At 71.4% G+C, this 57,289-nt stretch carries 51 protein-coding genes and 2 tRNA genes (2 of these 53 running past the window's edge); 13 read left to right on the top strand and 40 right to left on the bottom strand.

Going from position 1 to position 57,289, the window contains the following annotated elements:
- The 3 genes from AMK13_RS00500 to proB all read right to left on the bottom strand — a co-directional run.
- Positions 1-175, bottom strand: the beginning of a protein-coding gene (locus tag AMK13_RS00500; RefSeq protein WP_074000708.1) for a glutamate-5-semialdehyde dehydrogenase. 1,142 nt of this gene lie to the left of the window's left edge; 175 of the gene's 1,317 nt are visible here — the first part of the coding sequence; its start codon is at positions 173-175; the stop codon falls past the left edge of the window.
- Positions 176-261: 86 nt separating this feature from the next.
- Complete coding sequence (locus tag AMK13_RS00495) at positions 262-786, bottom strand: hypothetical protein (protein WP_074000707.1); 525 nt, start codon at positions 784-786, stop codon at positions 262-264.
- Between the two features lie 191 nt (positions 787-977).
- Positions 978-2,114, bottom strand: coding sequence for a glutamate 5-kinase (gene proB / locus AMK13_RS00490; RefSeq protein ID WP_049660991.1), 1,137 nt, complete (start codon positions 2,112-2,114; stop codon positions 978-980).
- Between the two features lie 313 nt (positions 2,115-2,427).
- Between proB and AMK13_RS00485 the strand changes: the two genes are divergently transcribed.
- Positions 2,428-3,162: a hypothetical protein gene (locus AMK13_RS00485; RefSeq protein ID WP_143204455.1), complete on the top strand. Its 735-nt coding sequence runs from the start codon at positions 2,428-2,430 to the stop codon at positions 3,160-3,162.
- A 92-nt stretch (positions 3,163-3,254) separates the two neighbouring features.
- Here the strand turns inward: AMK13_RS00485 and obgE are convergent, their stop codons facing one another.
- The 5 genes from obgE to AMK13_RS00460 form a co-directional block, all read right to left on the bottom strand.
- On the bottom strand, positions 3,255-4,733 hold the full coding sequence (obgE, locus tag AMK13_RS00480) for a GTPase ObgE (protein WP_049659936.1): 1,479 nt from the start codon (positions 4,731-4,733) through the stop codon (positions 3,255-3,257).
- 140 nt (positions 4,734-4,873) lie between these two features.
- Positions 4,874-5,131, bottom strand: coding sequence for a 50S ribosomal protein L27 (gene rpmA / locus AMK13_RS00475; RefSeq protein WP_030309712.1), 258 nt, complete (start codon positions 5,129-5,131; stop codon positions 4,874-4,876).
- 14 nt (positions 5,132-5,145) lie between these two features.
- Positions 5,146-5,463, bottom strand: a complete 318-nt coding sequence (rplU, locus tag AMK13_RS00470) for a 50S ribosomal protein L21 (RefSeq protein ID WP_045696828.1) — start codon at positions 5,461-5,463, stop codon at positions 5,146-5,148.
- Between the two features lie 230 nt (positions 5,464-5,693).
- Positions 5,694-9,389, bottom strand: a complete 3,696-nt coding sequence (locus tag AMK13_RS00465) for an Rne/Rng family ribonuclease (protein WP_074000705.1) — start codon at positions 9,387-9,389, stop codon at positions 5,694-5,696.
- Between the two features lie 397 nt (positions 9,390-9,786).
- Positions 9,787-10,587 (bottom strand): TIGR03936 family radical SAM-associated protein, encoded by an 801-nt coding sequence (locus AMK13_RS00460; RefSeq protein ID WP_049659422.1) that lies wholly within the window; start codon positions 10,585-10,587, stop codon positions 9,787-9,789.
- Positions 10,588-10,935: 348 nt separating this feature from the next.
- Here AMK13_RS00460 and AMK13_RS00455 point away from each other — a divergent pair, with 348 nt between their 5' ends.
- The gene (locus AMK13_RS00455; protein WP_074000704.1) at positions 10,936-12,549 is read left to right on the top strand and encodes a recombinase family protein; all 1,614 of its coding nucleotides are present in this window, start codon (positions 10,936-10,938) and stop codon (positions 12,547-12,549) included.
- Between the two features lie 198 nt (positions 12,550-12,747).
- On the opposite strand, the gene AMK13_RS00450 is transcribed toward AMK13_RS00455, so the two are convergent.
- The 5 genes from AMK13_RS00450 to AMK13_RS00430 form a co-directional block, all read right to left on the bottom strand.
- Positions 12,748-14,172, bottom strand: coding sequence for a replication initiator (locus AMK13_RS00450; RefSeq protein WP_074000703.1), 1,425 nt, complete (start codon positions 14,170-14,172; stop codon positions 12,748-12,750).
- A gap of 127 nt (positions 14,173-14,299) precedes the next feature.
- A complete protein-coding gene (locus tag AMK13_RS00445; protein ID WP_074000702.1) occupies positions 14,300-14,491 on the bottom strand; it encodes a hypothetical protein in 192 nt (63 codons plus the stop codon).
- Positions 14,491-15,798, bottom strand: a complete 1,308-nt coding sequence (locus AMK13_RS00440) for an FtsK/SpoIIIE domain-containing protein (protein ID WP_380716948.1) — start codon at positions 15,796-15,798, stop codon at positions 14,491-14,493. The genes AMK13_RS00445 and AMK13_RS00440 overlap by 1 nt, the downstream gene beginning before the upstream one ends.
- Positions 15,795-16,001, bottom strand: coding sequence for a hypothetical protein (locus AMK13_RS00435; protein ID WP_074000701.1), 207 nt, complete (start codon positions 15,999-16,001; stop codon positions 15,795-15,797). Before AMK13_RS00435 ends, AMK13_RS00440 begins: the two co-directional genes overlap by 4 nt.
- On the bottom strand, positions 16,001-16,360 hold the full coding sequence (locus tag AMK13_RS00430; RefSeq protein WP_074000700.1) for an SCO3933 family regulatory protein: 360 nt from the start codon (positions 16,358-16,360) through the stop codon (positions 16,001-16,003). Before AMK13_RS00430 ends, AMK13_RS00435 begins: the two co-directional genes overlap by 1 nt.
- Positions 16,361-16,614: 254 nt before the next feature.
- Between AMK13_RS00430 and AMK13_RS00425 the strand changes: the two genes are divergently transcribed.
- Positions 16,615-17,391 (top strand): GntR family transcriptional regulator, encoded by a 777-nt coding sequence (locus tag AMK13_RS00425; RefSeq protein ID WP_074000699.1) that lies wholly within the window; start codon positions 16,615-16,617, stop codon positions 17,389-17,391.
- Between the two features lie 461 nt (positions 17,392-17,852).
- Here the strand turns inward: AMK13_RS00425 and AMK13_RS41590 are convergent, their stop codons facing one another.
- The 6 genes from AMK13_RS41590 to AMK13_RS00395 form a co-directional block, all read right to left on the bottom strand.
- Entirely contained in the window at positions 17,853-18,782 is a 930-nt protein-coding gene (locus tag AMK13_RS41590) for a PIN domain-containing protein (RefSeq protein WP_074000698.1), read from the bottom strand.
- Positions 18,783-18,786: 4 nt separating this feature from the next.
- Positions 18,787-19,773: a ParA family protein gene (locus AMK13_RS00415; RefSeq protein ID WP_074000697.1), complete on the bottom strand. Its 987-nt coding sequence runs from the start codon at positions 19,771-19,773 to the stop codon at positions 18,787-18,789.
- Between the two features lie 562 nt (positions 19,774-20,335).
- Complete coding sequence (locus tag AMK13_RS00410) at positions 20,336-20,629, bottom strand: hypothetical protein (RefSeq protein WP_074000696.1); 294 nt, start codon at positions 20,627-20,629, stop codon at positions 20,336-20,338.
- A 161-nt stretch (positions 20,630-20,790) separates the two neighbouring features.
- A complete protein-coding gene (locus AMK13_RS00405) occupies positions 20,791-21,078 on the bottom strand; it encodes a hypothetical protein (protein ID WP_074000695.1) in 288 nt (95 codons plus the stop codon).
- Entirely contained in the window at positions 21,075-21,338 is a 264-nt protein-coding gene (locus AMK13_RS00400) for a hypothetical protein (protein ID WP_143204454.1), read from the bottom strand. Before AMK13_RS00400 ends, AMK13_RS00405 begins: the two co-directional genes overlap by 4 nt.
- A gap of 202 nt (positions 21,339-21,540) precedes the next feature.
- Positions 21,541-21,900, bottom strand: coding sequence for an ATP-binding protein (locus AMK13_RS00395; protein WP_241852699.1), 360 nt, complete (start codon positions 21,898-21,900; stop codon positions 21,541-21,543).
- Positions 21,901-22,272: 372 nt separating this feature from the next.
- Between AMK13_RS00395 and AMK13_RS00390 the strand changes: the two genes are divergently transcribed.
- Together AMK13_RS00390 and AMK13_RS00385 are read left to right on the top strand one after the other, a co-directional pair.
- Positions 22,273-23,451: a tetratricopeptide repeat protein gene (locus AMK13_RS00390; protein ID WP_074000693.1), complete on the top strand. Its 1,179-nt coding sequence runs from the start codon at positions 22,273-22,275 to the stop codon at positions 23,449-23,451.
- A gap of 25 nt (positions 23,452-23,476) precedes the next feature.
- Complete coding sequence (locus AMK13_RS00385; protein WP_074000692.1) at positions 23,477-24,190, top strand: creatininase family protein; 714 nt, start codon at positions 23,477-23,479, stop codon at positions 24,188-24,190.
- Between the two features lie 313 nt (positions 24,191-24,503).
- On the opposite strand, the gene AMK13_RS00375 is transcribed toward AMK13_RS00385, so the two are convergent.
- The gene (locus AMK13_RS00375) at positions 24,504-26,447 is read right to left on the bottom strand and encodes a TIGR03960 family B12-binding radical SAM protein (RefSeq protein ID WP_074000690.1); all 1,944 of its coding nucleotides are present in this window, start codon (positions 26,445-26,447) and stop codon (positions 24,504-24,506) included.
- Between the two features lie 556 nt (positions 26,448-27,003).
- Between AMK13_RS00375 and AMK13_RS00370 the strand changes: the two genes are divergently transcribed.
- Positions 27,004-28,308: a M14 family zinc carboxypeptidase gene (locus AMK13_RS00370; protein ID WP_074000689.1), complete on the top strand. Its 1,305-nt coding sequence runs from the start codon at positions 27,004-27,006 to the stop codon at positions 28,306-28,308.
- A 99-nt stretch (positions 28,309-28,407) separates the two neighbouring features.
- Here AMK13_RS00370 and rodA read toward each other — a convergent pair whose 3' ends face one another.
- The 8 genes from rodA to folC all read right to left on the bottom strand — a co-directional run bounded on the left by rodA (position 28,408) and on the right by folC (position 37,359).
- Positions 28,408-29,607 carry a rod shape-determining protein RodA gene (rodA, locus tag AMK13_RS00365; RefSeq protein WP_049658703.1) on the bottom strand — a complete coding sequence of 400 codons (1,200 nt, stop codon included), beginning with the start codon at positions 29,605-29,607 and terminating at the stop codon, positions 28,408-28,410.
- Positions 29,604-31,919 (bottom strand): penicillin-binding protein 2, encoded by a 2,316-nt coding sequence (gene mrdA, locus AMK13_RS00360; protein ID WP_049658705.1) that lies wholly within the window; start codon positions 31,917-31,919, stop codon positions 29,604-29,606. The genes rodA and mrdA overlap by 4 nt, the downstream gene beginning before the upstream one ends.
- A gap of 87 nt (positions 31,920-32,006) precedes the next feature.
- On the bottom strand, positions 32,007-32,645 hold the full coding sequence (gene mreD, locus AMK13_RS00355) for a rod shape-determining protein MreD (protein WP_049658707.1): 639 nt from the start codon (positions 32,643-32,645) through the stop codon (positions 32,007-32,009).
- A gap of 3 nt (positions 32,646-32,648) precedes the next feature.
- Positions 32,649-33,620: a rod shape-determining protein MreC gene (gene mreC / locus AMK13_RS00350; protein WP_074000688.1), complete on the bottom strand. Its 972-nt coding sequence runs from the start codon at positions 33,618-33,620 to the stop codon at positions 32,649-32,651.
- A 115-nt stretch (positions 33,621-33,735) separates the two neighbouring features.
- The gene (locus tag AMK13_RS00345; protein ID WP_049648984.1) at positions 33,736-34,761 is read right to left on the bottom strand and encodes a rod shape-determining protein; all 1,026 of its coding nucleotides are present in this window, start codon (positions 34,759-34,761) and stop codon (positions 33,736-33,738) included.
- A gap of 332 nt (positions 34,762-35,093) precedes the next feature.
- Positions 35,094-35,507 carry a nucleoside-diphosphate kinase gene (gene ndk, locus AMK13_RS00340; RefSeq protein WP_049648947.1) on the bottom strand — a complete coding sequence of 138 codons (414 nt, stop codon included), beginning with the start codon at positions 35,505-35,507 and terminating at the stop codon, positions 35,094-35,096.
- Positions 35,508-35,615: 108 nt separating this feature from the next.
- Positions 35,616-35,966 carry a DUF4233 domain-containing protein gene (locus AMK13_RS00335; protein WP_049648948.1) on the bottom strand — a complete coding sequence of 117 codons (351 nt, stop codon included), beginning with the start codon at positions 35,964-35,966 and terminating at the stop codon, positions 35,616-35,618.
- Between the two features lies 1 nt (position 35,967).
- Entirely contained in the window at positions 35,968-37,359 is a 1,392-nt protein-coding gene (folC, locus tag AMK13_RS00330; protein WP_079271806.1) for a bifunctional tetrahydrofolate synthase/dihydrofolate synthase, read from the bottom strand.
- Positions 37,360-37,543: 184 nt separating this feature from the next.
- Here folC and AMK13_RS00325 point away from each other — a divergent pair, with 184 nt between their 5' ends.
- The 3 genes from AMK13_RS00325 (at position 37,544) to AMK13_RS00315 (ending at position 41,876) form a co-directional block, all read left to right on the top strand.
- Positions 37,544-38,977, top strand: a complete 1,434-nt coding sequence (locus AMK13_RS00325; protein ID WP_079271719.1) for a glycosyltransferase family 2 protein — start codon at positions 37,544-37,546, stop codon at positions 38,975-38,977.
- 52 nt (positions 38,978-39,029) lie between these two features.
- Entirely contained in the window at positions 39,030-40,175 is a 1,146-nt protein-coding gene (gene wecB, locus AMK13_RS00320; RefSeq protein WP_338016237.1) for a non-hydrolyzing UDP-N-acetylglucosamine 2-epimerase, read from the top strand.
- 165 nt (positions 40,176-40,340) lie between these two features.
- Positions 40,341-41,876 (top strand): chitinase, encoded by a 1,536-nt coding sequence (locus AMK13_RS00315; protein ID WP_049648949.1) that lies wholly within the window; start codon positions 40,341-40,343, stop codon positions 41,874-41,876.
- 31 nt (positions 41,877-41,907) lie between these two features.
- Here AMK13_RS00315 and AMK13_RS00310 read toward each other — a convergent pair whose 3' ends face one another.
- Together AMK13_RS00310 and AMK13_RS00305 are read right to left on the bottom strand one after the other, a co-directional pair.
- The gene (locus tag AMK13_RS00310) at positions 41,908-42,432 is read right to left on the bottom strand and encodes a hypothetical protein (protein WP_074000687.1); all 525 of its coding nucleotides are present in this window, start codon (positions 42,430-42,432) and stop codon (positions 41,908-41,910) included.
- Positions 42,433-42,743: 311 nt separating this feature from the next.
- Positions 42,744-45,383: a valine--tRNA ligase gene (locus AMK13_RS00305; protein WP_049648951.1), complete on the bottom strand. Its 2,640-nt coding sequence runs from the start codon at positions 45,381-45,383 to the stop codon at positions 42,744-42,746.
- Between the two features lie 190 nt (positions 45,384-45,573).
- Between AMK13_RS00305 and AMK13_RS43270 the strand changes: the two genes are divergently transcribed.
- Positions 45,574-46,446, top strand: coding sequence for a hypothetical protein (locus AMK13_RS43270; RefSeq protein WP_074000686.1), 873 nt, complete (start codon positions 45,574-45,576; stop codon positions 46,444-46,446).
- Positions 46,447-46,515: 69 nt separating this feature from the next.
- On the opposite strand, the gene clpX is transcribed toward AMK13_RS43270, so the two are convergent.
- The 5 genes from clpX to AMK13_RS00275 all read right to left on the bottom strand — a co-directional run bounded on the left by clpX (position 46,516) and on the right by AMK13_RS00275 (position 51,462).
- Positions 46,516-47,805 (bottom strand): ATP-dependent Clp protease ATP-binding subunit ClpX, encoded by a 1,290-nt coding sequence (clpX, locus tag AMK13_RS00295; RefSeq protein ID WP_045696864.1) that lies wholly within the window; start codon positions 47,803-47,805, stop codon positions 46,516-46,518.
- A gap of 278 nt (positions 47,806-48,083) precedes the next feature.
- Positions 48,084-48,746 carry an ATP-dependent Clp protease proteolytic subunit gene (locus AMK13_RS00290; RefSeq protein ID WP_049648953.1) on the bottom strand — a complete coding sequence of 221 codons (663 nt, stop codon included), beginning with the start codon at positions 48,744-48,746 and terminating at the stop codon, positions 48,084-48,086.
- Between the two features lie 56 nt (positions 48,747-48,802).
- Complete coding sequence (locus AMK13_RS00285; RefSeq protein ID WP_049648988.1) at positions 48,803-49,423, bottom strand: ATP-dependent Clp protease proteolytic subunit; 621 nt, start codon at positions 49,421-49,423, stop codon at positions 48,803-48,805.
- 268 nt (positions 49,424-49,691) lie between these two features.
- Positions 49,692-51,083, bottom strand: a complete 1,392-nt coding sequence (gene tig, locus AMK13_RS00280) for a trigger factor (RefSeq protein WP_074000685.1) — start codon at positions 51,081-51,083, stop codon at positions 49,692-49,694.
- Between the two features lie 305 nt (positions 51,084-51,388).
- Positions 51,389-51,462 (bottom strand) — tRNA-Pro (locus tag AMK13_RS00275).
- 182 nt (positions 51,463-51,644) lie between these two features.
- Here AMK13_RS00275 and AMK13_RS00270 point away from each other — a divergent pair.
- A tRNA-Gly gene (locus tag AMK13_RS00270) sits at positions 51,645-51,715 on the top strand.
- 104 nt (positions 51,716-51,819) lie between these two features.
- On the opposite strand, the gene AMK13_RS00265 is transcribed toward AMK13_RS00270, so the two are convergent.
- Complete coding sequence (locus tag AMK13_RS00265) at positions 51,820-52,377, bottom strand: DUF6197 family protein (protein ID WP_074000684.1); 558 nt, start codon at positions 52,375-52,377, stop codon at positions 51,820-51,822.
- Between the two features lie 189 nt (positions 52,378-52,566).
- Here AMK13_RS00265 and AMK13_RS00260 point away from each other — a divergent pair, with 189 nt between their 5' ends.
- Positions 52,567-53,358: a DUF6348 family protein gene (locus AMK13_RS00260; protein WP_143204453.1), complete on the top strand. Its 792-nt coding sequence runs from the start codon at positions 52,567-52,569 to the stop codon at positions 53,356-53,358.
- A gap of 33 nt (positions 53,359-53,391) precedes the next feature.
- Here AMK13_RS00260 and AMK13_RS00255 read toward each other — a convergent pair whose 3' ends face one another.
- From AMK13_RS00255 to AMK13_RS00240, 4 genes are all read right to left on the bottom strand, one after another.
- Positions 53,392-53,589, bottom strand: a complete 198-nt coding sequence (locus AMK13_RS00255) for a hypothetical protein (protein WP_049648957.1) — start codon at positions 53,587-53,589, stop codon at positions 53,392-53,394.
- 500 nt (positions 53,590-54,089) lie between these two features.
- Entirely contained in the window at positions 54,090-55,316 is a 1,227-nt protein-coding gene (locus AMK13_RS00250; RefSeq protein ID WP_079271718.1) for a SpoIIE family protein phosphatase, read from the bottom strand.
- A gap of 329 nt (positions 55,317-55,645) precedes the next feature.
- Positions 55,646-56,131, bottom strand: a complete 486-nt coding sequence (locus tag AMK13_RS00245; protein ID WP_049648958.1) for a ribose-5-phosphate isomerase — start codon at positions 56,129-56,131, stop codon at positions 55,646-55,648.
- Positions 56,132-56,210: 79 nt separating this feature from the next.
- A complete protein-coding gene (locus AMK13_RS00240) occupies positions 56,211-56,810 on the bottom strand; it encodes a biotin transporter BioY (RefSeq protein WP_074000683.1) in 600 nt (199 codons plus the stop codon).
- Between the two features lie 266 nt (positions 56,811-57,076).
- Here AMK13_RS00240 and AMK13_RS00235 point away from each other — a divergent pair, with 266 nt between their 5' ends.
- Positions 57,077-57,289, top strand: the 5' portion of a protein-coding gene (locus AMK13_RS00235) for an amino acid permease (RefSeq protein WP_074000682.1). 1,215 nt of this gene lie beyond the right edge of the window; the window shows 213 of its 1,428 coding nt (coding positions 1-213); the start codon lies at positions 57,077-57,079; the stop codon falls past the right edge of the window.

The raw sequence follows: 57,289 nt of genomic DNA, 5'->3' as shown, positions 1-57,289 counted from the left end.
CCTCGGCGTTGGCCGCGACGATCTCCGCGCTGCGGGCCACCAGCGCGTCCGCGACCGCCAGCAGCGCGGCGTCCTTCGCGCCGCGCGGCAGCGGGGCGAGCGCGGCGGCGGCCTCCCGGGCTCGGCGCGCTACGGCGAGGACGGGGCTGTCGGCGGTGGCGAGATCGCTGGTCATGCCGCCAAGGGTAGCGACTGCGCCGGCCCCGCCCGGGCGGCATTTCGCCCGGTGAGACAGCTCGGTACGGCGTTCGGTACGGGCGCTCAGTACGGGTGCACGCCGCCCAGGTGCGGCGGCGGCTCGCCGAAGCCCTCCGCCACCCGCTTGTGGTACGTCGCCCGGTCGACCACCTCCAGCCCGACGATCTCCCAGGGCGGCAGGTTCGAGGTGACCTTGTGCTCGCCCCACAGCCGCAGCGCGATGGCCGCCGCGTCGTGCAGGTCCCGGGCCTGCTCCCAGTAGCGGATCTCGGCGTGGTCGGCCGCGTAGCGGGCGGTCAGGAAGAACGAGTGGTCGTGCGCCAGCTGCTCCAGCGAGGCGCGCAGCGCGGACAGCGGGGTGACCTGCCCGGCCACGCTCAGCACCACGTGCCACAGCCGCGCCTGCTCGGGCACGGTGGGCGGCTGGGCCGCCCGGTCGAGTTCGGGCCGCATCCCGCGCATCCCGCCGGGCCGCTGCGTCGGCGGACCGGCCGGCTCGGCGGGGCCGTCCCCGCGTCCGCCGTCGATGCTGGTCAGCCGCCGGCCCGCGGTCCCTGCGGTCAGCGCTGCCTCGCGCCTGCGTTCCACCGGCGGCCTCCTGTTCGGCGATGTCGTGTCGTCCCCACCGGCCCCGTCGGCCCTCGGCCGACCGGTACGGCTGCGCCCCTCCTCGCCCGCGGCCGGGCCGCTCCCGGTACGGAGCGGCCCGCCGTCCGCGCGGCGCCGATCGGCCGGGCGGCCGGTGCCGGGGCAGGCCCCGGCACGGTCGACCGGGCCGGTCAACCGCGCAGAACGACCAGGTCGTCGCGGTGGACGACCTCGCGCTCGTACGCGGCGCCGAACTCCTGGGCCAGGTCGCGGGTGGACCGGCCGAGCAGGCGGGGCAACTCCCTCGCATCAAAGTTGACCAGTCCGCGAGCCACGATGTGGCCGTTTTCGGCAAGAAGGTCCACCGGATCACCCGCGGCGAACTCCCCGTCGACCTTGGTGACCCCGGCGGGCAGCAGCGAGGCGCCGCCGGAGACGACCGCCCGGACGGCGCCCTCGTCCAGGTGCAGCGCCCCGCGCGGGCTGCTCGCGTGGGCCAGCCAGAGCATCCGGTCGGAGGTGCGGCTGCCGGTGCGCAGGAAGAGCGTGCCGGTGGGCCGGCCGGCCAGCGCGTCGGCGGCCTGGCTGGCGGCGGTGAGCACGACCGGGATGCCGGCGCCGGTGGCGATCCGGGCCGCCTCGACCTTGGTGACCATGCCGCCGGTACCGACGCCGGCCTTGCCGGCGCTGCCGATCTCGATGCCGTCGAGGTCCTGCGGGCCGCGCACCTCGGCGATCCGGCTGGTGCCGGGGCGGGACGGGTCGCCGTCGTACAGGCCGTCCACGTCGGAGAGCAGTACGAGCAGGTCGGCGCGGACCAGGTGGGCGACCAGGGCGGCCAGCCGGTCGTTGTCGCCGAACTTGATTTCGGCGGTGGCGACGGTGTCGTTCTCGTTGACGATCGGCATCGCGCCCATCGCCAGCAGCTGGTCCAGGGTGCGGTACGCGTTGCGGTAGTGGGCGCGCCGGCTGGCGTCCTCGGCGGTGAGCAGCACCTGGCCGACCCGGATGCCGTACCGGGCGAAGGAGGCGGTGTAGCGGGCGACCAGCAGGCCCTGGCCGACGCTGGCGGCGGCCTGCTGGCGGGCCAGGTCCTTGGGCCGGCGGTCCAGGCCGAGCGGGGCGAGCCCGGCGGCGATCGCGCCGGAGGAGACGAGCACCACCTCCGGGGCCTCGGGGCGGCCGCGCAGCTTGGCGAGCGCGTCCACCAGGGCGTCGACGCGGTCGGCGTCCAGGCCGCCGGTCGCCGTGGTCAGGGACGAGGAGCCGACCTTGACGACGATCCGCCGTGCGGTCAGCACCTCCTCCCGCAGAGGGTCCTCGCTCATCTCGCTGTACGCCCTTCCGGTGTGGTGCGGGTACGGCGGGGCCCGGGCCCGGCCGTCACCCCCGAAATCTACGCGATCCCCGCAGGTCACCGGCGGGGTGTTTCACCGGATGGACCGGATCCGGTACGGGTCGCCGCGGGCCGCCCGCCAAGCCGGATGGCTGGTATGGTCCCTGACCGCAAGCCAGATCGGGGGACGGCTTCTTGCCCGCTGTACCCATGTCGTCATCGACCCTTCCTGTCACGACGGGCGGCGCCGCACTGGGCAAAGGCCGGCAACGGTCGCGGCCGTGCGCCCAGGAGAAATGCGCACCATGCGTTCGTATACCACCAAGCTGACCGTCGCCGCGCTCGCGGCGGCCACCGCCCTCTCGCTCGCGGCCTGCGGGCCGGACAACCCGGACACCCCGGCCGGTACCGGCGGCGCCACCGGCGCGGCCCCGGCCCAGACCGGCGCGCCCCAGACCGGCGCGACCCCGGGTGCCACCGCCGGGGGCGCGGCCGGCGGTTCGGCCGCGGCCCCCTCCGGTGCGGCGGGCGGGACCGGCACGGCCGGTGCGGCGGGCGGCGGGGCGGGCGCCGGGGCCGTCCCGGCGGCCGCCACCAGCGTGAAGGTCGGCCAGAGCGCCACCGTGGACTTCGCCGACAAGACCTCCAAGGTCGCCACCAAGCTGGAGGTCACCGTCACCGGCGTCGAGGCCGGTTCGGCGCAGGACTTCACCGCCGCCAAGATCAGCATCGTCGGCCTGGAAGGCCGCACCCCGATGTACGTCAGCTACACCATCAAGAACCTCGGGGACGCCAGCCTCTCCTTCACCGCCCCGGACTCGAAGCTCGTGCTCTTCGACACCACAGGCAAGAAGGGCGTCAACGTCCTGACCGCCGCGACCCCGCTGCCCAAGTGCACCGGCGCGAAGTTCCAGGGCGTGGCCAAGGGCGCCGAGGTCAAGGGCTGCACCATCATCTCCACCCCCGGCAACACCCCGGCCGCCGTCGGCTACACCGACCTGGCCGACCCGCTGAAGCTCCAGGCCTCCTGGACCAAGTGACGCCCAGTCACCGCCGGACACGCGGACGGCCCCCGCCACCTCGACAGGTGACGGGGGCCGTCCGGACCGGACCGGTCAGCGGTCCTCAGTCCTCAGTCCTCGTCGTCGTCGCCCTCGATGGCGGCCTGGCGGCCGCTGGAGAGCGCCTCGAAGGCGAGGAACTCGGACTCGGCCGCGTCCCGGCCCTTCTGCTTCTCGCGACGGCGGTCGACCGCCGGGCGCGGGGTCTCGAAGCGGTGGTCCTCACCACGGCGGCCGAGCATCTCGGCACCGGCGGCCATGGTCGGCTCCCAGTCGAAGACGACGGCGTTCTCCTCGGGGCCGATGATGACGGTGTCACCCTCGTGCGCCCCGATCTTCCACAGCTCCTGCTCGATCCCGAGGCGGGCCAGCCGGTCGGCGAGGTAGCCGACGGCCTCGTCGTTGCTGAAGTCGGTCTGGCGGACCCAGCGCTCCGGCTTGACGCCGCGGATGCGGTACGCGCCGTCCTCCTCGGTGATGGTGAAGCCGGCGTCGTCGACGGCCTTGGGCCGCAGCACGATCCGGGTCGACTCCTCGGCCGGCTTGGCGGCGCGCGCCTCGGCGACGATCCCGGCCACGGCGAAGCTCAGCTCGCGCAGGCCCTTGCGGGAGGCGGCGGAGACCTCGAACACCCGGTAGCCGCGCTCCTCCAGGGAGGCGCGGGTCAGGTCGGCGATGTCCTGGCCGTCCGGGACGTCCACCTTGTTGAGCGCGACCAGGCGCGGACGGTCTTCCAGACCGCCGTACTCGGCGAGCTCGGCCTCGATGGTCTCCAGGTCGGTCAGCGGGTCGCGGCCGGGCTCCAGGGTGGCGCAGTCCAGCACGTGCACCAGCACCGAACAGCGCTCGACGTGGCGCAGGAACTCCAGGCCCAGGCCGCGGCCCTGGCTGGCGCCCGGGATCAGGCCGGGCACGTCGGCGATGGTGTAGACGGTGTCGCCCGCGGTGACCACGCCCAGGTTGGGGATCAGGGTGGTGAACGGGTAGTCCGCGATCTTCGGCTTGGCGGCCGAGAGCACCGAGATCAGCGAGGACTTGCCGGCGCTCGGGTAGCCGACCAGGGCCACGTCGGCGACGGACTTGAGCTCCATGACGATGTCACGGGCCTCGCCGGGCTCGCCGAGCAGCGCGAAGCCGGGCGCCTTGCGGCGGGCCGAGGCCAGCGCGGCGTTGCCGAGGCCGCCGCGGCCGCCCTGGGCCGCGACGAAGCTGGTGCCGTGGCCGACCAGGTCGGCCAGCACGTTGCCCTTGCGGTCCAGCACCACGGTGCCGTCCGGCACCAGCAGGACGAGGTCCTCGCCGTCCGCGCCGGTGCGGTGGCCGCCCGCGCCGGGCTTGCCGTTGGTGGCCTTGCGCTTGGGCGAGTGGTGGTACTCCAGCAGGGTGGTGACCTGCGAGTCCACGGTGAGGATGACGCTGCCGCCCTCCCCGCCGTTGCCGCCGTCCGGGCCGCCGAGCGGCTTGAACTTCTCGCGGTGCACGGAGGCGCAGCCGTGGCCCCCGTTACCCGCGGCGACGTGAAGTTCGACGCGGTCCACGAAGGTGGTCATGGGTGTGCCTCCAGTGCGCGAGAGTCTGCTTGCTACCTGCGTAAAGCGTGAAGGGTGGACCGGAGAATTCCGGCCCACCCTTCACTGTGAGTCTTGTCCCGACCCGGTGGGTCTTCTCAGACTCGGGAGTCCGCGGGGACTCAGGCCTCGACGGCCACGATGTTGACGACCTTGCGGCCACGACGGGTGCCGAACTGCACCGCACCGGCGGTCAGCGCGAACAGGGTGTCGTCGCCACCGCGGCCGACACCGGCACCCGGGTGGAAGTGGGTGCCGCGCTGGCGGACGAGGATCTCGCCGGCGGAGACGACCTGGCCACCGAAGCGCTTCACGCCGAGGCGCTGGGCGTTCGAGTCACGGCCGTTACGAGTAGAGCTTGCGCCCTTCTTGTGTGCCATTTTTCGCTATCCCCTTACTTGCTGACCGAGTCGATGCTGGTGATGCGCACCGCGGTGTGCTGCTGACGGTGACCCTGACGGCGGCGGTAGCCGGTCTTGTTCTTGTAACGCAGGATGACGATCTTGTCACCCTTGGTCTGGTCGACCACCTCGGCGTGAGCCTTCACGCCGGCCAGGACCCACGGGTCGGAGGTGACAGCGTCACCGTCGACGACGAGGATGGTCGAGAGCTCGACCGAGTCACCCGGCTTGGCCTCGATACGGTCGATCTCCAGCACGTCGCCGACGGCGACCTTGTGCTGGCGGCCGCCTGCGCGAACGATCGCGTACATGCGGTACCTGCTTTCCTTGCTCGGTCGGAACCCCCGACGCCAGCCACCTGGGTACGGACACAGGAGCCTCTCCCCGGCCCTCCGCGCGAACGCGGTGACCTCGGGAAGGTGATGTGCTCGGGAGCAATGGCGTAGACACGCCGATGGTCAAGAATACGGACCGGCCGCCCGGGGGGCAAACCGGCCCGTACGGCCCGGGGCGGGATCACTCCCGCCCCGGGGCGTGGGCACTACTCGGACGCCGTATCACCCTCGGCGGCCGCGGCCTTCTTGGCCGCCGCGCTCGTCCGCTTGGTGGCGGTCTTGCGGGCGGTGGTCTTCTTGGCCGCCGTGGTGGTCTTCTTGGCGGCGGTCTTCTTCGCGGCGGTCTTGCGGGCGGCCCGCTTCTTCGGCGCCGGCGCCTCCTCGGCCGCAGCCTCGGCGGCGGCCTCGACGGCCTCGGCGGTCTCCGGTGCCTCGACGGCCTCCGGAGCCTCGGCGACGACCGCGGCCACGACCGGCTCACCCGGCGCCTCGGCGACGGCCTCGGCCGCGGCTTCCGCGACCGCCGGGGCGGCGGCCTCCAGGGCCGCCTCCAGCGCCGCCTCGGCCTTGGCCTGGAGCACCACGATCTCGGCGGTGCCCGGGGAGCCCGCCGGAGCGGTCGCCTTGCGCACCGCGCGGCGGCGCGGACGGCCCGCCGGAGCGGCGGCCGGGGCCTCCGCCACGGGAGCCTCGACGACCGGGGCCGGGACGGCGGGAGCCGCCTCGGCCGGGGCCTCGACGCCCGGGACCTCCAGGGCCAGCTGGCCCTCGATCTCCTCGCGCACCGGCTCGGCCGGCTCGGCGAAGGCCTCCACCGCGACCGGCTCGGCCGCCACGGTCACCGCGGCCTCGACGGCCTGCGGCTCCTCGTGGCCCGCGCCGCCCTTGCCCCGGCGACGGCGCTTGCCGCTGCCCGCACCGGCCTCGCCCGCCACCACGGGGGCGTGGACGTGGGCGCTCGGCTGCTCCATGTGGACGATCACGCCGCGGCCGTTGCAGTGCACGCACGGCTCGGAGAAGGACTCCAGCAGGCCCTGGCCGACCCGCTTGCGGGTCATCTGGACCAGGCCCAGCGAGGTGACCTCGGCCACCTGGTGCTTGGTCCGGTCCCGGCCCAGGCACTCCAGCAGGCGGCGCAGCACCAGGTCGCGGTTGGACTCCAGCACCATGTCGATGAAGTCGATCACGATGATGCCGCCGAGGTCGCGCAGCCGCAGCTGGCGCACGATCTCCTCGGCCGCCTCGATGTTGTTCCGGGTGACCGTCTCCTCCAGGTTGCCGCCCTGGCCGACGAACTTCCCGGTGTTGACGTCGATGACGACCATCGCCTCGGTGCGGTCGATCACCAGCGAACCGCCGCTGGGCAGCCAGACCTTGCGGTCCAGCGCCTTCATCAGCTGCTCGTCGATCCGGTAGGTGGCGAACACGTCCACCTCGGAGGTCCACCGCTGGAGCCGCTCGGCGAGGTCCGGGGCCACGTTGGAGACGTACTCGTGGATGGTCTTCCACGCCTCGTCGCCGGAGACGATGACCTTGGTGAAGTCCTCGTTGAAGATGTCGCGGACGACCCGGACGGTCATGTCCGGCTCGCCGTACAGCAGCGCCGGGGCGTTGCCGGTCGCGGCCTTCTTCTGGATGTCCTCCCACTGCTGCTGGAGGCGCTGGACGTCGCGGGTCAGCTCCTCCTCGGAGGCGCCCTCGGCGGCGGTGCGCACGATGACGCCCGCGTCGTCCGGGACGATCTTCTTGAGGATCTGCTTCAGCCGGGCGCGCTCGTTCTCCGGGAGCTTGCGCGAGATGCCGGTCATCGAGCCCTCGGGCACGTACACCAGGTAGCGGCCGGGCAGCGAGATCTGGCTGGTCAGGCGGGCGCCCTTGTGGCCGATCGGGTCCTTGGAGACCTGCACCAGCACGGACTGGCCGGACTTCAGCACCGACTCGATCCGGCGCGGGCCGCCGTGGCCCAGCGCGCCGAAGTTGACCTCGCCGGCGTACAGCACCGCGTTGCGGCCCTTGCCGATGTCGACGAAGGCGGCCTCCATCGACGGCAGCACGTTCTGGACCTTGCCCAGGTAGACGTTGCCGACGTACGAGGTGGCCTGCTCCTTGTTGACGTAGTGCTCGACCAGCACGCCGTCCTCGAGGACGCCGATCTGGGTCCGCTGGCCGCTCTGGCGCACCACCATGACGCGCTCGACCGACTCGCGGCGGGCCAGGAACTCGGCCTCGGTGATGATCGGCACCCGGCGGCGGCCCAGCTCGCGGCCCTCGCGGCGGCGCTGCTTCTTGGCCTCCAGACGGGTCGAGCCCTTGATGGACTGCACCTCGTCCGGGTCGAACGACGGCTCGGTGGAACGGCGGCGCGGCTCGCGCACCTTCACCACCGTACGGACGCCGTCCTCGGTGGTCTCGGCGGTCTCGACGGCGCCGGCCTCACCGCTGCGGCGGCGACGGCGACGACGGCGACGCGACGAGGACAGGCCGGCGGCCAGGTCGTCGTCCTCCTCGCCCTCCTCCTCGGCGACGGCCTCGGCCGACTCCTCGACGGACTGCTCGGTCTCGACGGCCTCGGCGGCCTCGAACTCCTCGGCCTCACCGCGGCGACGGCGGCGACCGCCCCGGCGGCGACGGCGCGACGGACGGCCGTCCTCCCACTCGTCCTCGGTCTCCGGACCGGCGGCGGGGGCCTCGACGGCGGGCGCCTCGACGACCGGGACCTCGACGACGGGCGCCGCGACCGGCGCCTTCGCCGCGGCCTTGGCGGCCTTCGCGGCGGCCTTCACCGGAGCCTGGGCGCCCGACTTGCGACGGGTCGGCTCGACCCGGGTGCGGACCCGGCGGCGACGGCCGACACCGCTGTACTCGAACTCGTCGTCCTCCTCCTCGCGCCCGGCCTGCACCGGGGCCGCGGCCGGAGCCTCGGCCTTCGCCGGGGCGGCGGCGGGCTGCTGCGGAGCGGCCTGCGCCGCCGGAGCGGACGGCGCGGCCTGTGCCGCCTGAGCGGACGGCGCGACGAAGGCGGCGGGCTCCTGGAACACCGGCGCCTGGAAGACGGCGGTGGCCGGGCGGACCGCACGGCGGCGCACCCGGTGGGGCGGCTCGGCCTCGGCGGCCGGGGCGGCAGCGGCGGGCCGGGCGGCCGGCGCGGCGGCGGGGGCCTCGACGGCCTCCTCCTCGGGCTCCTCCACGACGGCGGGCTCCTCGGCCTGCGGCTCCTCGGCGGCGGGCTCCGCCACCGGGGCCTCGACGACCGGCGCGGCCTCGACCACGCGACGGCGGCGGGGGCGGCGGGCCGGAGCGGCCGAGGCCTCCTCGGCCACCGGCTCGGCGGCGGGGGCCTCCACGGCGGGGGTCTCGACGGCCGGCGCCTCGACGACGGGGGCCGCGGCCTCGGCTGCGGGGGCACCGGCGGGCGCCTCGGCGCGCTTGCGGGTACGGCGGGCCCGGACCGGCTTCTCGGCGGCCGGCTCGGCCGTCGGCTCGGCGGTCTCCGCCTTCGCGGCCTTGGCGGCCCTGGTGGTCTTCGAGGCCTTCGCGGCCTTCACGGGGGCCTCGGCCACCGGGGCCTCGACGGCCTCCGGCGCGGTCACCACGATCGGGGTGGCCTCCGGCGCCCCGGCCGGGGCCTCGGCGCGCTTACGGGTACGGCGGGCCCGGACGGGCTTCTCGGCGGCCGGCTCGGCCGTCGGCTCCACGGCCGGAGCCGGGGCGGCCGCGGGGGCCTCGGCCGGCACGACCGTCTCGGCCGCGTCGGCGGCCGCACCCTGCGGGGTACCCGCCGGGCGGGACACCGCGCGGCGGCGACGGCGCGGCGGCGCGGCGGACGCGCCCTCACCACCGGTCGCGGCGGTTTCGTTCTGTTCCGTGGCCGCAGTCTGCTGCGGATCGGTGTTATCGAGCATGCGGGTGGATCTCCCGTCAGGCCCCCGGGCTCCGCATCCGGGCACGGCACGGCACCGCTGGGCGGCCGGCATCACGACGATGCCTGGACCGGACCCTTGGAACGGTGCCGCCGCGCGGACGCGAGGCCGCACAGGGGCTCGTAGTCTCGCTCGGCGCCCCGCACACGGCGGGGTGTCGAAAGTCTTCTGGTCTGACCAGTCTTCTGAGGTTTTCCCAAGCTGCGCCGTCCCCCAACCCCGGGTGGCTCCCGGACGGGGTCCCGGACCGGCCGACCTTCCTGGTCGGCAGGCCCCGGTTGGCAGGCCTGCGCTGCGACGACGCTCGCTCCCCTGGGGAGCCGCGGGAACCCTGGAGGACCGTCGGGCCCAGTGAGGCACTGGGCCCGGCCTCCCCCCGCTAGGCGGACGCGGTAGCGTGCGGCCCTGCTGCCGGCTCCGAGCCGACCGGGGCCGCTGCGCGGTCGAGCGCCAGCGGGTCGGTCACCGTGCCGGACTCCTCGTCGAGCGGCCCCTGCGCCAGCCTGGTCACCTCTGCGGGGACCGGCGGCGCCAGGTCGGCCGTCACACGGAGACCGGACAATACGTCGTCGGGTCGTACGGCTGGTGTGGCGTGTCGTACTACCAGGCGCAGTATCGCACAGGGACGGCCGGTCCGAACATCGCGGTCGGTTCCGGCCCCGGCGTCCGCACCGGCCTCGACCTGGGCCGGGACGGCTTCCAGCGCCGCCACCGCGCCCCGCGCGTCGAAGACCCGCAGGCCGTTCTTGGTGCGGCGCTCGACCTCGACCCGCTCGGCGGCGAGGAAGCGCGCGACCGCGTCGGCGGCCGCGTCGGGCTCGACACCGTCCAGCCGGAGCAGCCACTCGGAGGCCTCCAGGCGCTCCACGAAGTTCGGCGTCCGCACCTCGACCGCGTCGATCACGTCCAGGCCCGTCGGCAGCGACTCGTCCAGCTGCGCCCGCAGCTGCTCGGGGTCGCGGACAGCGGCCAAGCCGATCTCCAGGTACTCCGCCTCGCTCGCCACCCCGGTCGGGGCCGCGTTCGCGTAGGAGACCTTCGGGTGCGGGGTGAAGCCGGCCGAATAGGCCATCGGAACGGCGGACCGGCGCAGGGCGCGCTCGAAGGCGCGCTGGAAGTCGCGGTGGCTGGTGAAGCGGAGCCGGCCGCGCTTGGTGTAGCGGAGACGAATCCGCTGCACCGTCGGCGCGGGCGGCGGACCGTCGGGCGTACGGCGTGCCAGGGTCGCTCAGTCCTTAGTCAGTTGTCCCCGTCCGGCGTGGCGTCTTCCCGCCACTGTCCGGACTCTGTCACCTCAAAGGGTACGCGCCCCGCCACCCCCCTCGCTCCGCCCCTGGTCAGCCACCGGTCCCCGGCACGCCGCGACCCCCGGCCGAATCAGTCCGGCCGGGGGTCGCGGGTGTGACGTGCGCTACTTGTTGACGACTGTCAGGGGGAGCATCTTCTTGCCGGTGGGGCCGATCTGGATCTGGGTGTCCATCTGCGGCTAGATAGAGGCAGTCCCAAAACCGTCGAAGGGGTCACCGACATGGCGAAGCGCACCCGTACGACACGCGCCGCGCAGCAGAAGGCGTACACGGTCGAGGCCGAGTGGACCGCCGCAGATCTGGCACTGCTGGCGGACCTGATGAGAGCCGAGGCCGCCCTTCCGGCGGACGCGCCCCGGGCCCTGCTCTCGGTCCGGCTGTCCGTACTGACGGAGGACACCACCTCCCCCGTCCGCCAGGAGCTCGACCTCCGCCGCGAGGCCCTGAACCGGGGGTGCCGCGTGGTCGGCGTCGCCAGCGACCTGAACGTGTCCGCCACCAAAGTGCCCCCGTGGAAGCGGAAGCAGCTGGGCGACTGGCTGAACAACCGGGCGCCGGAGTTCGACGTGCTGCTGTTCTGGAAGCTCGACCGGTTCATCCGACGGCTGTCCGACCTGCACACGATGATCGACTGGGCGTTGAAGTACGGGAAGAACCTGGTCTCCAAGCACGACTCGATCGACCTGACCACGGTCGTCGGCAAGATCCTGGTGACGCTGATCGGCGGCATCGCGGAGATCGAGGCCACCAACACGAGCACCCGGGTCGCGAGCCTCTGGGACTACGCCAAGACCCAGTCCGCCTGGCTGGTCGGCAAGCCGGCCTTCGGCTACACAACCGCCGAGGACGAGAACGGGAACGTCATCCTCGCCATCGATGCCGACGCCCACAAGGCCCTGCACTGGTGCCGACGCTTGGCCCGCCGGGACGTCTCCGCCACCCGCATGGTCAAGCTGCTCAAGCGCGCGGGTCTCGCCAGCGACGGCCTCACGGCCACGACCCTCCTCCGCCAGCTCCGCAACCCCGCCTTGATGGGCTACCGAGTAGAAGAGGAGAAGAAGGGCGGCGCCCGCCGGTCCAAGCTCGTCCTGGACAAGGCCGGGAAGCCCATCCGGGTCGCGGAGGCTGTCTTCACCGACGAAGAGTTCCACGAGCTCCAAGCGGATCTCGACAAACGCAGCAAGAACCAGCCCCAGCGCCGACCCGGTGGAGCCACGCGGTTCCTCGGGGTCTTCATCTGCGTCGACTGCAAGACGAACATGTTGGAGCAGCGGAACCGCATCAAGGACCGGGTGTACGAGTACCTGCGGTGCCAGGGCTGCAAGGGCGGTGGCCTGGGCGCCACCAACCCCGACGCGATCAACGCCAAGCTCGTCCTCGACGTGCTGTCGGTCCTCGGCGACGAGCCCGTGCAGGTGCGCGAGTACGCACGAGGCGCAGAAGCACGCGCCCATGTGGCGCAGCTTGAGGAGTCCATCGCCTACTACATGAAGGAACTGGAGCCCGGCGGCCGATACGCCAAGACCAGGTTCACGCGCGAGCAGGCGGAGCAGACGCTGGACAAGCTGATCACCGAACTCGGGGAGATCGACCCCGAGACCACCGAGGATCGGTGGGTGAACGTGACCAACGGGAAGACGTTCCGGCAGCAGTGGGAGGACGGCGGTACCGAGGCCATGGCGGCGGACCTCCTGAGGGTGGGCGTCCGCTGCGAGGTCACCCGGACCAAGGTCCAGGGTCAGCGGGCTCCCGCGATCAAACTGCGGCTCCTGATCCCTAAGGACTACCGCGACCGGCTGATCGTGAAGGAGGACGACTTCGCGAGCAAGCTCTGACGGCGGCAGCCCCCGTCATCACGGCGGGGGCTGCTAACCGTCAGTGCTTGGCCGAGTCGTACGGCTCCTCGTGCCCGTCGGCGTCCACGATGACGATCTCGCTCTCGATGACCAGGGCCCGGAGCACCATCGGGCGCAACGCTGCCGGTGCTGCCTCGCACGGACTCGCCGCTGCTCCGGCCCCCGCCTGCTTGGCCGTCACGGTCTCTCCCCTGCCTGCTCCGCGCGGACGATCTCCCGGTTGGTGGCGAGGTCTTCGGCGATGCCGGCCGCGACGAGCGCTTCGGCCGGGGTGTGCCCGGTTCCGGCAAAGCGCCAGGCGCCTTCGGCCACGGTCCCGTCGTCCCAGTCCGCGTACAGGCCGCAGGCGTGCTCGGCGCGGGCGGCTCTGAGCTGCCCATATGTAGTGGAGTAGGCCCGCGTCTTGGTCAGGCAGTGCCCCCGGTACCCGAGCATGTGGGCCCAGGCCCGAAGCCGCAGGTGCTGAAGTTCGGGCAGGCCGCCGAGGCGCCAGGCAGTGGCGGTGAGGGCGCGGACGTGCGGGCTGACCCGCAGGGCCTGTATCTCCGCCAGAGACTCGATGCGACGGTCGACAGCGCCGGCGGCCTCCACACTCTTGCTCGTGTACTTGGCGACGTAGGCCGCCACTGCATCGTCCGAGATGTGCCCGCCACCTCCCTTTATAAGGAGGTGCACATCCAGCTGAGCACCGAAGCCGAGCCGTCCGCCGCCGGAGGCCATCGAGTCGGGACACGGGAGCGCCACGGCAGCGGCCGCCGAGCGGACGGCCTCCAGCAGGAGGTCTTCTGCTGCCCACGGCGGAGGCGGAGTAGTGGGACCATCCGGGCCGTCGAGTCTGATGACAGCGTGGAAGTGGACGGCGCCACGCTTCTGGTACTCGGCGACCTTGGCGGTGGAGACCCTGACCAGGGTGCGGACCTCTGAGCGGCCGACGCCCGCCCCGGTGGCGAGGTGGTGGTACAGGTTGTCGCGGAAGGCCTTCCACAGGGCCGGGGCCATGGCGTTCCACAGGACGTGCCCGGGGTAGTCGTAGCAGTCCGCGCAGAGCGGTTGCCCGACGAGCGGGTCAGCCTCCAGGTGGGTTCGACCGCAGCCTCGGCAGCCGCCGCGCTCACACCGTCGACGCCGAGCCGGGTGGCAGTCGCCCGCCCGGTGCACCGGCCCGAACGACGGCGCGGTCAGGGTGACGAACAACCGCGGGTGCGTCCGTACCGTTTCCGGGACGCCTTTGCCGCCGACCAGGCCGGAGCGGACCAGGTGGAAGGTGTCGCCGCTGTGCTCCCGGGAGCAGGGCGCGCAGCGGGAGGCCCGCCGGTTGCGGCAGCGGACGGCGAGCCGGCCACCGGGTTCGGTGGCGGTCGAGTAGTGGCGCAGGACTTCGCCGGTGTCGGGGTCGACCATGGTGGTGTGCCCCGCGAGGTAGACCGGTTCGGCACAGCCACCGGTGGTACGGATCTGCTCCAGCCAGCGGCCCAGGTCCGGCATCTCACCGAGGCGGACGAAGTCACGTTCTGTCGGCGGCAGTTGGCGCAGCCGCGCCTCCCGGTCGAGGAAGGCGCGGCGTGCGGTGGGGTCGGTGTACGGGTTGGTGTTGGCGGTCATGGTGGATGTCTCCAGGGCCAGGGTCTGCCGGGCCCCGGCCGGGCCAGGCATGCGGTGGCGCGGCCGGGGGCGGCGGTGGGACGGGCGGGCTGGGTGGCTGGTCGGGTTGGCACGGTGATCACGCCTCTCAGGTGGTGTGGGTGAGTCCCTGGACGAGCCAGGTCACCGCGTAGACAACGGGGTCGGCCCAGCCGATGCGGTCGAGGTAGATCCCGAGGACGCCGACGAGGACGACGTGCCAGATCTTGAGTTCGCCGGAGCGAACCAGGAGGTAGGTGACGAGGGCCAGGACGGCGGTCAGGATGAGAGCGGCGGCCATCAGATGTAGACCCCTTCGTTCGGCTCGTCCGCCGTGTGGAGGCCGGGCCAGGACGGAGCCAGCCGGGCGTGCTTCCTTGCCGCTCGGCGTGCCTGTTCGGGGGTGACGTGGACGGACCGGGCGCGGGTCCACCGGCCGTCGGCGCCAACCGTGATGGCGACGCCCTGCTCAGCGGCGGTGATCTGCTGAGCAGCGGCCAGGGCATCCTTGTCGAGATCGCCGAGCACCATCTCCGCCGTCCCCGCATCGTTCACCCGGTGGCAGACCCGGCCGGCCAACTGGGCCCGCAAGGCGGTCACCCCGGGCCCGAGGTCGGAGCCGACCCGTTGTCCCGCGACCACCAGGTGGACGCCCAGAGCGGCACCGAGCTGGGCGAGCCGGAGCAGGTTGGTGGAGATCTCCCCCACCTCCGCCTTGTCGTCCCTGGTCGCCACCAGGTACAGCTCCGCTACCTCGTCCACGATGACGACGACCGGCATCTTGCGAAGCTTCGGCGGCAGGTCCCAGACGGACCGGGCCCCGACCGAGCGGCACAGCTGCATCCGGGCTTCGGTCTCCGCGACCAGCTCCGCGAGCAGGTGGGCGGCTTCCGCCCGGGTGGCCGCCAGAGCCGACAGCCGGTCCTCGAACAGGGACAGCTCCATGCCGCCCTTGAGGTCGATGCCGAACAGGGCGACGCGTTGCGGGGCGAGTTCCTTCACCAGCGCGGCGATGAGGGTGGACTTCCCGGAGCGGGTCGCGCCGACGATCAGCCAGTGCGGCGCTCGCCGCAGGTCGATCGTCCAGGCCCGGCCGTCCTCCAACAGCCCGACCACCGCCCGCAGCAGCCTCTGCTTCAACCGGTACGGCGCCACCGGCGTGATCAGCGGGTCCCAGGCGAGCGCCGAGAGGGTGACGAACCCGCGCTCGTCCGCGACCAGCCGTACCGCGTGCACCCGCCAGGCATGGGTGAGCGCGTCGAGGGCCTCGGCGAAGTGCTCGGGCACCTGCCCGGGGTGAAGCCGCACCCGCACGTCGACGCCGCCCCGCCGGTACTTCGCCACGCCCAGACGGGGCGGAGTCGGCCGCAGCGGATCCCCGCGGACCATCAAGTCCCCGACTCGGGCCCGTCCAGGACGCTTGGCCACGGCGAGGCCGAGGTTCGTGGTCAGACGCCGCCACGTCACCCGGACTCGGATCACGGTCGCCGGGTAGCCGAACAGGTGCCACCAGAGGTAGGGGTGGCTGCGCCTCAGCACCGGGGCCATGCTGAACGCGATGAGCACCGTTGCCAGCATCGCCACCCAGAGCAGTTGAAGGACGATCACAGCCGTCCCCCGTTCTCCACCGCCGTGTTGTGGGCCACGGTCTCCAGGTCACGGGCCTGACCGGCAACCTTGGTAGCGATGCCGGCGATGTGGTCGAAAAGCTGAGCCCCCTCGTCGTCCCGCCCGAACGGGTCGACCTCTTCGGCCAGGTCGCCGAGTTCACGCAGCAGGCCGCGCAGCTTCACGCGGGTCGCGCCGCTCATCAGGCGTCGCCGCCCTTGCGGGAGGCCGCCGGAGCCGGGACGGCAACCGGAACCGGGGTGATGGCGTCGGCCCGGAAGGACAGGCCGTGCCGGTCCCCCATCGCCCAGGAGAAGGCCGTCAGGCCGGTGACGTGCACCCGCACGCCCTCCACGACGCCGACCGGTTCGCCGGACACGCTGATCTCGATGATCGAGGCCCGCCGGCCGTCCTGCCGGACCGCGACCCCGACCGTGTAGACGGTCTGGCCCTCCCGGTCCTTCCTGATCTCCCCGGTCTCGCGGTTCGCGATCCGCGCTTCGGGGGCAACGATGCAGGTCATCGCGCCGAGCCGGGTTCCGTCCACGGGAATGGACTGCATGAGCGCACACTCCTCTGGCACCAAGGGCCGCATGACATCAGTCGTCAAACGTACTTACCTTTGGCGCCTCGATGATGCTCCTCCTTGACGCCTCGACGCAAGCAATTCATGCTTACGTTTAACGGCTAGCAACTGACGACAGACCTAGAGATGCCGCCCGACCAGGGCAAACGACCACAGACGAACCCTCGAAAACGACACGGCACACGCGAAGCGGGCCCGTTCCCCGGCGTCCGCACCAAGGGGTCAACACCATGGCGATCATTCGGAACGAGGCACTGCACAAGCAGGTGGCGGCGGCGATGCGACAGTCGATCGCCACCGGCGAATGGCCCCCCGGTACCCAGCTGCCCACCGAAACCGATCTCGCCGAGACCTACGGCGTCTCCCGCCCCACCGTCAGGCTCGCCGTCGCCGCCCTCCGCAGCGAGGGCCAGTTGGACGTGAAGCAAGGCCGCGGCACCTTCGTCCGCGCCGCCGTCCACGGCCCGAGCGGCAGCCTGGACCGGACCATCACCGCCCAGGGCGACACCTTCTCAACGCCCGTCGACGCCTGGTTCGACCACGCCGAGAAGCCCGCGGTCTACCGCACCCGCACCGACGCCATCACCGCGCCGCTGCTGGAGATGGACCAGGACGAACTGATGCTCGGCTGCGACCGCCTCCTCACCGCCCCATCCGGCGACGGCCGCGCCCTCCACCGCCTCCTGCTCCCCATGGAACGCATCGAGGCCACCCCGCTCGCTCAACACCCCACCGCCACCCCGGCCGAGGCCTACGCGGCGCTCGCCGCCGCCGGCCACGACCTCACCTGGCGCGAGCGAGTCAGCGCCCGCGTCCCCCAGCCCGACGAGCGCGAGGCTCTCCACCTCTCCGAGGCCGCCGTCCTCCTGATCGCCTACCGCATCACCTGCGACCAGACCACCAGCCTCCCCCTCATCCTCGAAGAGACCCGCCTCGGCGCCGAAACCACCGCCCTCACCTACGCCATCGACGCCCACAAACCCAAGCGCGCCAAGGCCTCCCGCTAACCACCCCGAACACACCAAAGCCCCCATGCCCACACCGGGCACGGGGGCTGTCGCAACTCTTCTTCACTTACTCAAGGGCGCGCACAGCGCGCCAGCGCGCGGCCCGGCCGCTCGCCGCCGCTCCTGTCTTCGCCCCGCTTCGGCGGCGGCCGGCCGCACACGCGAGCGTGCGGCCGGGAGGGTAGCCGAGGCTAGAGCCCGTCGTGGCTGGGGTCGGGCGGCTCCACGGTTTTACCCACCTCCCAGGCTCGGGACCCGAGTCGAGCAAGAACGGGGGGCCACTCGGCCAAATTGCGGTCAGGCCCAGAAGCCCTGACCGAGTCCGCAGCAGCTTACGGCCCCCCGATCATGCTCGACCCCAAACCAGGCAGGACACCGGCCAAAACCGCTCCACCGCCCAGAGGTTGCCCCGGCGAGGTGCACCGGAACGACCCGTGTAAGTGTGTCAGGATCGTTGAGCTTCACGGTTTGATAGAGAACCTTTCCACAGATATCTCGGCGACATTTGCCACGCTGCGATCGCATTGGATCCAGCAGCCGATCTCTAGCGGAACATGTGCGGTTGTTGATTCATAGCTAAACTCGACAACCGAATTCATCTTGACGTAGCACACCACAGATTCTCCCACCTCATATCCGGAGAATTCGCCCGATCCTTCGATGGTCAGATGCTCGTCAAGTACATCCCCTTCGGCGACCCCTGCCCATTCGATTTCCATGTTGTCATCCAGAGCGTGAACCTGGGAGAGGATATCGTCTCGAATCTCGGCGCCAAATAGATCGGGGACCACATCAATGGACCGCCGGACCGCGAGAACGGAGAGCAGGTCTTCGAGCTTTCGATGATAGTGAAACTGGCTGCCAGTTGACATTTCGGCAGCAAGGTCCGGATGGAGGCTTTTCTTGTCTGAGGCCGCGAAATCTCTCCAGTTATCAGAGACAAAGTGCGTTTGATCGCCTGGCGACGAGCAGTGCGACCGCTTCACCGTAAGCCATATAGCCGCGTCCCGAGCGCCTGTGCCATCAGTTTTCGCAGGCTTTTTGCGCAAAGCCTCCCTCTGGAGGGCTTCGGTAGCATCATCGCCGGTTACTGGTATGACTTGGAAAGCGTCTCGCAACTGCCCTTCCCAGTCCGCAACGATCTCTTCGATTCCTGGGATGTAGATCGGATCAAGGTCGGTTAACTTCGACATTGCGGAGATCGCTGCAGACAGCGACTCGACAGTCGAGGTCGCCATTTGCCTCCGCTGGCTCAAAGACTCATCAAGCACGATGGAGGGAATAGCCACGGCTATCCCCTTTGCCTTTGCGACGCGCAGGATGGTTGAGATGATCACGTTCTTGACCACGCGCTGCCGAGGAAGGACGTTGGTGTCGAGGAAGATTGTCATTACCTCAGTCCACCTCCTCGACGCGGCGCGCAATCTCGGTGGCCAGTTGATTGAATAGTTCGAATGTCCTTCGTGCGCGCGTGAACTGTGCGCCGCGCGCCTCCGAGCCACTTAGTTCGAAGACCGCCCGGTTGGTGCGTTGGGCCATCGGAACCAAGCTCGAAAGGTTCGGAACGCGGCCGATTAGGTTATCCCCGGATGGAATTCCTACGCCCGTTGGAGCAATTTCATCAATCACTCCAGCCTTGTAGGCGGATGGAATTCTTTCATTCCAGACCTGAAATGCGGCGGCTGGCTGATCCCGATACACCGCAAACTGCTGCGTTAGGTAGCCCAGGGGGGATGGCCTGCCAACAGGTAGGGGGAATTCGAGATTTGGATTTCGGCGCAAAATTGACTCGCGGGCGATGGCCCAGTCCTCGATCCATCTGGCCGCGCTTCGCCCGACACTGGGAAGCGCGGTAACCGAGAAGAGGTCGGGGGCTAGTGGGATGACGAAACCTGAAGATGCAAGAATTGCCGTGCGGTTGAGTGCGCCCACATTGGGGCCAAGGTCAATCAGGGAATAGTCAGCCTCTACCAGATCGGCCGAGTTCTTGATGAGGCGAAACAGGGCGGCGCTTGTGCGAGCTCCCCGGGGGGTCCCCGCCAGCGCCTCGGTCCAGCCGATTGAGCTAAACTCCTCAAATTCACTAAGTCGGATATCTCCGGGAATTATCCAGGCATTTTCTCGAATTTTCGATGGGTGGATTGAGGAGAGATCTCCCGACCCCTCGATGATTGGCTTGAGGGCTCCATAGATGGTGCCTTCGCGGTTGAATAGTTCTTCGATTTCTGCTGCCGGGATTGCTGCACTTGTGAGATTTCCCTGCGCGTCTGCATCGACGAAAAGGACTCGCTTTCCCTTGCGGGCTAGGGCAAGTCCGACGTTATAGATCAGTGTGGTCTTTCCTACTCCGCCTTTGTGGTTGAAGAATGAGACTGTCTTCAAGGGGAAGCCACCTTCCGGGGAGGAGGATGCATGCCCTGATGCTGACGGCATGCTGCTGGTCGCGATCAGCCGCCATCCTGCTCGTCGGCCAACCATGATGAAAGGGCGTCATGACTCAGGCTCGCAGGAGATTGAGTAACCTCTGCGGCCCGTTAGCGAGAGAGCGTACTCCTTGACTAGCTGGCGCGGCGCTGTTTGCTCTCTCTGGTCCATAGTTCTTCGGACGTTGGTCACGAGACTTGGGATTGGCGTCCGGATCGGTTCTTGTTGCAGGACAACGGTGTCTAGTGCTGCCGGCAAACCAAAGCATTCCTCGGGTGAGCTATCTCAGATGGATCCTGTGTGCCAGCCATGCCAGATTGGGCGGTACGTGGCGGTCAGTCGCGGGCGCCGGCGGCGCGGTGGCGGGGGAACCGGCAGGGCAGGGGAGCCGTAGGTCACGCAGGGTTCCGAACGCCTGTCCTTGTAAAGAGGAGGTGGAACAACTCGCCTCCCGCCACTCATCGTTGGCCTCCGGTCGGGAGTGAATGACCAGTGCAGGTGGGTTCCTGCACTGGCCCTGTCATGTCAGTTCGCCACGGACGTTGGCCGCCAGGCAAAGCAGCTCCTTGAGACTCATCCAACCTTCCAGGATGCCCTCAAGGCGGACCAGCGCCCCTCCCTGAGCATCGGTATCGGCGATCGCCCGAAGCTGCGAACGATCCACACCGCATGCTGCCAGCAGGGTGTTCACCTCGTCCGCCGTCTGCCGCGCGACCCTCCAGCCGGCGGTGTAGTCCACACCCGGCAGCCACAGCCACGAGTCCGGGTCGAGGCTCGCCGCCAGCTCCGCGCCGAAGTCGTCATCCCCGTCCAACTGTCCTTCAACTCCCCTGGTCACGAACCGAACCGGCTATCCATGCGCTGGCATGCCGAGGAGCCCGATACCATCGGCATCGGGTTCCGACCCACCGGACCACCCCTCTCCCGCCAAGGTTCCGGGGTGGTCCGGCACGTCTTCAGTTGTCCCTGATCAGGTCAGGTGTGGTCCCGCGCCGACTGCTCGCAATCGAAGATCCGCCGGAACAGCTCCGCCTCGGTCAAGTCGAGCAGCGGATCATCGACGCCGGTCTTCTCACGCCAGATCTTCCGCATGAGCTGCAACCGCTGATCTTCGGCGAAGTCGGGCTCCGTGAACCACGCCACCGCGTCACGGTGCGCGGCCCGCCGGCTCGGCGAGACAGCTCGCACCGGCCAGGAGAACTGGCCGTCCAGCAGCCACCACATCGAAACCCGGTCCCACCAGGTCCGCAGGTGCCGGATCACTGCTGCCTCCCGGGGCCAGCGGAGTATAGGCGGACGACGGTCGGGGTCAGGTCGAGGAAGGCCAGGGCCCGCACCTCTCCGTGCGTTGCGAGTCGACGCCCGATCGACTGAACCTCCGACGGCCCGAACAGCTCGACGAAATAGGCCTGCTGGTCCGGGCCAAGCGGAAGGGTGCCGACCGCGGTCAGGAGCGCGGCCATCGCCTCCGGCAGCTTGCCGAAGTGCTCGGGCTCCGCAACACCGCGAACTTCCAGGATCACCGGGAAGGGGTACGAGGAGACCGTCTCCGGCGCATCGGGGACTCCAAGCGGCGTCACTTCTCCGACACCTCCCCCGCGCGACGTGGGTGCCACTTGTGGACACCCACCGTCTGCCCATTCACCACGATGCTTCGGGTCGGCGCTTTGCTCAGCCCCGCGCCGCAGTAGTAGCACCGCGTCGCCGCCCCAGACGCCCGCCTGCTCATTCCACACCGCCTTCCAGGCCCACCAGGGCCCAAACGATCTTTCCGATGCCTTCGGGTCGGGGCTCGAAACCCCATTCCCGGGACAGGGCCTCCACCAGGTACAGCCCGCGCCCAGAGACATCGCTCAGGTCAGCGGCGCACCGGATCGCGGGCTTCTCGCTGCTCGCGTCGTGCACCTCGATCCTCAGGTGGTCGCACATCACCTCGAACCGGACGGCGATCTCGCGTCCAGGCGAAACACGCGCGTGCGTCACCGCGTTGGCCACCAGTTCGCCGAGCACCAGCTGGGCGTCGTCCATGAGGGCCGGGCCGCCCGGGACGTTCTGAAGGAAGTCGCGCAGGTGGTTCCTGGCCACCGTGGCGGACCGCCTGTGCCGCGTGAGCCTCGCCTCGAACGCGGGTATCCCGGGGGCCGGCTTGTAGGGTTCGGAGCCGTCGGGGGGTTCTCCCGAACTGGTCACGTGCACCGCCTCCCGATGCCCAATTGGCGGCCCGAAACCCGGACGTTCCGGCCCTTTACTCCAGGCTGCCGGGAGGAAGTGCGGACTTCGTACCCAAGCTGGTTACCCAATGTGGGTAAACTCACAGGCAATCAACTTGCTTGCAGCGGCTGCTGATCGACAGCGGGGGCAGTGGTGACCGAGGCTCGCGTACCGGACCGGCTCCCAGCGGGCCTGCTGTCCAACCCGGAGATGATCGCCGCGTGTCGAGCACGAGACTTCGCAGCCGTGTTCCGGCTGCTCAAGACGGCGGGGATCTACCCGTCGCTCATCGCCCGTGCCTGTGACATGACACCGAGCCGGGTCGGTGAGGTCATGTCCGGGAAGCGCAGGATCGAGAAGATCGATCTCATCGAGCGGATCGCCGACGGCCTCCACATCCCGGGCCGAATGCTCGGCCTGGCTTCTCGTTCATGGGAGCTGGAGACGCCGGTCCGGCAGCCCCGCCGCCGCCAGCCGGAGCCGTCCACCGACGGCCGGGGCCCCAACGCACCGATCGACGCCGAGCTCTTCGTGAGCCATCTGCGCGGTGCGATGCCCGGCCACTACAAAGCCGCGAACCTGCTCGGCTCCCGCCACGCACTCGACCCAGTGACGAGGCACGTCCGGCTACTCGACCACCTCCAGCAAATCGCTGAGGGCCGCGCCCGCGACGAACTGCTCGCAATCGGCGCGCGCACCGCGGAGTTCCTGGGGTGGCTGAACCAGGATCTCGGGGACTTCGACCGGGCCCTGTTCTGGTCGGACCGCGCCATGGAGTGGGCGCAGGAGGCCCGCGACGACGTGATGGCCGCCTACGTGCTCTTCCGGAAGAGCAACCAGGCCACCGCCCAGCGGAACGCCCCGAAAGCCGTCAGCCTTGCCCGCGCGGCCCAACGGTCGGTCGGGGCCACTCACCGGATCCGGGCACTGGCGGCGCAGCAGGAAGCGCAGGGCCACGCGATGATGGGCAACCCTCGCTTCGCACAGGCGAAGTTCGACGAGGCTCACGAGATCGCGGCCGCGCCGGACGACTCGCACGCCGACGACGCTCTTGATCTCGCCTACTGCACACCGACCTACATCGAGATGCAGCGCGCGAACTGTCTGATCGAACTCGGCGACCCGCACACGGCCGTGGGCATGTTCGAGGCGGAGCTCCGAGTGCTGCCGCCGGTCTACCGTAACGACCAGGGCGTCTACCTCTCCCGACTGGCGCGGGCCTACGCGGTGTCCGGTGAACCCGAGCAGGCGGTCGCCGCAGCCGACCGCGCACTGTCCATCGCCGTCGACACCGAGTCAGCGCGCGCAATGTCCGAACTATCCACCGCCGGAAAGGCCCTCCAGCGGTGGAGCGCCGTACCCCAAGTGGCCACGTTCACCCACCGTTTGGCACTGATGAGCAGCGGAAGCCCTCTCGACCGCTGAGGACCCTATGGGAGAGGCTGGGCCCATGGACGCACTGATCACGGCCGCCACCTCCGCAGACGAACGCCGGCGCGGCGCCAAGATCGCCGTGCTGCCGGTCGGCAGCTTCGAGCAACACGGCGATCACCTGCCCCTGACCACCGACACCGTCGTCGCCAGCCTGATCGCCCAGCGGATCGCCACCGACTACGACCTGTTCCTCCTGCCACCCATCACCCTGTCCTGCTCCCACGAGCACGCCCACATGCCGGGCACCGTCAGTATCAGCGCCGCCACGCTCTACGCCGTGATCAACGACACGTGGAAGTCCCTCCGGGCGTCCGGCGTCCCCGGTCTGCTGATCGTGAATGGGCACGGCGGGAACTATGTGCTCTCCAACGTGGTCCAGGAGGCCAACACCGAGGGCCCACGCGTCGCCCTCTTCCCGGTCCGCGAGGACTGGCACCAGGCCCGCGAGGCCGCAGCCCTGGAGAGCAGCGGCGGCGAGGACATGCACGGCGGCGAGCTGGAGGTCTCACTCCTCCTCCACGGCGCTCCCCACCTCGTCCGCGAGGGCATCGAGCAGGACGACCACGACGCCCCGGAGCGCCCCCACCTCCTCACGCTGGGCATGGCCGGCTACACCGAGAACGGCATCATCGGCCGCCCCTCCCTCGGTACCGCCGAAAAGGGCGGGGCCATCCTGGAGAGCCTGTCCAAGTCGGCCGCCGCCCACCTGTCACTCATCAGTGGTAGCTGACAGCCACAGGCCATCACTCGAAGGCGTTCAGCGCTCCATCGAACACAGGAGCCCTCCCTGACAGGATCGGGGAGGGCTCTGGGCGTGGCCTCAGCGGGTCAGACCCACTCGATGGAGGACTCGATGTCCGGGGTGCTCCGGGCGGCGGGCAGGGGGGTCTTCCGGCCCCTCTGCCGGGCCTCCCGTGGGGCCGGGGCGGGCCCGCCCGGGGCGCGCGTCACACCGAGCGCGCCCAGGACGAGCTGTCGTTCACCCTCCGAGAGGCTGTGAAATACGTCACACAGCTCGCCGAGTGGGTCCCCCATGCCTCTGGCTAACCCTGCTGGCCAGTGGCGTTGACGACCGTCAACGGCAGCATCTTCTTGCCCGTCGGGCCGATTTGTATGGCCGTGTCCATCTGGGGGCACACGCCGCAGTCGAAGCACGGGGTCCAGCGGCAGTCGTCGACCTCGACCTCCTCCAGGGCGTCCTGCCAGTCCTCCCAGAGCCAGTCCTTGTCGAGGCCGCTGTCCAGGTGGTCCCAGGGCAGCACCTCCTCGTAGGTGCGCTCGCGGGTGGTGTACCAGTCGACGTCGACGCCGGTGCCGGCCAGGCCCTTCTCGGCGCAGGCCATCCAGCGGTCGTAGGAGAAGTACTCGCGCCAGCCGTCGAAGCGGCCGCCGTCCTCGTAGACCTCGCGGATGATCGCGCCGACCCGGCGGTCGCCGCGGGAGAGCAGGCCCTCGACGATGCCCGGCTTGCCGTCGTGGTAGCGGTAGCCGATGTTCTTGCCGTACTTGCGGTCGCCGCGGATGGAGTCGCGCAGCTTGGCCAGGCGGGCGTCGGTGGCCTCGGCGGACAGCTGCGGGGCCCACTGGAACGGGGTGTGCGGCTTGGGCACGAACCCGCCGATGGAGACGGTGCAGCGGATGTCGTTCTGGCCGGTGACCTCGCGGCCCTTCTGGATGACGTTCTTCGCCATCTCGCCGATCTGGAGCACGTCCTCGTCGGTCTCGGTGGGCAGGCCGCACATGAAGTACAGCTTCACCTGGCGCCAGCCGTTGCCGTACGCGGTGGCGACGGTGCGGATCAGGTCCTCCTCCGACACCATCTTGTTGATGACCTTGCGCATGCGCTCGCTGCCGCCCTCGGGGGCGAAGGTGAGGCCCGAGCGGCGCCCGTTGCGGGACAGCTCGTTGGCGAGGTCGATGTTGAAGGCGTCGACGCGGGTGGACGGCAGCGACAGGCCGATCTTGTCCTCGGTGTAGCGGTCCGCGAGGCCCTTGGCGATGTCGCCGATCTCGGTGTGGTCGGCGCTGGACAGCGACAGCAGGCCGACCTCCTCGAAGCCGGTCGCCTTCAGCCCGCGCTCCACCATCTCGCCGATGCCGGTGATGCTTCGCTCCCGCACGGGGCGCGTGATCATGCCGGCCTGGCAGAAGCGGCAGCCGCGGGTGCAGCCGCGGAAGATCTCCACGGACATCCGCTCGTGCACCGTCTCGGCGAGCGGGACCAGCGGCTGCTTCGGGTACGGCCACTCGTCGAGGTCCATCACGGTGTGCTTGGACACCCGCCACGGCACGCCGGGGGCGTTCGGCACGACGCGGCCGATCCGGCCGTCGGCCAGGTACTCCACGTCGTAGAACTTGGGGACGTAGACCCCGCCGGTGCGGGCCAGGCGCAGCAGCAGCTCGTCCCGGCCGCCCGGGCGGCCCTCGGCCTTCCAGGCGCGGATGATCTCCGTGATGTCGAGGACGGCCTGCTCGCCGTCGCCGACCACGGCGCAGTCGATGAAGTCCGCGATCGGCTCCGGGTTGAAGGCCGCGTGGCCGCCGGCCAGGACGATCGGGTCGTCGATGGTGCGGTCCTTGGCCTCCAGCGGGATGCCGGCCAGGTCGAGCGCGGTCAGCATGTTCGTGTAGCCGAGCTCGGTGGAGAACGACAGGCCGAACACGTCGAAGGCCTTCACCGGGCGGTGGGCGTCCACGGTGAACTGCGGGACGTGGTGCTCGCGCATCAGCGCCTCGAGGTCCGGCCAGACGCTGTAGGTGCGCTCGGCGAGCACACCCTCACGCTCGTTCAGCACCTCGTAGAGGATCATGACGCCCTGGTTGGGCAGCCCGACCTCGTAGGCGTCGGGGTACATCAGCGCCCAGCGGACGTCGCAGGCGTCCCAGTCCTTGACGGTCGAGTTCAGCTCGCCGCCGACGTACTGGATCGGCTTCTGGACGTGCGGGAGGAGGGCCTCCAGGCGTGGGAAGACCGATTCGACAGTCATGTACTAGGAACCCTTACGACGTGATTCGGTGCCGCGAGTCGGCACGGGAGGGGTGACCCTCAAGGGTAGCCCAATCCGGGGAACGGGCCGTCTGCCCCGGTTCACGGGCCCTCCGCGCTCCGGCGCGACCCCGGACGGGCCGGTCTCCGCCCGCACCCGCCGGTGTCCACCGGTGCCCACCGGTGGCCTCCCGAGCCCGCTGGTGCCCGCCCCGGCACGCGCGGTGGGCGCCCGCCGGCCGGTCCCGTCCGCCGTTGACACGCCCGGACGGCCCGTGCGGTACTGACAGGGCTCCGCCAAAGACATCTGCACCCCTTCCGGACAAGGAAGTTGAGTCGTACGCTCGGCCCTCGTCGGTTTTCCGGCCGGCACGCCTCTCCCTCCCCACGGGCCGCCCACGGACGGCCCCGTCCGTCCCCGCACGGCCGCCGTTCCCGGCCCGCGGTGCCACGCCCAGCCCCGTCCCCCTCCCCCGTCCCCCCGCCCGCACGCCGTGCCCGGCGGCGCACCCGCACGCCCGCGCCCCGGCGGCCGTACGACCGGCGCAAGGAGAACCATGACCGACACCGGTCGGCGGATCCGCCCGCTCCGGACCCTCGACACCCGGCCGGCCCGCTACCCGACGCCGGCCCAGGCCGAGTCCGCCGCACGGCGGCTCGCCCTGCGGCACCCGGACCGCTGCCGGCTGCGCGAGGTGGGCCGCTCCCGGGCCGGCCGCCCGCTGCTGCTGCTCTCCGTGGACCGCGGCCCGCGGGCCGTCCTGGTGGTCGGCGGCCCGCACCCCAACGAACCGATCGGCACCGCCGGGACCGTCCGGCTCGCCGAGGTGCTGCTCGACCGCCCCGCCCGCCCCGGACTCTCCTGGCACCTGCTGCTCTGCCTCGACCCCGACGGCGCCGCGCTCAACGCCGGCTGGCTGGACGGCCCGCTCACCATGCGGCGCCACTACGAGCACTTCTTCCGCCCCTCCTTCGAGGAGCAGCCCGAGCTGCTGCCCGCCCCCGGCTCCGGCCGCCCGCCGATGCCGGAGAGCCTGGCGCTGACCGGACTGATCGACGAACTGCGCCCGTTCCTCCAGTGCTCGCTGCACGGGGTGGACTTCGGCGGCGCGTTCGCCCAGCTCACCCGCCCCGTCCCGGGCCTGGCCGGGCGCTTCGCCCGCTCCGCGCAGCGCGCCGGCGTGCCGCTCGACGTGGACTCCTACGACGCGATCGGCTGGGCCAGCCCGGACCCGGGCACCTACCTGATGCCGTCTCCGGGCACCGGCGGCTCCCGGGCCCTGCCGGACGAGCCCGAGCTGTCCACCTGGTCGTACGCGGCCCGGTACGGCGCGGTCTCCGCGGTGCTGGAGGTCCCGATGTGGGCCGTCGACGCGGTCGGCGACGCCCACCGCCACCCGGCCGGCCCGCAGGCCCTCGCGGCCGCCGCCCGCGACCTCACCGCACGCGCCGCGGACCTCACCGCCCTGCTCCCGACGGTCCGCGCGCACCGGCACGGGACGCCCGGCCACGAGGCGTACGGCCCGCTGCTGCGCACCGCCGAGTCCAGCCTGGCGGTCGCCCCGCGGGTGGCCGAGGAGTGGCTGGAGCGCTGGGGCGCCGAACCGCTCACCGCCTCCCGGGTGACCACCGCCGGACTGGTCGCCGCCCGCGTACCGCTGCGGGTCGCGTCGATCCTGCTGCGGCTGCTCGCCGACACCCGCGGCCCCGGCGTCGAGGCCGCCCGCGACCGCGCCCGCACCGTCGTCGCCGACAGCCTCGACCGGCTGCGCCACCGCTTCGGCACCCGCTGGGTGCCCGTCCAGGAGCAACTCGCCCACCAGACCCGCGCCGTCCTCACCACCGCCGACTGCCTCCTCTGAACCCTCCCCGGCCCCGGACACGACAGCGCCCCCGGACACGACAGCGGGGCCGGCCCGGGAAGTCCCGGACCGGCCCCGCCGCCGCACGGCGCGGCGCGCTCAGGCCGCTATCGGCCGCTGGCTCCGCACCGCCTGGAGCAGCCCGATGGCGATCCAGTTGGCGAACATCGACGAGCCGCCGTACGAGACGAACGGCAGCGGGATGCCCGCGACCGGCATGATGCCCAGGCACATCCCTATGTTCTCGAAGGCCTGGAAGGCCATCCAGGCGATGACCCCGGCCGCCACGATCGTCCCGTACAGGTCGGTCGCCTGCCGGGCGATCCGGCAGGCCCGCCAGAGGATCACGCCGACCAGCGCGATGATCGCCAGCGCCCCGACGAAGCCCAGCTCCTCGCCGGCCACGGTGAACACGAAGTCGGTCTGCTGCTCCGGCACGAACTGCCCGACGGTCTGGGTGCCGTGGAACAGCCCCTTGCCGGTGAGCCCGCCCGAGCCGATCGCGATCCGGGCCTGCGCGGTGTTGTAGCCGACGCCGTTCGGGTCCAGCTGCGGGTTGGCGAAGGCGGCGAAGCGGTCGATCTGGTACTGGCTCAGCAGCCCGAACTTCCAGATCGCCACGCATCCGGCGGTGCCCGCCACCAGCAGGCCGAGCACCCAGCGGTTCGCCGCGCCGGAGCCGAGCAGGATGCCCAGCACGATGGCGGCCATCACCATCACCGAGCCGGCGTCCGGCATCAACAGCACTATGCACATCGGCACCCCGGCCCAGAGCAGGCCCCGGAACACCGCCCGGTGCGAGGGGAACTCCCGCTCCCCCGCGTCCACCTGGTCCGACAGCACGACGGCCATCGCCAGCACGATCGCGAGCTTCGCGAACTCGGCCGGCTGGATCGAGAAGCCGCCGCCGAGCTGGATCCACGAGTGCGCGCCGTTGATGGTCGAGCCGAGCGGGCTGAGCGTCGCCAGCAGCAGGACGAGCACGCCGACGTACAGGAAGGGCACGATCGTGCGAAAGCGCCGGCTCCCTATCGCTATCACCACGGAGCACAGCACCAGCCCGACCACGAAGTTGGTCAGGTGCCGGTACAGGAAGTACTGCGGGTCCCCGTGGGTCAGCGAGTCGCGCCCGCGGGTGGCCGACCAGACCAGCAGCGAGCTGCCGGCCGAGAGGGCGAGGGCGGCCACCAGCAGTATCCAGTCGAGCCGCCAGAGCGGGGAGTCCTTGGACAGCGCCTTGGAGACCCCGCGGCGCTGCGGGGCCAGCCGCAGCTGCCGGTACGAGCCGTAGGAGGTCATGCCCGTCCCCTTCCCGGTCCGCGCGTGGGTTCGAGCGCGGCGTCGGCCGCGGTGTACGACGCCGGACGGTCGGCCGGCGGCGTCCGGTCGAGGAAGGCCGTCGCCGGGGCCGGCTGCGCCGTGGCCGTGTCGAGCAGCGCCGGAGCGGCGGCGACGGCCTGGGCCTGGAGGCCCGGGGCCTGGGCGCCCTGCGCCGCGTCGGCGCCGTACGAGACCGGCTTGATGATCGCGGTGCCGTCCGGGTTGAACTTCGGCAGCTCGGCCTGCGGCGCGGGCAGCAGCGCCTTGCCGCTGTCGATGCCGCCCTTGTCGTCCACGCCGTACAGCGCCTGGTAGATCCGGCGGATGGCGTCGCCGGAGCCGCCGGAGCCGGTGCCGCCCTGGCTTATCGTCATGACGACCGCGTAGTCCTTGCTGTACGTGGTCAGCCAGGAGGTGGTCTGCTTGCCCTCGACCTCGGCGGTGCCGGTCTTGGCGTGCAGCGTGATCTTGTCCTGCGGCCAGCCGTTGAACTTCCAGGCGGCGGTACCGCTCTTGATGACGCTCTCGGTGGCCTGGTTGATGTAGCTGAGCAGCTTCTCGTCGCCGGGGAACTTGGCGTCCTCGTGCGGGGCGATCTCGCGGACGAGGTCCCCGCCCGGGCTTATCACGGCCTTGGCGATGGTCGGCCGGTAGAAGGTGCCGCCGTTGGCGAGCGCCGAGTAGATCCGGGCCATCTGGACCGGGGTGACGAGCGTGTCGCCCTGGCCGATCGCGAAGTTGACGGCGTCACCGGCGCGCATCTGGTAGCCGTCGACGCAGTTCTCCCGGGCGATCTGGTCGGAGTAGCTGTTGCCGCCCTTCTGCCCCTGAGCGCACCAGGCGTCCTTGTTGTTGTCGTAGAAGGACTGCTTCCACTGCCGGTCCGGCACCCGGCCGGTGACCTCGGACGGCAGGTCGATGCCGGTCTTGGCGCCGAGGCCGAACTCGTGGGCGGTCTTGAAGAACCAGTCGCCCGGGTCCTTCTTCGGCTTGATGCCGCCGTCCTTCATCCACTGGTCGTACGCCAGGCCGTAGAAGACGGTGTCGCAGGAGACCTCCAGCGCCTTCTCCAGGGAGATCTGGCCGAAGTTCTCGCTCTCGAAGTTCTTGAACTCGCGGCCGCCGATGGTCATGCTCTTCGGGCAGTCGTAGCGGCCGTCCAGCGAGTAGCCGGCCTGCACGGCGGCGGTGGTGGAGATGACCTTGAAGGTCGAGCCGGGGGCGGACTGACCCTGTATGGCCCGGTTCAGCAGCGGGAAGTTGGAGTCCTTGCTGGTCAGCGACTGGTAGTCCTTGCCGCTGATGCCGCCCACCCAGAGGTTCGGGTCGTAGGTCGGGGCGCTCGCCATCGCGACGATCCGCCCGGTGTGCACGTCCATCACCACGGCGGCGCCGGAGTCGGCCTCGTAGTTGCGGTTGGTGATCTTGTCGAAGGTGTTCCGGGCGTCGTTCATGGCCTGCGCCAGGTTGTCCTCGACCACCTTCTGCACCCGGGCGTCGATGCTGGTGACCAGGTTGTCGCCGGTCTGCGGGGCGACGGTGCCGGCGTTGCCGATCACCCGGCCGAGGTTGTCGACCTCCAGCTTGGTGATGCCCGCGGTGCCGCGCAGGTCGCGGTCGTACACCGACTCCAGGCCGGCCCGCCCGATCTGGTCGGCCGGCAGGTAGCGGTCCAGGCCGCTCTTGCCGGCGGTCTTGCTGACCTCCTCGTCGGTGACCGGCGAGAGGTAGCCGAGCACCTGGGCCATGTTGGCGCCCTCGGCGCCGGTGTAGCGGCGTACGGCGGTGGGCTGCGCGGTGATCCCGGGGAAGTCCTCGCGGCGCTCCATTATCTGCATCGCCTGCTGGGTGGTCGCTTCCTTGGTGACCGGGATCGGCTGGTACGGCGAACCGTTCCAGCAGGGCTGCGGGGTCTTGGCGTCGCAGAGCCGGACCTTCTCCTGCACGTCCTTGGCCGGCATCCCCAGCACCTCGGCCAGCCGGGACAGCACCGCCTTGCCGCCGTCCTTCTGCTGGAGCAGCGAGGTGCGGCTGACCGAGACCACCAGCCGGGTCTCGTTGCCGGCCAGCACCCGCCCGGAGGCGTCCAGGATCTCGCCGCGGACGGCCGGCTCGACCACCTCGCGGATGTGGTTGCCGGTCGCCTTGGCGGTGTACTCCTTGGCGTTGCGGATCTGCAGGTACCACAGCCGTCCGCCGAGGGTGGCGAGCAGCGACAGCACCAGGATCTGCAGCACCACCAGACGGATCGTCACCCGTCGGGTGCGGCCGGTCTCGGGGATGTTGCTCACGTCTCGTGCGCTCCAGGATGCGGGGAGGTCGGGTGGTCGGGGCCGGAGGGCCGGGCGGCCGGGGCCGGGGCCGGGAGGCCGGTCCGGTTACGGGCGGCGGGCGAAGCCCGGCACGCGCCGCTTCTTGTACGACGGGCCCGTCGAGGTGTCGCGGGTGGTGCGGTAGCGGGCCAGCGTGCCCAGGCCGGAGCCGCCCTCGTCGTCGTCCGCGGCGGCCACCGGGTCGCGGCCGAAGCGGCGGCCGAGGTACATCACCAGCGGCACCACGAAGGGGGCCAGCAGCAGGTCGTAGAGCAGGGCGCTGATGACCAGTCCGCCGAGGCCGACGTGCCGGGCCGCGGTGTCGCCGACCAGGGCGCCGACCATCGCGTAGAGCAGGGTGGAGGCGACCGCCGCGGCGCCGACCACGACCAGCGAGCCGGCCACGGACCGCTGGCGGCCGTGGTCCGGGCGCAGCAGCCCGGCGGCGTAGCCCATCAGGCAGAGCACCAGCGCGTAGCGGCCGATGGCGTGGTCGGAGGGCGGCGCGAGGTCGGCCAGCAGGCCCCCCGCGAAGCCGACCAGGCAGCCGCCGGTGGGCCCGTAGACCATGGCCAGGCCGACCACGACGAGCAGCAGTATGTCCGGGGTGGCTCCCGGGAGCTGGAGCCGGCCGAACACGCTGACCTGGAGGATCAGGCCGAACAGGACGAGGCCGGCGGAGACGGGGATGCGGGCGAGGCGCATGGCTCAGTTCCCCCCAGTGGGCTTGGCGGGCGGGGCGGCGGGCGCGGAGGCCGGGACCTGGCCGGGCACGGAGGCCGGGACCTGGCCCGGCGCGGCGGCCGGCTGGCCCGCGGCGGGCGCCGGCGGCAGGACGGCGTCGCGCGGGTCGGCGCGCGGCGGCACGACCACCACGCCGACCAGGTCCAGCCGGGTGAACTGGACGAAGGGCTCGACCAGGACGGTCTTGGTCAGCTGGCCGGCGTTGGCCTGGACCTCGACGACCTTGCCGACCGGGACGCCGGGGACGAACGGGCGGCCGCTCTGCGAGCCGAAGGTGACCAGCCGGTCGCCGGCCTTGACCTGGGCCTTGCCGTTGAGCAGGGAGACCTTCATCGGGCTGTCGCCGCCGCCGGAGGCGAAGCCGATCTCGCCGGTGCCCTCCAGCCGGGTGCCGGCCGAGAAGCCGGGGTCGGAGGCGAGCAGCACGGTGGCGGTGGTGGGAGCGACGGTGGTGATCCGGCCGACCAGGCCCTGACCGTTGATCACCGTCATGTCGCGGGTGAGGCCGTCGTCGCTGCCGGCGTCGATGGTGATGGTCCAGGAGAAGCCCTGGGCCGGGCCGATCGCGATGACCTGGGCGGCCTTGACGGTGTAGCCGCCGGCGCCGGCGGTGCGCAGCAGGTCGTCCAGCTGTTTGGTGCGCCCGGTGGCCATGTCGGAGGAGGCGAGCTTCTGCCGGAGTTCGGTGTTCTCGCGGGCGAGCTGGTCGGTGCGGCCGCTGTCGGTGGCCGCGTCGCGGAAGGCGCGGACGGTGTCGGCGACCGGGTCGACGACGGTGGCGGCTCCGCGCTCGACCGGTCCGAGGACGCTGGCGGCGGCGTGCCGGGCGGGCCCGAGCGGGGAGTCCTCACCGCCCTTGATGTCCACGGTGATCAGCGCGAAGGCGACGGCCACCAGCAGGATCAGCAGCAGCCGGCTCTCTCGTGTGTCCCTCACGGTGCTGGTACTGCCCCTTCGTACCTGGCCGCCGCCCGGGGCTGTGGGGCCCGGGCGGCGGCCCGTTCAGTCGAGTGTCTGATGTGACGCGTGGTGCCGGTGGTGCGGCGACCTGTCAACGACGCGGCGAAGCGTCGAGTACCTGCTGGAGCGCCTCGAACTCCTCGACGCACTTGCCGGAGCCGAGCGCGACGGAGTCGAGCGGGTTCTCCGCGATGTGGATCGGCATGCCGGTCTCGCGGCGCAGCCGCTCGTCCAGGCCGCGCAGCAGGGCGCCGCCGCCGGTGAGCACGATGCCCCGGTCCATGACGTCGCCGGCCAGCTCGGGCGGGCACTGGTCGAGGGTGGTCTTGACCGCGTCGATGATCGCGTTGACGGGCTCGTCGATGGCCTCGCGGACCTCGGCGGCGGAGATGACCACGGTCTTGGGCAGACCGCTGACCAGGTCGCGGCCGCGGATCTCGGCGTGCTCGTCCTTCTCGCCCTCCAGGCCGAAGGCGCTGCCGATGCTCATCTTGATCTGCTCGGCACTGCGCTCGCCGAGGAGCAGCGAGTACTCCTTCTTGATGTGCTGGACGATCGCGTTGTCCAGCTCGTCGCCGGCCACCCGGATGGACTGGGCGGTGACGATGCCGCCGAGGGAGATCACGGCGACCTCGGTGGTGCCGCCGCCGATGTCGACGACCATGTTGCCGGTGGCCTCGTGGACGGGCAGGCCGGCGCCGATCGCGGCGGCCATCGGCTCCTCGATGATGTGCACCTGGCGGGCGCCGGCCTGCGAGGAGGCCTCGATGACGGCGCGGCGCTCGACGCCGGTGATGCCGGAGGGCACGCAGACCACGACGCGGGGGCGGGCGAGGTAGCGGCGGCGGTGGATCTTGAGGATGAAGTACCGCAGCATCCGCTCGGTGATCTCGAAGTCGGCGATCACGCCGTCCTTGAGCGGGCGGATGGCGACGATGTTGCCCGGGGTGCGGCCGATCATCTTCTTGGCCTCGGCGCCGACGGCGAGGATGCCGCCGGTGTTGGTGTTCACCGCGACGACGGACGGCTCGTTCAGAACGATGCCCTTGCCCCTGACGTACACCAGCGTATTGGCTGTTCCGAGGTCGATCGCCAAGTCGCGGCCGATGAACGACAGGTTGCTCGCCATGGGGTGTGGGTGCCTTCCCGGGCTCGGAGTTCATGGGGGGGTGGACGAATGCGCGCGTCCACGCGTGGGCGGAGAACAGCTGAGCTGTCTTACCGGGCCCTTGAGTCGCGTCCATCGTAGCCACGCCACTCGGTACGGACGTCGGCGTGGGGCATACCGTCCATTGTCCGGGGCGTGATCGCATCTCCGAGGATTGGGACGCCGTGTCGGCGTCGCCAGTTCCCTATTTCACGATAAGAATGCCCCGGCCGGGCCAATGGTCCCGACCGGGGCGGTACGAACGTCCCCCCGGGCGTGTCGCCCGGGTCCCGCTCGCCGGATCAGGCGTGCGCGGGGAAGAAGATCTTGATCTCGCGCTCGGCGGACTCCGGGGAGTCGGAGGCGTGGATCAGGTTCTCGCGGGTGATCGTCGCGTAGTCGCCGCGGATGGTGCCGGCCCCGGCCTCCAGCGGGTTGGTGGCGCCGGCCAGCATGCGGATGCCCTTGACGACCTCCTCGCCCTCGACGATCAGCGCGATCGACGGGCCGGTGGTCATGAACTCCAGCAGCGGCTCGTAGAACGGGCGGCCCACGTGCTCCGCGTAGTGCTGCTCCAGCGTCGCCCGGTCGAAGGTGCGCAGCTCGATGGCGGCGAACCGCCAGCCGGCCTTGCGCTCGATGCGGCTGATGATCTCGCCGGCCAGGCCGCGGCGGACGGCGTCGGGCTTGAGCAGGACGAGAGTGCGCTGGGACACGGTGCGTCTCCTGGGGATTCGGTTCGGCAGACAGTCGGGTCGACAGGCGGCGCCGACAGGGCAGAGATTACCTTGCGTACACGGCGTGTCGGTCCGCTGGTCCGGGCCTCAGGCCTGTACGGCGGCGGCCTCCGCGGCGGCCCTGGCGGCCTTGAACGCGTCCACCTTGCGGCCGTAGTGCACCGAGCACCACCACAGGCCGGCGAAGACCACGCCGAGCCCGAACATGGTCGGCAGCACGAAGCCGCTGGCGATCAGCCCGATCTGCAGCGCCCAGCCGATCTGCACCGCGCCGGGGCGGTCGATCATGCCGCAGAGCAGGACGCACAGTGCCATCGCGATGCCGCTGACCGTCCAGATCTCCGCGTTGGAGACATCGGTGAGCCGCATCGCGACCAGCGCCGCGAACAGGACCAGCAGCACTTCGCCGATCAGAGTCGAGGAGCAGAGCGTCCTCATGTCACTTCCTCCCGAGCAGCAGGCGGGCCTCGCCCACCGTGATGACCGAACCGGTGACCAGCACCCCGGCGCCGCCGAGGTCGCCCTCCTCCTCGGCGAGGCTGACGGCGGCGGCGATGGCGTCGTCGAGCCGGGGCTCGACCTGCACGCGGTCCTCGCCGAAGATCTCGACGGCGAGGGCGGCGAGCGCGTCGACGTCCATCGCGCGGTGGGTGGAGTTCTGGGTGATGACGACCTCGGCCAGGATCGGCTCGAAGGCCTCCAGCACGCCGGCCACGTCCTTGTCCCCGGAGGTGCCGATCACGCCGACGAGCCGGGTGAAGCCGAAGGACTCGGTGAGCGCGGCCACGGTGGCGCGGGCGCCGTGCGGGTTGTGCGCGGCGTCCAGGACGATCGTGGGGCTGCGGCGGACGACCTCCAGGCGGCCCGGCGAGGAGACGCCGGAGAAGCCCTGGCGGACCTTGTCCACGTCCAGCTGCCCGCCGCGCGCGCCGCCGACGCCGAAGAAGGCCTCGACCGCGGCCAGGGCGAGGGCCGCGTTGTGCGCCTGGTACTCGCCGTGCAGCGGGATGAAGACGTCCTCGTACTCCTCGCCGCCGAGTCCGCGCAGCGTCACCAGCTGGCCGCCGACGGCGAGTTCGCGGCGGATCACGCCGAACTCCATGCCCTCGCGGGCGACCGTGGCGTCCACCTCGACGGCGCGGCGCAGGATGTTCTGGGCGGCGTCCAGCTGCTGCTGGGCGACGACGGCGACGGCGCCGGACTTGATGATCCCGGACTTCTCGACCGCGATCTCGCCGGTGGTCTCACCGAGCTTGTCGGTGTGGTCCAGCCCGATCGGGGTGATCACGGCGACGGCGGAGTCGATGACGTTGGTGGCGTCCCAGGAGCCGCCCATGCCGACCTCGACCACGCCGACGTCCACCGGGGCGTCGGCGAAGGCCGCGTAGGCCATGCCGGTCAGCACCTCGAAGAAGGACATCGGCACCGGCTGCGCCGCGTCGACCATCTGCACGTAGGGCTCGATGTCGCGGTAGACCTCGACGAAGCGCTCGGGGGTGATCGGGGCGCCGTCCAGGGTGATCCGCTCGGTGACGGACTCCACGTGCGGGCTGGTGTAGCGGCCGGTGCGCAGCTCGAAGGTGTTGAGCAGCTGCTCGATCATCCGGGCGGTGGAGGTCTTGCCGTTGGTGCCGGTGATGTGGATGGACGGGAAGGACCGCTGGGGCTGGCCCAGGATGTCCATCAGCGCCTCGATCCGGTCGAGCGAGGGCTCCAGTTTGTTCTCCGGCCAGCGCTTGGAGAGCTCCACCTCGACGTCGCGCAGGGCGTCGCCGGTGCCGCCGTCGGCGGGGCGGATGGTGTACGGGTTCGGGTCGGCCTTGTCGCTCACGTCCACAGTCTACGGAGCGCTGGCGGGTCCTCCTCACGGGGTGAGAACGACCACTTTGCCCGCTCTTTCCCATGATCAGCTAATTTCCTCCCTTTACTATTGATTTAGCGATTTGAACCGCAATGAAGCATCGATTCGCAACCGATAGGAGCCTTCGGCCTTTGATCACTGGGAGCGCTGCGCCATGCCCGACGCCCTGCACGAGTGGATCGTGCTTCGCCAGGACGCCGTCGTCTGGGTCGCCGGACTGATCTCCCTGGCGCTCGTCGGCTACATGGCCCTCGTCTTCGGACGCTTCCTCGTGTACTGGGCCGGCTCCCGCCACGCCTTCCGGCACGGCCGCCCCGCCGAGCCCGGCGACCCCGCCGCCTTCCGGTGGCACCTGGTGATCCCCTGCCGCGACGAGGAGGCCGTGGTCACCCAGACCCTGGACGGCCTGCGGACCAGCGCGCCCGAGGCCCATCTGTGGGTGATCGACGACGACAGCGAGGACGCCACCCGCGAGCTGGTCCTCGCCGCCGCGGCCCGCGACCCGCGGATCCACCTGGTCCAGCGCCGCCGCCCGCACGCCCGGATCGGCAAGGGCGCCGCCCTCAACGCCGCCTACCGGGAGATCTCCGCCCGGCTGCCCGAGGGCACCGACCGCTCCCGGGTGGTGATCGGCGTGGTCGACGCCGACGGGCAGCTCGACCCCGGCACCCTCGCCCGGGTCTGCAACCCCAAGGCCCTCGGCCGGCCCGACACCGGCGCCGTCCAGATCGGCGTCCGGATGCGCAACGCCGACGACGAGCTCCCGCTGCCCGGCCGGGGCCGGCTCGCCAACGCCCTGGCCCGCGCGCTGGTGCGGATGCAGGACGTCGAGTTCCAGGCCACCAACACCGGCATGCAGCTGCTGCGCCGCCGCACCGGCAGCGTCGGCCTCGGCGGCAACGGCCAGTTCGTCCGGCTCACCGCCCTCGACTCGCTCACCGCCGAGGAGGGCCGGGCCGGCCGGCCCTGGCCGGAGCGCGCCCTGCTGGAGGACTACGAGTCCGGCCTCGACCTGCGCCTGGCCGGCTGGCGGCTCACCCACGTCACCGAGGCCCAGGTCTCCCAGGAGGGCCTGACCTCGCCGCGCCGCTTCCTCACCCAGCGCACCCGCTGGGCCCAGGGCAACATGCAGTGCCTGCGCTACACCGGCCGGGTGCTGCGCTCCCCGCACTACACCGCGACCGGCAAGGCCGAGGTGCTGTACACCTTCCTCCAGCCGGTGGTCTGCGTGCTGCTGGTGCTGCTCTTCCCCGTCTCGCTCGGGATCACCGGCGCCGGGCTGGTGCTCTTCCCGGAGGAGACCGCCGAGTTCCAGCTCCGGTTCGGCCCGTGGATGCTGCTCGCCTTCGTGCTCGCCACGCTGCCGATGGTGTTCTGGGGCTTCGCCTACCGCCGGGCCGTCCACCCCGACCGCGGCCGGCTCACCGGGCTGCTCTGGGGCGTCCTGGTCTGGCTCTACGCCTACCACCTGTTCGTGGTCGCCACCCGGGCCGCGGTCCGGATGCTGCTCGGCCGCAACGGCTGGGCCAAGACCCGCCGCAACGCCGAGAAGACCGCCCTCGGCGCCCCCACCGCGCTCGAGTCCTGAGCCCGCCCCTCTCCCTTCGCGCCGCCCCTCCCCCACGCCACCGGAGCCCCGCATGAGCATGTGCCTGCCCCCGTCCAGCGTCGCCGTCGTCCTCGGCACCCGCCCCGAGCTGGTCAAGCTCGCCCCGCTGATCCACGAACTCGGCGACGCCACCCGGCTGGTGCACACCGGCCAGCACTGGGACGAGGCGATGTCCGGCCGCTTCCTGCGCGACCTGGACCTGCCCCGGCCGGAGCTGCTCACCGGGGTCGGCGGCCGCCCCCGGGCCGGTCAGATCGCCCAGTCCCTCGGCCAGTTGGACGCCGCCTTCGCCGAGGACCGCCCCGCCGCCGTGGTCGTCCAGGGCGACACCAATGCCACCCTCGCCGGGGCGCTGGCCGCCAACGCCCGGGAGATCCCGCTGGTCCACGTCGAGGCCGGGCTGCGCAGCTTCGACCGGGCGATGCCCGAGGAGCACAACCGGGTGATGGTCGACCACGTCTCCGACCTGCTCTGCGCCGCCACCGGGGAGAACGTCGCCAACCTGCGCGCCGAGTCGCTGGCCGAGGACCGGATCGAGCTCACCGGCAACACCGTCGTCGAGGTGGTCCGCCGTCAGCTGCCGGACGGGGCCGCCCGCGCCGCGCTGCTCGCCGCGCACGGCCTGCGCCCGGACGCGTACGTGCTGGCCACCGTGCACCGCCCGGAGAACACCGACACCGCCGAGGCGCTCGGCGCGGTGCTCGCCGAGCTGGACCGGATCGCCCGGGCCGGCACCCCCGTGCTGTTCCCGATGCACCCGCGCACCCGGGCCGCCGTCGAACGCTTCGGCCTGGACGGCCTGCTGGAGCGCCTCGCCGTCACCGGCCCGGTCGGCTACGGCGACTTCCTGGGCCTGGCGTGCCACGCGGCGCTGCTGGTCTCCGACTCCGGCGGCGTGCAGGAGGAGTGCACCGTGCTCGGCCGCCCGCTGCTGGTGGTGCGCCGCTCCACCGAGCGTCCGGAGGCGGTGGCGGCCGGCTTCGCCGCGCTGGTGCGGCCCGGCGAGGAGCTGGGCACCCTGGCCCGCGCCTGGCTCTCCGACACCCCCGAGCGGCTCGCCCGGCTGGCGGCCACCCCGAGCCCGTACGGCGACGGCCTGGCCTCGGCCCGGATCGCCGCGCTGACCGCGGCACTCGCCGACCCGGCCGGCCGGCAGGCCCTCCCGTCGGCCGCCTAGGTCCTCTTGACAGCAGAATTGGTCTACTCCACCTTGTGAGGCAAGTCTCCGTTCCCGACCGGGACTTGAGTTGTCGGTAGCTCCCGCACGCGCACCATCGACACCCCGGACGGCGCTCCTCCCCCACGAGGCGCCCGCCGGGCCTCCCCCACTGGAGACGGAGTCATGCCACCTGCCCGACACCGGCGCCCGCGCGCCGTCCACTCCCTGCTCGCCGGAGCGAGCGCCCTGGTCATCGGCCTGGGCGGACTCGTCCTGGCCGGCGGCACCGGCGCCCACGCCGCCGACACCGACCTGATCGTCAACGGCGGCTTCGAGACCGGGAACCTGTCCGGCTGGACCTGTTCGAGCGGTACGGTCCAGCGCACCACCGTCCACTCCGGCACGTACGCCCTGCAGTCCACCCCGGCCGGGAGCGACACCGGCGAGTGCACCCAGACCGTCCAGGTGAAGCCCTCCTCCGCGTACACCCTGAGCTCCTGGGTGCAGGGCTCGTACGTCTACCTGGGCGCCCGCGGCACCGGCGGCACCGACCCGAGCACCTGGACCCCCGGCGCCGGCGGCTGGACCCAGCTGACCACGAGCTTCACCACCGGCCCGAACACCACCAGCGTCACCGTCTACCTGCACGGCTGGTACGGGCAGCCGGCCTTCGCCGCCGACGACGTCTCGCTGCTCGGCCCCGGCGGACCGCAGCCGTCACCGAGCCCGACGGCCACCGCCACCTCCACCGCCTCGCCGAGTCCGACGGCCACCCCCACGGACAGCGGCACGCCCACCCCCACCTCCACCGGCAAGCCGCCGGACCTGCCCAAGCACATCCTCACCGGCTACTGGCAGAACTTCGACAACGGCGCCACCGTCCAGCGGATCAGCGACGTCCCGGCCGCCTACGACATCATCGCGGTCTCCTTCGCGGACGCCACCGCCACCCGCGGCGGCCTGAGCTTCACCCTCGACCCGGCGCTCTCCTCCCGCCTCGGCGGCTACACCGACGCCCAGTTCAAGGCCGACATCGCGGCCAAGCGGGCGGCCGGGAAGCGGGTGGTGCTCTCCATCGGCGGCCAGAACGGCACGGTCTGGGTGGGCGATTCCGCCTCCGCCGCGACCTTCACCAGCACCGCCTGGGCGCTGATGCAGAGCTACGGCTTCGACGGGATCGACATCGACCTGGAGAACGGCATCAGTTCCACCTACATGGGCCAGGCGCTGCACGCCCTGGCCGCGAAGGCGGGGAGCGGATTCATCCTCACCATGGCGCCGCAGACGATCGACATGCAGTCGACCGGCATGGAGTACTTCAAGCTGGCGCTGAACGTGAAGGACATCCTCACCATCGTCAACATGCAGTACTACAACTCCGGCGCGATGAACGGCTGCGACGGGAACGTCTACTCCCAGGGCACCGAGAACTTCCTCACCGCACTGGCCTGCATCCAGCTCAAGGGCGGGCTGCGGCCCGACCAGGTGGGCCTCGGGGTGCCGGCCTCCACCAGCGCCGCCGGCGGCGGGTACCTCGCCGCCGGCACCGTCAACAACGCGCTGGACTGCCTGGCCTCCGGCACCAACTGCGGCAGCTACAAGCCGGATACCACCTGGCCGGGCATCGGCGGCGCGATGACCTGGTCGACCAACTGGGACGCCAAGGCGGGCAACCCCGTGGCCGGCACCATCGGCTCGCACCTGCACGCCATGCCGTAACCGGCGCGGCCGGCCTGCCGGAGGCCCGGGTTCAGACCCCGGCCCGGGCCTCCGGGACGTGCGCGGCGCCGCCGTGCCGACGGCGCAACTCGGCCGTGATCTCGGCCAGTTCACCGTCGGGCAGCAGCGGCAGCATCATCGCGACGCCCTGCAGCAGACCGCCGAGCAGGAAGGTGGTGTCGGGCGTCGCGGCCACCAGGCCGCGGACCTCGGCCACCTCGCCGGCCGCCACCGCCTCGATCAGCTGGGCCGCGCTCGCGGTCTCCTCGTCCACCGCGACCCCGCCGGTGTCCTCCGGGGCCCGCCGGGCCATCGCCCGCAGCACCCGGTCGCCGACCTCGGGGGCGTACGCCTTGCGGACGGCCTCGGCGGCGATCCAGGCGAGCAGGGTGGTCACCTCGCGCTCGGCGTGCTCGGCGAACAGCAGGTCCAGCTCGTGGTCGAACGCGATCTGGTTGCCGTGCCGGAACGCGAGCAGCAGGGTCGCCGCCCTGGCCTTGGCCTCCTCGACCGCCTCCAGAGGCAGTTCGTCGGCCAACTCCTCGGTCACCACCACGCCATGCCCTCCCGTCCGTCGCTCAGCAGGAACGCTCAGCGGAAACGCCCATTCGGAAACTCCGTGCACACGGTACACAGCGGACCTGCAAACTTCCGCGAACCCGCGCGGGCAAGACCGGAATCAATTCGCTCGGAATAGGACCTCACCCGGTCGCAGGATGATAATTCGCCGGAAGGGAGCAATGTTCCTGGGCTATTTGGTGTAAGGAAAGCGGCCGGGGAAGCCGAACCGGAACCGGAACCCGGAAAACGCCGAGGGGCCGCACCCCGCGCGTCGCGGAGTACGGCCCCTTCGGCGGGGACGGGCGGTCAGCCCTGCGGCAGCGCCGCGAGCTGGGCGGTGATCCGGGCGATGTCGGCCTCGGCGGCCTCCTGGCGGCCCCGGATCTTGGCGACCACCTCGTCCGGCGCCTTGGCGAGGAACGCCTCGTTGCCGAGCTTGGCGGTGGTCTGGGCCTTCTCCTTCTCGGCGGCCGCGAGGTCCTTGGCCAGGCGCTTGCGCTCGGCCGCGACGTCGATGGTGCCGGAGAGGTCCAGCGACACGGTGGCGCCGGCCACCGGCAGCGAGGCGGTGGCCGCGAAGCCCTCCTCGGGCGCGGTCAGCCGCAGCAGCGAGCGGATCGCGTCCTCGTGGACGGCCAGCACGGTGCCGGCCAGCTCCAGCCGGGCCGGGACGCGCTGCGCGGGCTGCAGGCCCTGGTCCGAACGGAACCGGCGGACCTCGGTGACCACCTGCTGCAGCGTGGCGATCTCCGACTCGGCGGCCGCGTCACGGTAGCCGCTGTCCTTCGGCCACTCGGTCACGACCAGCGACTCGGCGCCGGTGAGCGCCGTCCACAGCGCCTCGGTGACGAACGGGACGACCGGGTGCAGCAGCCGCAGGGTGACGTCCAGGACCTCGCCCAGCACCCGGCGCGAGGCGTCCGCCTGCGGACCGCCCTTGGCCAGGGTGGTCTTGGAGAGCTCGACGTACCAGTCGAAGACCTCGTCCCAGGCGAAGTGGTACAGCGCGTCCGTGGCCTTGGCGAACTGGTAGTCCTCGTACAGCCCGTCCACCTCGGCGACGGTGGCGTTCAGCCGCGACAGGATCCAGCGGTCGACCGCGGTCAGCTCCTCCGGCGCGGGCAGCGGGCCCTCGACGGTGGCGCCGTTCATCAGCGCGAAGCGGGTCGCGTTCCAGATCTTGTTGCAGAAGTTGCGCGAGCCCTTGACCCAGTCCTCGCCGATCGGCACGTCGGCGCCCGGGTTGGCGCCGCGGGCCAGGGTGAAGCGGACGGCGTCGGCGCCGTAGGCGTCCATCCAGTCCAGCGGGTCGACCGCGGTGCCGGAGGACTTCGACATCTTCTTGCCGAACTCGTCGCGCACCAGGCCGGTCAGGGCGACGGTCTTGAACGGCGCCTCGCCGTCCATCGCGTACAGGCCGAACATCATCATCCGGGCGACCCAGAAGAAGATGATGTCGTGGCCCGTCACCAGGACGTCGGTCGGGTAGAACTTCTCCAGGTCGGCGGTCTTCTCCGGCCAGCCGAGCGTGGAGAACGGCCACAGGCCGGAGGAGAACCAGGTGTCCAGGACGTCCGGGTCCTGGTGCCAGCCCTCGCCGGTCGGCGGCTGCTCGTCCGGTCCGACGCAGACGACCTCGCCGTCCGGGCCGTACCAGACCGGGATCCGGTGGCCCCACCAGAGCTGGCGCGAGATGCACCAGTCGTACATGTTGTCGACCCAGTCGAAGTAGCGGCGCTCCAGCTCCTTCGGGTGGATCTCCACCTTGCCGTCGCGGACGGCGTCGCCGGCGGCCTTGGCCAGCGGCTCGACCTTGACCCACCACTGCAGCGACAGCCGCGGCTCGACCACGGTGTGGCAGCGCGAGCAGTGGCCGACCGCGTGCATGTACGGACGCTTCTCGGCGACGATCCGGCCCTGCTCGCGCAGCGCGCCGACGACGGCCGAGCGGGCCTCCAGCCGGTCCATGCCGAGGAAGGGGCCGTGCACGGTGATCGCACCGCACTCGTCCATGACGGACAGGTTGGGCAGGTCGTGGCGCTGGCCGATGGCGAAGTCGTTCGGGTCGTGCGCGGGCGTCACCTTGACGGCGCCGGTGCCGAACTCCGGGTCGACGTGCTCGTCGGCGACGACCGGGATCTCACGGTCGGTCAGCGGCAGCTTGATGGTCCGGCCGACGAGGTGCTTGTAGCGCTCGTCCTCCGGGTGGACGGCCACCGCGGTGTCGCCCAGCATCGTCTCGGCCCGGGTGGTGGCCACGACGATCGAGTCGTCGCCCTCGCCGTAGCGGATCGAGACCAGCTCGCCCGGGGTGTCCTCGTGCTCCACCTCGATGTCGGACAGCGCGGTGAGGCAGCGCGGGCACCAGTTGATGATGCGCTCGGCGCGGTAGATCAGGCCGTCGTCGAAGAGCCGCTTGAAGATGGTCTGGACGGCCTGGGACAGGCCCTCGTCCATGGTGAAGCGCTCGCGCGACCAGTCCACGCCGTCGCCGAGCCGGCGCATCTGGCCGAGGATGCGGCCGCCGTAGCTCTTCTTCCACTCCCAGACCTTCTCGACGAAGGCCTCGCGGCCCAGGTCGTGGCGGGACAGGCCCTCCTCGGCGAGCTGCTGCTCGACCTTGTTCTGGGTGGCGATGCCGGCGTGGTCCATGCCGGGCAGCCAGAGCGTCTCGAAGCCCTGCATGCGCTTGCGGCGGGTCAGCGCGTCCATCAGCGTGTGCTGGAAGGCGTGGCCCAGGTGCAGGACGCCGGTGACGTTCGGCGGGGGGATGACGATGGTGTACGCGGGCTTGTCGCTCTTCGCGTCCGCGGTGAAGTAGCCACGGTCCACCCAGCGCTCGTACAGCTCGCCCTCTACGTCCGCGGGGGTGTAGGTCGTCGGGAGGGTCGCTGCTTCGTCCCCGGCAAAGGTGCTCACGGGGCGCTGGTTCGTCGTGTCGGTCACGACGCACAGTTTACGTAACCGGGGGGTGGGTCACGAACCGCTTTCCGGTCCGCGGCCCGGGCGCGGACCGGACGGGTCCCGGTCCGGCGCCGTGCGGTAGCGTGCCCGGGCACTCGTCCGGTGGACCGGACGGGCACGGACGACCGGACAGACGACAGGCCGCGGGTGCGGCGGGGGAGCACGGACGCAGATGTACGGCCAGGGACAGCAGTACCCGCAGGGACAGCCGCAGCCGTACGGGGGTCAGCCGCCGTACGGCCCGCCGCCGCAGCAGCCGTACGGCGCGCCCCCGCCCCCGCCCGCGTACGGCCGGCCGCAGTACGGCCAACCGCAGCCGCAGCCCCCGTACGGCCAACCGCAGTACGGCCAGCCCCCGCAGCAGCCGTACGGTGTGCCTCCGCAGGCCCCGTACGGCCAGCCGGGCTACCCGCAGCAGCCGGAGCAGCGCAAGGGCAGGGGCGGCCTGGTGATCGGGCTGGTGGTCGGCGCCCTGGTGCTGGGCGGCGGCGGCTTCGCCGCCTGGAAGTTCCTCGGCGGGAGCGACCAGGGCGGCCGGTACCGGATGTCCGCCCCGGACACCATCCCGGACGGCTACTCCCAGAAGTCGGCCGAGGACAAGGCCGTCGACCCGAACAAGCCGGAGGCGGCGGACTTCGGCAAGGACCTCCACGTGATCGCGGCCAGCTACAGCCGGGGCACCGACCTCGACACCTTCTCGGTGCTCGGCGTCTACGGGAAGCTCAACGACCCCGGGAAGATCATCGCGGACGCCAAGAAGAGCACCGGCGACGACGACGTCACCTGGACCACCCCGCTGACCGACTTCCCGGCCCGCGACTCCAGGAACTCCTCCGCGAAGCTCTCCTGCGGCGTGGCCGGGATCGCGGGCAAGCCCGGTCCGACGGTCTGCGTGTGGGCGGACAGGTCCACCACCGGCCGGGTCACCTTCAGCAGGATGAACGTGAACAGCCACGGCCAGCTCACCGGCGGCCAGGAGACCACCCTGACCCAGGCGGCCGACCAGACCAGGGCGATCCGCGACGCCATGGTCGTCGCCAAGTAGCGCGCACCACGAGGAGGGGCCCCGCACCGGATCCGGTGCGGGGCCCCTCCTCGTGGCGTCGGCCTCGGGTCAGGCGCTCTTCTCCCGGCGCTCGCGCTTGATCATGTCGCGCGGCACCAGGGTGGGGATGGCGTGCTTGGAGACGACGTCCCCGGTGACCACCACGCGGGCGACGTCCTGACGCGAGGGGACCTCGTACATCACGGACATCAGCACCTCCTCCATGATGGCCCGCAGCCCGCGCGCGCCGGTGCCGCGCAGGATCGCCTGGTCGGCGATCGCCTCCAGCGCGTCCCGGGAGAACTCCAGCTCCACGCCGTCCAGTTCGAACAGCTTGCGGTACTGCTTGACCAGCGCGTTGCGCGGCTCGGTGAGGATCTGGAGCAGCGCCTCGCGGTCCAGGTTGTGCACGCTGGTGATCACCGGCAGACGGCCGATGAACTCGGGGATCATGCCGAACTTCACCAGGTCCTCGGGCATCACCTGGCGGAAGTGGTCGCTGGCGTCCGACTCCCGCTTGGAGCGGATGTTGGCGCCGAAGCCGATGCCCTTGGCACCCGCGCGGCCCTCGATGATCCGCTCCAGGCCGGCGAACGCGCCGCCGACGATGAACAGCACGTTCGTGGTGTCGATCTGGATGAACTCCTGGTGCGGGTGCTTGCGGCCCCCCTGCGGCGGCACCGACGCGGTGGTGCCCTCCAGGATCTTCAGCAGGGCCTGCTGCACGCCCTCGCCGGAGACGTCCCGGGTGATCGACGGGTTCTCGCTCTTGCGCGCGACCTTGTCGATCTCGTCGATGTAGATGATCCCGGTCTCGGCCTTCTTGACGTCGTAGTCGGCCGCCTGGATCAGCTTGAGCAGGATGTTCTCGACGTCCTCGCCGACGTAGCCGGCCTCGGTCAGCGCGGTGGCGTCCGCGATCGCGAACGGCACGTTCAGCATCCGGGCCAGGGTCTGCGCCAGCAGCGTCTTGCCGGAGCCGGTGGGGCCCAGCAGCAGGATGTTGGACTTGGCCAGCTCGATGGCGTCCTCGCGGCCGTTGCCCCCGCTGCGGCCCGCCTCACCCGCCTGGACCCGCTTGTAGTGGTTGTAGACGGCGACCGACAGCGCCTTCTTGGCGAGGTCCTGGCCGACCACGTACTGGTCCAGGAACTCGTAGATCTCGCGCGGCTTCGGGAGCTCCTCGAAGCGCACCTCGGAGGTCTCGGCGAGTTCCTCCTCGATGATCTCGTTGCACAGGTCGATGCACTCGTCGCAGATGTACACGCCTGGGCCGGCGATCAGCTTCTTCACCTGCTTCTGCGACTTGCCGCAGAACGAGCACTTGAGCAGGTCGCCACCGTCTCCGATGCGTGCCACGAGGTGCTTCCCCTTCGCCAGGGGCCCCGCAGGGGTTCCGGGGCCTGGTGCTGTGGACCGTCAACGCCGACGGCGCTCGGTCTCGCTATCCGACGGTACTCTGCCGGGCCCGTGATTCCGTCCTCTTCGCCAGGTCTGCCCTACGCCCTGGGCGAATTGATACCGAACAGATGCCGTCGCACGGGCCCGCCGATGGGCCGGGGCGGGGTGCGCACCCGTGTGCGCACCCCGCCCCGACGGGCCCCGCCGACCCGCTCGCGGGCCGGAGGGAGCCGACCTCAGGAGGTCAGCGAGGTCTTGCGGGTGGAGATGATCTGGTCGATCAGGCCGTACTCGGCGGCCTCCTCGGCGGTCAGGATCTTGTCGCGCTCGATGTCCTCGCGCACCTGCTCCGCCGTCCGGTTGGAGTGCTTGGACAGCATCTCCTCCAGCTGCTCGCGCATCCGGAAGATCTCCTTGGCCTGGATCTCCAGGTCGGACACCTGGCCGCGGCCGGTCTCGGTGTACGGCTGGTGGATGAGGATCCGGGCGTTCGGCAGCGCCATCCGCTTGCCGGGGGTGCCGGCCGCGAGCAGCACGGCCGCGGCGGAGGCCGCCTGGCCCATGCAGACCGTGGTGATGTCCGGCTTCACGTACTGCATGGTGTCGTAGATGGCCGTCAGGGCCGTGAACGAGCCGCCGGGCGAGTTGATGTACATCTGGATCTCGCGGTCCGGGTCCATCGACTCCAGGCACAGCAGCTGCGCCATGATGTCGTTCGCCGAGACGTCGTCGACCTGCGAGCCGAGGAAGATGATGCGCTCCTCGAACAGCTTGGCGTACGGGTCGTACTCGCGGATGCCCTGCGTGGTGCGCTCGACGAAGCGCGGGACGATGTAGCGGCCCTCGGCGCGCATGTCCTCGACGCGGGCCTGGGCGGCCGACAGGCTGGGGATGTTCATGGGGGTCCTTGTCCTCCGAGGCGTTGGGGCTGTGGTGTCGCGGGCCGGGCCGAGGCTCAGGCAGCGCCCGTGCCGCCGCCGCCGGGGACGTCCGCGGCGCTGTGCATGATCGCGTCGATGAGGCCGTACTCCAGGGCCTCCTCCGGGGTGAACCAGCGGTCGCGGTCGGAGTCGGCGGTGATCTGCTCGAAGGACTGGCCGCTGTGGTGCGCGATCAGCTCGGACATCCGCTTCTTGGTGCGGAGCAGCTGCTCGGCCTGGATCCGGATGTCGGTGGCGGAACCGCCGAGGCCCGCGGAGGGCTGGTGCATCAGGATCGTGGAGTTCGGCAGCGAGAAGCGCTTGCCCGGGGCGCCCGCGGTGAGCAGGAACTGGCCCATCGAGGCCGCCATGCCCATCGCGATGGTGACGACGTCGTTCTTGATGTACTGCATGGTGTCGTAGATCGCCATGCCGGCCGAGATCGAGCCGCCCGGGGAGTTGATGTAGAGGAAGATGTCCTTCTCCGGGTCCGCGGCCAGCAGCAGCAGCTGCGCGGTGATCTTGTTGGCGATGTCGTCGTCCACCGCCTGGCCGAGGAAGATGATCCGCTCGTTGAGCAACCGGTTGTAGACCTGGTCGCCAAGGCCGCCGAGCACGTCACCAGCGGCGGCGTGCGGTGCCATCGGGCCAGGCATCTGCATCTGCGGGAACGTCACTTAGCCACCTGCTCAGTCGATTTGGACGGTCGCTCCACGGCCGTCGCGGTGTCGCACAGCTTCCGGGTATCACGTCGTGATTGTTGCTGTCCAAGGACCCTAACGCGCAGGCCCGGCCGCAGAATCCCTCACGCAGAACTGTTCGCTGTGAGCGCAGGGTCGCGGCGGCCGCCGGGCCGGACGACAGCGGGCCCGGACACCGTACGGCGTCCGGGCCCGCTGCGGCCGGAAGGGGCTACCGGGGCGCTCAGGCCTCGGTCTTCTCCTCGGTGGCGGTCTCCTCGGCGGCGGCCTCGACGGTCTCGGCCGTCTCGTCCTCGTCGTCGAAGTTGACCTCGTTGCCCTCGGTGTCGACGACCTTGGCGGCCTCGACCACGGTGGCCAGCGCCTTGCCGCGGGCGACCTCGCCGACCAGCAGCGGAACCTGGCCGCCCTGGACGACCTGCTGCGCGAACTGGTCCGGGGTCAGGCCCGAGCCGGCGGCGCGGCGGATGAGGTGCTCGGTGAGCTCCTCCTGGTTAACACCCAGCTCCTCGTTGGCGACGATCTGGTCCAGGACGAACTGGGTCTTGATGCCCTTCTTCGCCTGCTCCTCGATCTCCGCGTCCCACTCCTCGCGGGTCTTGCCCTGGGTCTCCAGGTACGCGTCGATGGTGAGGCCCATCGGCTGGAGCTGGTGGTGCTCCACGTTGTGCTTGCGGGTCTCGACCTCGTCCTTGAGAAGCTTCTCGGGGTACTCGATCTCAACCAGCGCGAGCAGCGCGTCCAGGACCTTCTCCTGGGCCTGGGTGGCCTGGTCGTACTCCTTCATGCGCTCCAGGCGCTTGCGGGAGTCGGCGCGCAGGTCCTCCAGGGTGTCGAACTCGCTGGCCAGCTGGGCGAACTCGTCGTCCAGCTCGGGCAGCTCCTTCTCCTGGACGGCGGTGACGGTGACGGAGACCTCGGAGGTCTTGCCCGCCTGGGTGCCACCCTTGAGCTCGGTCTCGAAGGTCTTCTCCTCGCCGGCCGACAGGCCGATGACGGCCTCGTCGATGCCGTCGATCAGACGGCCCGAGCCGATCTCGTAGCTGACGCCGTTGGCGGTGCCGTCCTCCGGCACCTCGCCGTCGACCTTGGCCACCAGGTCGACGACCACGATGTCACCGGCGGCGGCGGCGCGCTCGACGTCCTTGACCGAGGAGAAGCGCTCGCGCAGCTGCTCCAGCGACTTCTCGATGTCCTCGTCGGAGACGGCGATCGGGTCGACGGTCACCTCGATGGAGGAGAACTCCGGCAGGGTGACCTCGGGACGAACGTCCACCTCGGCGGTGAACTTCAGGTCGCCGCCATCGGCGATCTTCTCGACACCCTCGATGTTGGTGATGTCGGGCTGTCCGAGGACCTCGATCTTGCCCTCGTCGACGGCCTGCGTGTAGAAGCGCGGCAGGGCGTCGTTGACGGCCTCCTCCAGCACGGCGCCACGGCCGAAGCGCTGGTCGATGACCCGGTTCGGGATCTTGCCCTTGCGGAAGCCCGGGACCGAGACCTGCTGGTTGATCTTCTTGTACGCCGCGTCGAGGCTGGGCTTGAGCTCCTCGAAGGGCACCTCGACGGTGAGTCGAACCCGGGTCGGGTTCAGAGTCTCGACGGCGCTCTTCACGGTTAGGTCTCCTAGGGGCTTGCGGTCAGGTTGTCTCCGCCCGTCCCCGTCGTCCGGACGGAGCCGGAAGGGGGGTCGGACGAGACGGGCGATGGGCGGTTGGAGCTGCATCTCCCGTGGGGTGGACGGTGAGCTTGACTCCTCGCCCTCGTGCGGTTGACCTGGGTTGACGCCACAGGGACTACCGCCAGCGCCCCATCCTACCGGTACCACCAAAGGCGGACGCCAGGCGCCACCGTACCGCCGTCCGGGAGCGCCGAGACAGAACAGGGCCCCGCCCCTACGGACGAGACCCTGCCGCACTGTCGGGGTGACCGGATTCGAACCGACGGCCTTCCGCTCCCAAAGCGGACGCGCTACCAAACTGCGCCACACCCCGTGGTGCCGAGAGGAAGCGTACACGCCGGGCCTGGGCGGCTCGCCGACACAATCCGCCCGGGCGCGACGCGGGATATACCGCGCGGGCGCGCAGGGGGTGTGCGCGATCCGGTGTGCACGCGGGCGGCCGGACCAGGTAGGCTGTCCCCCGAACTTCCGGCCGGTGACGGCTGGGAAGGTCGTGCGGGCGTAGCTCAATGGTAGAGCCCTAGTCTTCCAAACTAGTCACGCGAGTTCGATTCTCGTCGCCCGCTCTCCGGTCCGGCCCCGGTGTGCCCAGCACACCGGGGCCGTCGACGTTTTCCCGCCCGGAAGCCCCCGGAGGCATTGCGGGGCACCCGGAGGCATCGCGGGGGCCTCAGAGCCCGAGCCGGGCGGCCCGGGCGGCGGCCCGGTCCAGCAGCTGGTGGACGTCGCCCTCCCGGGTGGTCGGGCGGTCGTTGTACTCGTCCGGGGAGCGCGCCGGGCGGCCGGTGGCGTGCAGCACCTCCATCAGCTGGACCCGGGCGGTGCGCACGGTGGCCGGGGTGCCGTAGCCGTGCGCCAGCACGGCGGCCTGCGCGCCGAGCAGGCAGACCCGGCCGGCCTCGTCCCACATCGCGCCCTGGAGCCAGCCGTGCGCCCCGATGTAGCGGGAGGCGAGCCTGAGGTGGTCGGCCGCCGCGACCGGGACGGGCCGGGCGGGCCGGCCCAGCGCCCGGTCGAGCAGGGTGGCCCGGGGCTCGGGGTGGCCGGCCTGCCAGGGCCGCATGGTGCTGCCGTACGGGCAGACGTACGGCACCGGGGTGCGCGCGGGGGCGGGCAGCGAGGCGAGGTAGGCCTCGATCTCGGCGACCAGTCCGGAGTCCGCGGGGCCGAACGGCGGCGGAGCGGGGGCGAGGAGGACGGACGGGGGCGGGGCGGCGCTGCGGGGCATGCGGGTCCTCCGGGCGGACGGCCTTCAGGTTCCGCTGCCCAAAGTGGGGCATTCCGAACATTTCCGCGACCGGAGGGCCGCGGGGTCCGCACGGTTTCCCGGTGGGCTGCCAGGCCGATAGCCTCGGCGGCGTTCGAGCGGAGTTCGAGCGCGACCTCATCCGCGCGCTCCCGAGGTGGAGGAGTCCCGGTGGGTCCTCAGGAGCGGCTGGCCGTCATACAGCGCTGTGTGGTCCGCGAGATGGCGCGGCTGGGCCAGGTGTTCCGCCCGGACGGCGAGGTGGTCCGCGGCCCCGGCACCACGGCGGTGGCGGTCCGCGAGCACCCCGGGGACGACGGCGCCGGGCACGTGGACCTCGGCTTCGTGCTGCACCTGGGCCGGGCGGACGCCCCGGTGGTGTGGGACTGCGCGGCCGGCCTCGGCAAGACCGAGGAGGAGAAGCTCGCCAACGCGGTGAAGATGTGGGCGACCACCACCGCCCCGGTGCTGGTCGAGTTCGCGGAGGGCCGCGGGGTGCACGCCGACCGCCCGGCCCTGCCCGAACTCCCGGGCTGGCGGGCGGTGCAGGGGCCGGCCGCGGTGTTCGGCTTCGGCAACGAGCACCTGGCGGGCTGGCTGGCCGAGCACCGGGTGCTGCCGGCGCTCGCGCCCGCGCTGCGCGCGGAGTTGACCGGGACCGGGCCGGTGGGCGTCAAGCTCTTCCTGGGCGGCAAGGCGGGGGACGACGTCGCCGAGGTCCGGGTGGGCGGCGAGGTGTCGGAGGCGGCCTCGGCGGCGCTGCGCGCGCTGGACTGGCCGCGGGGTGAACGGCTGTGCTGGGCCCGGCTGTTCGTCCTGCTGACGGCCGAGCCGGCGGCGTCGGGGCAGCACACGTCGGCGGGTGCCGTGGCACCCGCACCGATGCGTGTCCCGGCCCCGGCGGCCGCGCGCCCCCGGGGACTGTTCGCTCGCTGGCGGGAAGCCAGACGGGCCGGCCGGTAGCCCCGCGGCGGGGGTGCGGACGGCCCGGCCGGATCAGCCTCCGGTGATGCCGGAGATGCTGTGCGCGAGGTTGGCCAGCAGGGAGTTGATGGAGGTCGCGACCGTGGTCTCGTGCAGCATGAAGCCGAACAGGGCGGCGACGATCGCGTGCGGGATCTTCATCTGCTTGTTGCGGATGAAGATGATGCACAGGATCGCGAACAGGACCAGTGCGGAGACGGAGAGTGCCACCCGGACTCACTTCCTCGTTTTCATAGCGTGGTGCCGCCGCCCGGCGGCACCTGCGAAAGCCGGACCCCGGCCTGTCCGACGGTCCCGAGGCGGAATCGCGGACCGTCCGGCACACCGCCGGTGAGGGAGCCCGCGGTCGACCGCTGTCTGTCGTGCCGCACGTGACGCCCCCTATCCCCCGAATCCTGAACAGTCCCGCCCGGACTCAGTGTGGTCGACCGTGCCGATTGCGTAAAGGTCTGAAAGTCAGCCCAACGCCGATATCCTGCGATGCGAGACGAGTTTCCGCCGACCGGGACGATAGCGGAGCCGTCCTGACGAATCGTCGGCGGGGCCGTGCTGAGCGGCCGGGAAACCGTCGGGGGCGGGTAACGGAAGCCAGTGGTCCGGTCAGTCGACGGGGCGTCCGATTTGGCTGAAGATCAGCTGCCAGGCTTGACAGCCGCGGCTGCCTCCGGCATGTGCCCCGGCAGCGGGGGCCGGGCGGGCGTCGGCGGGCGTCAGTCGCGCCAGAGCAGCAGCACGGCGCGGTCGTCGTTGATGTCCCGGGCGACCGTCTCGATCAGCGCGCCCGCGGCGCCCGCGCCCGTGCCGGGTCCGCCGCCGGGCACCAGCCGGTCCGCCTCCCCCATCAACCGGTCCATGCCCTCCCCGAGGTCCCGGCCCGGCGCCTCGACCATGCCGTCGGTGCACAGCATCAGCACGTCGCCCCGGTTCAGCCGGCCGCGCACGCCCTCGAACTTGGCGCCGTCGTAGATCCCCAGCAGCGGGCCCTCGGCCTGCTTGACCTCCCAGCGCCCCTCCCCGGCCAGCCGCTGCATGCCCGGCAGGTGCCCGGCCGAGAGCAGCTCGTACTCGCCGGTGTCCAGGTCCAGCACCAGGTGGACGGCGGTGGCGAAGCCCTCCTCCCAGGACTGGCGCAGCAGGTAGCCGTTGGCGGCGGGCAGGAAGTCGTGCGCGGGCAGCGAGCCGACCAGGCCGCCGAAGGCGCCGGAGAGCAGCAGGGCGCGGGAGCCGGCGTCCATGCCCTTGCCGGAGACGTCCGCGAGGACCACCTCCAGCAGCCGCTGGCCGGGGCCGGTGCGCGCGGCGACCACGAAGTCGCCGGAGAAGGACTGGCCGCCGGCCGGGCGCAGCGCCATGTCCGCGTGCCAGCCGTCCGGCAGCTCGGGCACCCGGCTCTGCACCCGCAGCCGCTCGCGCAGGTCGAACAGCATGGTGGAGCCGCCCCACCACGGCACGCCGACCCGGGCCCGGAACTGGGCGAGCAGCAGGCCGCCCACGCCGGCGGCGCCGACCACCAGGGCCGCGCCCGGGGTCACCCCGTAGAGGTACGCCTCGGGGTTGTTGCTGGCGACCCGCTGGCCGGTGTGGATCACGGACTCGGAGGAGAGGCCGAGGGCGGCCAGCGCGTAGAGCACCACCAGGCTGCCGGGGCGCAGCAGCAGGGCGCCGGCCAGGATCGGCAGGACCAGGGAGGTGGGCGGGGCCCAGCCGGGGATCCAGATGTTGAGCATGATCAGCAGCGGGACGAGCAGGGCGAGCGCGCAGAGCACCGGCCAGTCGGCGGCGCCGCCGCGGAAGTAGTCCACCCCGGCCGTGCGCAGCCTTCGGCGGACCCGGCGGAGCCTCTTGCGCAACCGGGCCGTCACGGACTCGGACGCCGGGGCGGCGCCGGGCCTCGTCGCAGTCGTCTGGGGCGGTGTGCCCGGCGCTCTGCCAGCCATGGGGTCCGACCCTATCCACGGGCACCGCCCGGCGTCGACGGGACGGGGGCGGGCGGTGGCGCCGGAGTGCGGGGCGTCCACCGGGTTTCGGCCGATCGGAACGGTTGCGGGCGTGCCGTCAGGAGGCCTGCGCGGGTTGGGCGTACGAACCGTGCGGGCGGCGCGTGCGCCCCGCGCGCGGGGATTCCGGCGCGCGGGGGCCTGTGGCCGATCCCACAGGCGGCGCGGGGCCGTTCCGGGCGCGTCACGCGCTTCCGGGGGCCCGGAGACGGCGGCGGCCGGTCGCACGGGAGCGTGCGGCCGGCCGCCGGAGAGGGTGGGTGGCGGGATCAGCCCTGCGGGTGGTGGGCCGGGATCGGCGGGAGCTCGCCGGTGGTCTCGTACTCGCTCAGCATCTCGATCCGGCGGGTGTGCCGGGCCTCGCCGCTGTAGGGGGTCTTGAGGAAGACCTCGACGAAGCCGGTGGCCTCCTCGACCGTGTGCATGCGGCCGCCGATGGAGATCACGTTGGCGTTGTTGTGCTGACGGCCGAGCTCGGCGGTCTGCGCGCTCCAGGCCAGCGCGGCCCGGACGCCCTTGACCTTGTTGGCGGCGATCGCCTCGCCGTTGCCCGAGCCGCCGATGACGATGCCCAGGGCGTCCTCGTCGGCGGCGGTGCGCTCGGCGGCGCGCAGGCAGAACGGCGGGTAGTCGTCCTCGGCGTCGTAGATGTGCGGCCCGCAGTCGACCGGCTCGTGGCCGGCCCCCTTGAGCCACTCCACGAGGTGGTTCTTCAGTTCGTATCCGGCATGGTCTGAGCCCAGGTACACGCGCATGCCATGAGTGTGGCATGCGCGTGCGCCCGGGCCCGACAACGGGGGCGCCGGCGGGGAGCGGTCGGCGCGGCGGGGGTGGTCAGCGCCGGCCGAGCAGCTTCCAGGCCAGCGGCAGGGCGCCGGCGGCGAGGGCGGCCTTGAGGGCGTCGCCGACCAGGTACGGGTAGAGGCCGAGCTCGGCGGCGCGGGCGAGCGGGACGTGCAGCGACAGGGCGAGGTACGGGACGCCGACCGCGTAGATGGCGAGGCTGCCGAGGACCATGGTGACGGCGGTGTTGACCGGGGTGCGGTCGGCGCCGCGGCGGGCCAGCGCGCCGGTCAGGGCGGCGGCGACGACGAAGCCGAGCACGTAGCCGAAGGTCGGGAACGCCCAGCCGGTGGCGCCGCCGGTGAACCAGGGCAGGCCCGCCATGCCGGCCAGCAGGTACAGCACCAGCGAGGCGGCGCCGCGGCGGGTGCCGAGCGCGGTGCCGACCAGCAGGGCGGCGAAGGTCTGGCCGGTGACCGGGACCGGCGAGCCGGGGACGTTGACCGACAGCTGGGCGGCCACGCCGGTCAGCGCGGCGCCGCCGGCCACCAGGGCCAGGTCGCGGGCCTGGGCGCCGAGGCGGGTGGAGGCGGCGGGCAGCAGGTCGGCGAGGACGGCGCGGCGCGGTATCGGGGTGGTGGCAGTGGCCATCGGGGCTCCTCCGTGAGAGTCCAGGTGAGTGAACACCTGTGAACCTACGCGGTGATCCACTGGGCGAACGGCACGGTTTCGGACAAACCCCCGCCCTCGGGCGTTGTCGGAACCGACTCGGGACAACCCCCGGTCACAACATGATCACTTTGGGTTTCGGCATGGTCCGCATACTGGGCCCGAACCGATCATCTTTGGCATGGACAGCGGCGGCGCCGGATATTGGACAGCTCATGTCGCATACCGCACAGTCTGGAACCACCCCTATGGCCCCCACTTCCGCCCCTCCGGCGCCCGGGACCCCCGACGGCACCCGACCGGCCGCGGCCCCGGCGCCGGGTGGCCAGCAGCTCACCCACGGCCTGAAGCAGCGCCACCTGTCCATGATCGCCCTCGGCGGCGTGATCGGCGCCGGCCTCTTCGTCGGCTCCGGCGCCGGCATCGCGGCCGCCGGTCCGGCGATCATCCTGGCGTTCGTG

The organism is Streptomyces sp. CB02056, assembly GCF_001905545.1.
GTDB lineage: Bacteria > Actinomycetota > Actinomycetes > Streptomycetales > Streptomycetaceae > Kitasatospora.
This window is presented reverse-complemented; position numbering and strand designations above follow the sequence as displayed.

Excerpts from the sequence above, each read along its gene's own strand:
- AMK13_RS00385 (WP_074000692.1), top strand. The coding sequence starts at position 23,477 with ATGGACGCACTGATCACGGCCGCCACCTCCGCAGACGAACGCCGGCGC.
- AMK13_RS00450 (WP_074000703.1), bottom strand. The coding sequence starts at position 14,172 with ATGACCGCCAACACCAACCCGTACACCGACCCCACCGCACGCCGCGCC.
- AMK13_RS00370 (WP_074000689.1), top strand. The coding sequence starts at position 27,004 with ATGACCGACACCGGTCGGCGGATCCGCCCGCTCCGGACCCTCGACACC.
- AMK13_RS00435 (WP_074000701.1), bottom strand. The coding sequence starts at position 16,001 with ATGAGCGGCGCGACCCGCGTGAAGCTGCGCGGCCTGCTGCGTGAACTC.
- AMK13_RS00485 (WP_143204455.1), top strand. The coding sequence starts at position 2,428 with ATGCGTTCGTATACCACCAAGCTGACCGTCGCCGCGCTCGCGGCGGCC.
- proB (WP_049660991.1), bottom strand. The coding sequence starts at position 2,114 with ATGAGCGAGGACCCTCTGCGGGAGGAGGTGCTGACCGCACGGCGGATC.
- AMK13_RS00455 (WP_074000704.1), top strand. The coding sequence starts at position 10,936 with ATGGCGAAGCGCACCCGTACGACACGCGCCGCGCAGCAGAAGGCGTAC.
- AMK13_RS00245 (WP_049648958.1), bottom strand. The coding sequence starts at position 56,131 with ATGCGCGTGTACCTGGGCTCAGACCATGCCGGATACGAACTGAAGAAC.
- AMK13_RS00335 (WP_049648948.1), bottom strand. The coding sequence starts at position 35,966 with ATGAGGACGCTCTGCTCCTCGACTCTGATCGGCGAAGTGCTGCTGGTC.
- AMK13_RS00315 (WP_049648949.1), top strand. The coding sequence starts at position 40,341 with ATGCCACCTGCCCGACACCGGCGCCCGCGCGCCGTCCACTCCCTGCTC.
- AMK13_RS00465 (WP_074000705.1), bottom strand. The coding sequence starts at position 9,389 with ATGCTCGATAACACCGATCCGCAGCAGACTGCGGCCACGGAACAGAAC.
- rplU (WP_045696828.1), bottom strand. The coding sequence starts at position 5,463 with ATGTACGCGATCGTTCGCGCAGGCGGCCGCCAGCACAAGGTCGCCGTC.
- AMK13_RS00430 (WP_074000700.1), bottom strand. The coding sequence starts at position 16,360 with ATGCAGTCCATTCCCGTGGACGGAACCCGGCTCGGCGCGATGACCTGC.
- AMK13_RS00250 (WP_079271718.1), bottom strand. The coding sequence starts at position 55,316 with ATGGCTGGCAGAGCGCCGGGCACACCGCCCCAGACGACTGCGACGAGG.
- AMK13_RS00445 (WP_074000702.1), bottom strand. The coding sequence starts at position 14,491 with ATGGCCGCCGCTCTCATCCTGACCGCCGTCCTGGCCCTCGTCACCTAC.
- rodA (WP_049658703.1), bottom strand. The coding sequence starts at position 29,607 with ATGACCTCCTACGGCTCGTACCGGCAGCTGCGGCTGGCCCCGCAGCGC.
- obgE (WP_049659936.1), bottom strand. The coding sequence starts at position 4,733 with ATGACCACCTTCGTGGACCGCGTCGAACTTCACGTCGCCGCGGGTAAC.
- AMK13_RS00265 (WP_074000684.1), bottom strand. The coding sequence starts at position 52,377 with ATGCCCCGCAGCGCCGCCCCGCCCCCGTCCGTCCTCCTCGCCCCCGCT.
- mreD (WP_049658707.1), bottom strand. The coding sequence starts at position 32,645 with ATGCGCCTCGCCCGCATCCCCGTCTCCGCCGGCCTCGTCCTGTTCGGC.
- AMK13_RS00285 (WP_049648988.1), bottom strand. The coding sequence starts at position 49,423 with ATGCCTGGCCCGATGGCACCGCACGCCGCCGCTGGTGACGTGCTCGGC.
- AMK13_RS00290 (WP_049648953.1), bottom strand. The coding sequence starts at position 48,746 with ATGAACATCCCCAGCCTGTCGGCCGCCCAGGCCCGCGTCGAGGACATG.
- wecB (WP_338016237.1), top strand. The coding sequence starts at position 39,030 with ATGAGCATGTGCCTGCCCCCGTCCAGCGTCGCCGTCGTCCTCGGCACC.
- AMK13_RS00325 (WP_079271719.1), top strand. The coding sequence starts at position 37,544 with ATGCCCGACGCCCTGCACGAGTGGATCGTGCTTCGCCAGGACGCCGTC.
- AMK13_RS00425 (WP_074000699.1), top strand. The coding sequence starts at position 16,615 with ATGGCGATCATTCGGAACGAGGCACTGCACAAGCAGGTGGCGGCGGCG.
- AMK13_RS41590 (WP_074000698.1), bottom strand. The coding sequence starts at position 18,782 with ATGACAATCTTCCTCGACACCAACGTCCTTCCTCGGCAGCGCGTGGTC.
- AMK13_RS00240 (WP_074000683.1), bottom strand. The coding sequence starts at position 56,810 with ATGGCCACTGCCACCACCCCGATACCGCGCCGCGCCGTCCTCGCCGAC.
- AMK13_RS00375 (WP_074000690.1), bottom strand. The coding sequence starts at position 26,447 with ATGACTGTCGAATCGGTCTTCCCACGCCTGGAGGCCCTCCTCCCGCAC.
- AMK13_RS43270 (WP_074000686.1), top strand. The coding sequence starts at position 45,574 with ATGTACGGCCAGGGACAGCAGTACCCGCAGGGACAGCCGCAGCCGTAC.
- rpmA (WP_030309712.1), bottom strand. The coding sequence starts at position 5,131 with ATGGCACACAAGAAGGGCGCAAGCTCTACTCGTAACGGCCGTGACTCG.